The following is a 56551-nucleotide window of genomic DNA, read 5'->3' on the forward strand; positions in this document are numbered from 1 at the left end:
GCGGTCCAGCCGGCATGGAGACGGTCCGCCGATGTAATGGCCAGCAGACCGATGTCCCTCCTGCTCTCGCCGAGCAGTCCCGTCGCCTCGATCGCTTCCGGCGCGACCGCGCCGGTATAGGCAATCACCAGTTCAGCGTTCGGCCCCGGAGGCCGCAGCCAGTACGCGCCCGCGGCAATATCGCTTTCGAGTTCAGGCGTCATCGTGCGCTGCGGCTGATCCAGCGTGCGCGTCGACAACCGCAGATAGATCGAGCCGCCGTCATCGTCGCGCTGCATATGCTCGAAGCCCCAGCGCATGATCACCGCCAGTTCATCTACGAAGGCAGGCTCGAACGAGGACAGCCCGTCCTGCGCCATGCCGATCAGCGGCGTGGCAATCGACTGATGCGCGCCGCCTTCCGGCGCCAGCGTGATGCCCGACGGAGTCGCCGCCACCATGAAACGCGCGTCCTGATAACAGGCGTAATTCAGGGCATCGAGACCGCGCTCGATGAAGGGATCGTACAGCGTGCCCACCGGCAGCAACCGCGCGCCGTTGATGGAATGCGACAGGCCGAGCGCAGAGAGCATGATGAAGAGATTCATCTCCGCGATGCCAAGCTCCATATGCTGGCCCTTCGGCGAATAATCCCACGCGAAGGTCGACGGAATCTTCTCCTTGCGGAACAGATCGGTGTTTTCCGCCATGGCGAACAAGCCGCGGCGGTTGACCCACGGCCCGAGATTGGTGGACACGGTCACGTCGGGCGATGTGGTGACAATGCGTTCGGCCAGCTTCGTATCGCCGCGCGCAAGCTCATTCAGCACGAGGCCGAAGCCCTGCTGCGTCGCCATGCGCGGCGTCAGCGTTACGTTCAGCTTCGCGGGCACCTCGATTGTCGGCGCATCGAACCGCCGCGCACCATCGCGTGCAAAGGCCACGTTCTTCAGAAAGGTTTCGATGCGCGTGTGATCGAGCTTAATTCCTTCCAGCCGGTCCCACTCATGACCGGGGCGAATATTCTGCGCGGTGCGGAATGCTTCCATCTGCGCAACCGTCATCAGCCCGGCGTGGTTGTCCTTATGGCCCTGGAACGGAAGGCCGACGCCCTTGATGGTGTAGGCGATGAAGCACACCGGCCGGTCGTGATCGACCGCCTCGAAAGCCTCCAGCATGCTGGCCATATCGTGACCGCCGAGATTCGACATCAGCGCCAGCAGTTCTTCGTCGCTGCGCTTTTCGATCAGCTTCGTCACCGCGCCCTGATCGCCGATATCGTCGAGCAGATGCTTGCGGAACGCCGCGCCGCCCTGAAAGCACAACGCCGCGTACATCTGGTTCGGACAGGTATCGATCCACTTGCGCAGCGCTTCGCCGCCCGGCTCCGCGAACGCAGCCTGCATCAGCTTGCCGTATTTCACGATCACCACGTCCCAGCCGAAATTGCGGAACATGGTCTCTAACTTTTCCCACAGGCCTTCGCGGATCACCGCATCGAGGCTCTGGCGGTTGTAATCGACGATCCACCATGTGTTGCGCAGGCCCTGCTTCCAGCCCTCCAGCAACGCCTCGAAGATATTGCCTTCGTCGAGTTCGGCGTCGCCGACCAGCGCGATCATCCGCCCCTCCGGCCGATCCTTCATCCAGCCGTGCGACTTCACATAATCCTGCACCAGCGACGAGAACAGCGTCTGCGCTACGCCGAGACCGACCGAGCCGGTGGAGAAATCCACGTCGTCGATGTCCTTGGTGCGCGAGGGATAGGATTGCGCGCCCTTGAAGCCGCGGAAATTCTCCAGCTTCTCGCGGGTCTGCTGGCCGAGCAGATATTGAATCGCATGGAACACCGGACTGGCATGCGGTTTCACCGCCACGCGATCTTCGGGCTTGAGCACGCCGAAATACAGCGCCGACATGATCGTCGCCAATGACGCTGATGAGGCCTGATGGCCGCCGACCTTGAGGCCGTCGGAGTCCGGCCGGACGTGATTGGCGTGATGGATGGTCCACGACGACAGCCACAGAACTTTTTTCGTGAGGGCCGAGAGGATTTCCAGACGCGAGGGGTCGATGGACATGGCGGTCACCGGGATTGGATCGAGCCTCAATGCTAATCCTCTCGGCCCGCGCAAAAATCTCAAATAATCTCGACCAACGCAGTATTGTTGGTATACCATACCAATAACACCGAATTTTGTGAGATTCTGTTCTAATGACCGATCTCGATGCGATTGACCGCAAGATCCTGACGATTCTGCAGGCCGACAGCCGTGTCACCATGCAGGAATTGGCCGATCAGGTCGGGCTTTCGGTGTCACCCTGCCATCGCCGGGTGAAACTGCTCGAGGAGCGCGGCGTCATCACGCGCTATATCGCGATGGTTGATCAGAAGTCGGTCGGACTTCCGGTCAGCGTGTTCATCTCGATCAAGCTGGAGCGGCAGAAGGAGGAAGACCTCGACCGCTTTGCCAAGGCGATCTCGAAGTGGAAGGAAGTTCTGGAATGCTATCTGATGACGGGGACTCGCGACTATCTGCTCCGCGTCGTCACTGCCGACTTGCCCTCGTATGAGAATTTCATCAAGACCAAGCTGACGCGCCTCGACGGCATCGCCTCCATCGAATCCAGCTTCGCGCTCAGTCAGGTGAAGTATTCCATCGCGCTGCCGGTGTGATCCCGGCCGGCGATCTCACGCGCCCATCGTCAGCACAACACGGAAGCGGGCCTTGTTGCCGTGCATGCGTTCATAGGCCTCGGCCACCTGCTCAAGCGGAAACGCTTCCGTCATCGCGCGGATGTTCTGCAACTGGCTGAAGCCGAGCGTGTCCTCGATCTCGATCGGCGATCCGGTGTTGATGCCGATGATGGACCGCTCGCCGAAAATCAGATCGCCGACATTCACCTTCAGCGGCTCAAGGCCGGCGCCGACCACCGCCAGTTGTCCGTGCGGTTTCAGCCCGCCGATCAGCGGCGCCATCGCCGCTGTGCTGGATACGGTGGCGACCACAACGCTGGCGCCGCCCATCTTTCGCAGGGCTTTCGCTGCATTCTCGGCCTCGCTGTCGATATAGGCATGCGCGCCGAGTTTCATGGCCAGTTCCGCCTTGTCCGCTCCGCGCGCAACAACAACGGTCCGGAAACCCATATACCGGGCAAACTGCACCGCGAGATGGCCGAGGCCGCCGAGGCCGTGAATCACAACCAGTTCACCGGCCAGCGCAGGCGACTTGCGCAGCGCGTTGAATGTGGTGACACCTGCGCACAGCAGCGGTGCAGCTTCAATGGAGGACATGTCATCGGGGATTGAGACCAGTCCGCGATCTTTCGCGATCATGACTTCGGCATAGCCGCCGTCGTAGTGAATACCGGAGAGCACCTGATTTTTACAGTTGATGAGATCGCCGCGCCGGCAGAACTCGCATTGGCCGCAACTGCCGCCAAGAAAGCCAACGCCGACACGTTGCCCGACCCGCCAGTGCGAGACACCGGCGCCCAGCGCGTCGATACGGCCAACGACCTCATGACCCGGCACGCGCGGATAGGCAATGCCGGGATATCCGCCGTCGACCGTCAGCACGTCGGTATGACAGATGCCGCAGGCCTCAACGCGGATGCGGACTTCGCCCGCGCCCGGCTCACGCATTGGCAACGTCGCCAGTTCGAGCTTGCCGCCGCCGACGGCCTGCGCCGCCCTGTAGGTTTGGCCTGACATTGATTTCCCCCTGAACCGATGAGGGCTGCTGCGCTGACCGCTGCAACCGGACATTGCACGGCCTTACCGGCTCTGGGTGCTTATCGGTTCAGGATACATGGGCCGCAATCGGCTTCAATAGAGATTCCGCTTCGCGTCCTGCCCGATCACGAAGTCGATCAGCTTGGCCGGCACAAACGCACGGCCCTGATTGCGCAGCATCTCACCCCATGTCGGCAAACGTGTGCGGGCGACATGCTTTTCGGGATTCCACAATTCGGATCGCTTCAGCGCCTTGCTGCAATGGAGATAGACCTCCACCACATCGACGACGATGACCGAGCGCGGACGCTTGCCGTCCACCGCGAACCTGCTCATCAGGTCGTCATGAACCGAAACCGTCGCCGTACCATTGATGCGCAGGGTTTCTTCAATCCCGGGAATGAAGAACAGCAGCCCGACGGCGGGCGCATGCATGATGTTGGTGAGCGTGTCGAGCCGGTTGTTGCCGGGCCGGTCCGGAAAGGCCAGTTGCTTCGGCCCAAGCGCGTGGACGAAACCCGGTTCACCGCCGCGCGGCGACACATCCGCAAGACTGTCCGGCCGGCTGGTGCCGACACAGAAAAACGGTGAGAGTGCGAGAAACCTCAATGCGAAGTCATCGAGATAGTCGATGGCCTTGTCGCGGATGGGCTTTGAGACTTTTGGATAAACGGTGCGCAGCGCAGTCTCGTCCGCCACCTTGCCGCCGTCGGGACTGGAGCCGTCGCTCATCGCTATCCCTCCCGCTTCAGCCGCGCTTGAGGAAGAAATATCCGCAGAGCAGGATCGGGATCGTCAGCGTCGCCCAGGATACGCCATCCCACACGCCGTCTCCGACCAGCGCGGAGACAAGACCGATGATGCTCAAGACACCGAGCACCATCGGGACTGCGAAAATCTGGCCGTTGGTCTGGCGGCGTGGCCGCGGCACGGGCTTCATGATGGATAGACCGGACGGTGATCCGACGCCGCGGCATCGACGACGACACGCTCGACGCTGACGCCCGACTGCCTCCGGCGCAGCCACAGGTACAATCCGGTGATCAGCACGGCGATGGTGATGATATCCAGAATGGCCCAGATGATCTTCAGCGGCATGCCGCCGTAGTCACCGAAATGCAGCGGCTGCGAGATCAGCAGTGTCGAGACATACCATGGCAGATCGCGGCTGTCGGTGAGCACGCCGGTTTCCGCATCAATCAGCGCCGGCTTGAGCAGCTTGGCGGTCAGCGGGGTATTGCCCTTCATGAAGACAGCATAGTGGCTCTTGCTGCTGAAAATCGTCCCGGGAAAAGCAACGAAGGCCGGCTTCATATTCGGCTCGGCCTTGATGGCCACCTGCACAGCGGCATCGATCGACGACGGATGCGCCGGCAGCGGCTTGTCCTTGTATTGCGCGGTCATCTCCGCAAGCTGGCCGAACTGCCAGATCTTGATAACCAGTTCGGCCCAGGTGTTGATGACGCCGGTAAAGCCGACCACCAGCATCCACATCACCAGCACAATGCCCGTCAGATTGTGGATGTCGAGCCATCGCACCACGCGCAGCCGGTCGCGCCGGTAAGTGCCGAACTTCAGTTTCCGCATCGACGGCGCGTAGACCACGATGCCCGAAATGATCGCAACACAGAACAGGATGCCCATCAGCCCGAGAAAGAGTTTTCCCGGCAGACCGGCATACATGTCGGTGTGCAGCTTCAGCATGATGTACGTGAAACGGCCGGTGACATCCGGCGCGTCGAGATACTGCGCGGTGTGCGCGGCCACGCGAACGATCCGGTTATCGGACGGGTTGCCTTCCAGCGTCTTGCCGATGCTGACCATCAGCGCATTGGCGTCATCCGGATCCCAGATCAGGAAATGCGGCACCATTCCAGGATCTTTGGTCAGGCTGTTCTTCACCACGAGATCGAGGCTGGCCAGCGGCGCGCCTTCCGCCACCTGCTCCGCCTGCACTTCGTCATGCAGCAGGTGGTCGATCTCATGATGGAAGATCAGCGGCAGGCCGGTGACGCAAAGCATCAGCATGAACACGGTGCAGATGATGCTGGACCACTTGTGGACCCAACCCCATCGGCGCAATGATTTGCCGGTGCCCGCCAATTTTATTTCCCTTCGTTCCAGGAGTATTTCAGCGTGCCGAGGACAGTGCGGGCCGTTCCAAGGCCGCAATATGGAAGGCCGGTCAGACATGACACCGTGTAATACTTGTTTGCAAGATTTGTGGCGTTGATCTGCGCCTTCCAGCCCTTGAGATCGGGGCGGGCATAAGCAAGATCATAGCTCACGCTGGCATCGAACAGCGTATAGGACGGCAACACGAAGGAATTAGTGGCGTCGCCATAGCTCTCGCCGACATAACGCACGCCAGCGCCAATGCCCAAGCCTGCGAGGCTGCCATCGAACCAGGTATACTTCGCCCACAGCGATCCCTGATCGAGCGGCACGCCATTCAGATACTTGCCGACGTTTGCGGGTGTAAGGCTCTTGGTCACCTTGGCGTCGATTTTCGTGTACGCGGCAATGATTTCGAGTTCACGGGTGACATTGCCCCGCGCCTCGAATTCAAACCCGCGCGAACGGGCTGCATCGGTTTGAATGGACAGAAACGGATTGAGCGGATTTCCCGTCAAGACGTTGTTCTGATTGATCTCGAACAGCGCGGCCGACAGCATAAGGTTCGTGCCGTTCGGCATGAATTTCACGCCGATCTCCTTCCCGTCTCCGGTCGTCGGCTTGAACGGTTTCAGGTCGAGGCCCGCGCCCGTATTCGGAACGAAAGACGTCGAATAGTTGATATATGGAGAAAGGCCGAAATCGAACAGGTAATTCAGGCCCACGCGCCCGGTCTGCGCCGAGTCGGAACGCTGATAGGTTCCGGCTTGCGGGTAGACGGCCTTTGAAATCAGTTCGCTGTTCACAAAATCCTGACGACCGGTGAGGGACAGCGTCCAGCGATCAAGCTTGATTTGATCTTGCGCATAAATACCGACCTGATCGATCTTGTTGTCGTTCAGAATAAATGGCGTCAGAGAGGTGAATGACGGCACCGCCGCGCCATAAACCGGATTGTAGGCATTGATCGATGGAAACGATCCAAATGGGAAATAAATGATCGAACCCTGATTCCGGTAATCGACACTTCCGGTCTGGTGAAGATAGTCGGCACCGACCAGAACCTTGTGAGTCAGGATACCAGTCCGGAAGTCCGCCTGAAGCTGATTGTCGAGAGCGACGTTTTGGGCGCTGGCTTTCACGTAGTTATAGGACCGCGCGACCGATTGCGTTGGGTTGGTCGGATCCATTCCTTCCGATCGCGTGCTCTGGAGATCGTTCGTGACCTCCGTGTAGCGCATGTTTTGCCGGAACTGGATGTTGTTGTCGAAGCGATGCTCGAACGCATAGCCGATCATTTTCTGTTCGAGCTTGTAGCCGTCGACCGAAGGCTCGCCGAGATAACGGCTGTACGGCACCGGCCCGTTCGGATTTGGCAGGAACGAGACCTGTCCCGGCACGTACTGCTGATAACCCTTGTTGTCGATCTTCTGGTACTGCGACAGGATCGTGAAGCTGGTGTCGTTCGTCGGCCGCCAGGTGAAGCTCGGCGCAATGAAAATCTTGTTGTCCTGCATGAAATCGGTCTGGGTATCGGCCAGGCGGCCCAGACCCACGATGCGATAGAGAAACTCGCCGTTCTTGTCGATCGGGCCGCCGATATCGAAGGCGCCCTGCTTGTAATTGAAATTGCCGAAGGTGGTTTCAAAATCATAGTGCGGCGTCGCGGTCGGACGCTTGCTGACCATGTTGATCAGGCCGCCCGGATCGGACTGACCATAAAGACCGGACGACGGCCCTCTCAGCACCTCGATACGCTCAAGACCGTACGGCTCGATCTTCGGCATGGCGAAGGTGGTGCTGTCCGTTGGCAGGCGGAGCCCGTCGAGGTAACGCGGAGCATCAAAGCCGCGCAGCTTGACACCGTCGAAGAAGGCGTTGGCGCCATAGCCCTGCAGCGAGACGCCCGGCGTATAACGCAGCGCGTCCTGAACCGACTGCGCGCCCTGATCCTGAACCTGATCTTTCGTCACGACAGAGACGGACTGCGGCGTTTCGAGAAGCGGCGTGTCGGTCTTGGTCGCCGTCACGCTCTGGCGGGCGGAATAGCCGACCACCGGACCGGTTCCGGTTTCACCGGCCTGAACAGGCGCGGGCTGCTGCACCGGCGCAGGCGCCGGAGCGACGCGCGGCGCGCGGCGCGGACGGGTCCGCTGTCCTGCTACCCGCACTTCCGGAAGAGTGGTCGCTGACGGCTTTTCCGATGGCGGTTCCGAGGATTGCGCGAACGAAGGCGTTGCATGACAGACACTTCCCAAAATCGCCACACCCAGCGCGCTCCGCATGGTCACGCGCAGAACATCCCTCGACAACAGCCGCTGCATCTTGAATTCCCCATTTCGCCCGGCTTTTCAGCCCTCTAGCGGAGAAAGCAGATTTGATCGGCAACCGCCTTTGCGGACGCGCAAAAACCCTTTGATCGTATGTTGACCTTCTCAAAGGTGGAGGTGTTGGCGCGCAAGTGCGGCATTTAAGACGCACTGCGCTGCCGCCTGTGCTGACGAGCGGCTTCAGGAAAGTGGCTGGCTGCGGTAGAGGCTCGGCACCGAGCCGAAATGCTTGCGGAAGGCGGTCGCGAAATTCGCCGGATTCGTATAGCCGACAAGATCCGCCGCCTCGGTCACGGTCATGTTCTGATAGACCAGCGCCTCGCGCGCGACCTCAAGCCGCCGCGCCCTGAGATAGTCGATCGCACTGACACCATAGGCCGCGCGGAAACGCAGGTTGAACGAGCGGCGGCTGGACCCTGCCCGGCGCGCGAGTTCCGCGATCGACCATGGATATCGCAGATCCGCATCCATCATGTCTTTCGCGGCCTGCAGACGCGCCCGCTTGTGATCGACCGGATTGCTCAGTTCAAGATTGTGGCGCAGTGCAAAGATGCCCCGCGCCAGAATTTCGGTCGCCTGCGCGCTCATCAGCAGGCGCGCGGCCTGCCCGTCCAGCGATGGCGAGAGGATTTCCGCCGCGATGGCCTGAATGCGCGGCGGCACCTGCACCGAGAACGCCACGACAGGCCGCTCCGTCGCCCTGAACAGATCGACAAAAGCCTGCTCCAGGCCCAGCGCCGCAATCGACGCCCGCGGAAATCCGACGCCGACTGCGCGGATCGGGCCGCGGGGTGCCGCGCCACTGCAGGGCGTCGGTTCACGGATCGCCATCGCCAGCAGATGATTCTGGGTGTAGCGGACCTTCTCAGGTCCGTCGTCTGCGAAGCTCTCGCCGGTGCCTTCCAGCACGATGGTCATATAAAGACCCGGCTTCATCACCGCGTGGGTGCGAAGCTCGGCCGGCAGGTCGAAGCTGCCGGGCTGAAGAAGGCAGCCGGGATTGTCCAGCCAGATCAGGCTTTGAGAAAACGTGTCTTCGACAGGTCGATTCTCGCCATCCAGAATCTGGTAGTCGTCAACAATGAGGTTGAAAAGGCTGTTCATTCGCGCGCTGCTCTGGCTCGCACTATGACCATCCGCACCGCGCTGCTCAACCGGCGGCAGGTGACTTTAGAGCTATTAGAAACTGGAGCCGTTCAAAATTTGGACCGCGCCCACGCACGCGGCATTCGGCCACCGCGATCAAAGATCGAAAAATACCGTTTCCCTGTCGCCTTGCAGATGAATGTCAAACCGGTACATCGCGGCATCGCCCTGCGCACGGCTGGCGATCAGTGTCGCGCGGCGCTCGGCAGGAACCAGCGCGAGGATCGGATCGTCCGCATTTGCAGACTCATCCGCAAAGTAAATCCGCGTGATCGCCTGCTGGGTCATGCCGCGCGCAAAGACCGCAAGCAGAATATGCGGCGCCTGCGGCTTGCCGCCGGGACCCGGCACCGGACCCGGCCTGATGGTGCGGAACTCGAACCCGCCGTTTGCATCTGTGCCGCAGCGGCCAAAGCCCTTGAACGCCACATTGGCGACGGCGCGCGTATCCTGCGGATCGGCGAAACGTCCCTGCGAATCCGCCTGCCAGATTTCGAGCATCGAATCCGGAATAACCTTGCCTTCGCCGTCGAACACCTGCCCGACTATGCGGATGCGTTCGCCGGAGACATCGGGCGTGACCAGATCGCTGCTGAACGCATCGTTCCATGCGTAATCGCTGCCGGGCGTCAGTCCGTATTTGAAGTAAGGGCCGACAGTCTGTGAAGGCGTAATGTTGCTCATCAGTCGTGATCCAGCGGCGTGGCGTTGCGCCCGCGCAATACAATGTCGAAGCGATAGCACAGCGCCCAGTCGGGTTTGGTGTTTTCGAGATCGAAGCTCGACACCATCCGCATCCGCGCCTTCTCATCCGTCACTGAATTGAAGATCGGATCGTACGCGAACAGCGGATCACCCGGGAAATACATCTGCGTGACAATACGCGAGATGAAGGAATGCCCGAATACCGAGAAATGGATATGTGCAGGCCGCCAGGCGTTGTGGTGATTGCCCCACGGATAGGCGCCCGGCTTGATGGTGACGAAGCGATAGTATCCTCGCGCGTCCGTCTGCGCGCGGCCAGCTCCGGTAAAATTCGGATCGATCGGCGCGGGATGCTGATCGACGACGTGAATATAGCGACCGCACGCATTGGCCTGCCAGATTTCCAGCAAGGTGTTCGGCACACCGCGTCCGTCTTCATCGCGCACATGGCCATGAACGACGATGCGCTCGCCGAGCGGCTCGCCCTTGTGCTGGATGGTGAGGTCATTGTCATTCTCGCGTACCGTCTCATGGCCATAGACCGGCCCGGTCAGTTCCGACAGCGTGTGCGGAATGACAAGCAGCGGCTTGGTTGGCGACCGGAGCACGGTGCTCTTGTAGGCGGGCGACAGGCGCGGCGCGTGGGCTGCGTTGCTGTCTCGCGGATAGATCAGAGCCATGACCATCTTCTTCTTGTTGACGCCGTTACACTACGCATTCGATCAGTGAATACCCACACCGAGGAGCCGGTTCACCAGCGCCCGATCGGACTTCAGTTCCGCGGATTCGCCCTCCCAGACCGCACGTCCGCGTTCCACCACCATCACGCGATCCGCAAAATTCAGCGCACGCTCGATCTGCTGTTCGACCAGAAGGATGGTCATGTCGCCGCTGGTGGCCAGCCGATAGATCGTCTCCATCAACTGATCGCAAATCACCGGCGCAAGTCCTTCCAAAGGCTCGTCCAGCAGCAGGATTGACGGTCTGCCCAGCAGCGTTCGCGCCATCGACAGCATCTGCTGCTCGCCGCCGGACAATTGAAGTCCGAGATGCCGACGCCGCTCCGCCAGCCGCGGGAACATCTGATAAATTCCATCGAGACCGTCACGCTGCCGGGTCTTGAAGCCGGTGGAAAGGTTTTCCTCGACAGTGAGTGAGCCGAAAATATCCCGGGTCTGCGGAACGTAGCCCATCCCGCAGAGCGCGCGCGCCGATGTACGCAATGCGCTAATGTCTTTGCCGTCCGCAAGAATACGGCCATGATGTCGCGTCGACAGCCCCATCAGCGTTGCGAGCAGCGTCGTCTTTCCGACGCCGTTGCGCCCGAGGATCGCGAGGCGGCCGCCGGCCGGAACCTCGAACGACATCTCCGACACGATCTGCGTCGGGCCGTAGCCCGCGCTCAGGCGTTCGACCTCAAGCCGTGCGGCTGGCATCGGCATAGCTCCCAAGATAGGCGCGGCGCACTTCGTCATCCTTTGTGACTTCGTCCGGACTGCCCTCGAAGATGAGGCGGCCATTGGCGAGCACCAGCACCCGCTTCGCGAACCGGAACACGAGGTCCATGTCGTGCTCGATCATCAGCACGGCAATATCGGATGGCAAGCGATTGATCGCATCCAGAATCTTTGGTGCTTCGTCATGCGGAACCCCTGCCGCCGGTTCGTCCAGCAGCAACACCTTCGGCGTCAGCGCAAGGCCGATGGCGAGATCGAGCAGCCGCTGCTGACCGTAGGCAAGTTTCGTGACCGGAAGCTGCGCCAGATGGGCGATGCCGAGCATCCCCAGAATATGCATCCACTCGTCGCGAACCGCCGGCGCGAATGTCGCCACCGAGAAGAACCGCCGCGTCATACCCTTGCGCTGCATGACAGCGAGCGCGACGTTTTCCGCGACCGACAGGCTGGTGAACAGGCGCGTGATCTGGAAGGTCCGCGCCAGCCCCAGTTGCACCCGCCCCGGAATGGAAACGCCGGTGACATCGTTGCCTTCAAAAAAGATGCGGCCTTCGGACGGCGCAAGATCACCGGACATCACATTGACCAGTGTGGTTTTACCCGCTCCGTTGGGGCCGATCAGCGCCACCCGATCGCCCTTGCCGAGACTGAAGGACACGTCGCTGTTGACATGAAGGCCGCCAAACGACTTCGAGACGCTCTGCAATTCGAGCAGCGTGCTCATGATCCACGCCTCCGCTGCAAGAGCGATGTCCAGAGCGACGCAGCACCATGGCCGAGGCCGCGAGGGGCGAAGATGACAATGATAATGAGCAACAGACCGACCAGCGTCATCCAGTGGAATGGATTGGCCGCAGAAACGATGTGCTCGAAGACCTGGAAAATCACTGCGCCGGCCAGCGCGCCCCACAGGTTTCCTGCTCCGCCGAGCACCAGCATGACCAGCACCTCGGCGGAACGCTCAAAGCTGACACTGTCGAGACCAACGACACCGGTGTTGATCGCCATCAGCGCGCCGCCGATGCCCGCAACGATTCCCGAAACGCCATACATCAACACAAGCCGTGGATAGGCCGACGCACCGATCATCAGGGCACGCAGGGGATCATCCTTGATGCCACGGCACAGCAGGCCGAACGGCGAACGGACGAAGCGCAGCAACAGCACCATGACAACGGCCAGCGTCACCAGCGAGAAGATGTATGAGGTGCGGCTGTACATATCGAAACCGAACACACCGAAGATCTTTCCCGGCGAGATGCCGGACAACCCATCGCTTCCGCCCGTCCATGACGACAGCTTGTTCGCCAATGAACTGACAAGCTGACCGATAGCAATGGACAGCACGAGCTGCGGCAGGCCGTGAAAGCGCGTAATCAGCGCGCCGGAAATCAAACCCATGATCGAGCCGGTGAACGCGCCGATCACGAGCAGCAGCAGCGGATTGGTCACGCCCGCGATGCAGGCATTGCCGACCGCATAGGCGCTGACACCGAACAAGGCCGCCTGCCCCAGCGTCGCGACGCCGCAGTAGCCGGTGACGAGATCGAGCGAGAGAACGAGAAATGTGATGCTGATAAGCCGCGTCAGGAAAGCAAGATCGTCGGGGAATGCGAAATAGCCGAACGCGCCGACCAGCGCGATGGTCAGCAGACCAAGGGTTTCCTGCCGGAACTGAAAGCCCTGATGCGGCACTTCGGACTTGATCGCTTGATCGGTCATCCGTGCGCCCGCCCGAGAAGACCGCGCGGGAACATGAACACCGTCAGGATCACCGCCAGATAGAAGAAGAATTCACCGAACTCTGGCGCCAGATATTTTCCCGTGGTGTCCGCAAGACCCAGAAACAGCGATGCGGCCAGCGCGCCCATGATCGAGCCCGCACCGCCGACCGAGACCACGACTAGAAACGTCACCATATAACGCAGCGCATAGAACGGCTCGATCGGCAGCATCTCCGCGCCGAGAACGCCGCCGAACGCGGCAAGGCCGACGGCCAGCGCGAAGGTCGCCGAATAGATCCATTGCGTGCGGATACCAAGAGATTCAGCCATATCGCCGTTATCGACCGCCGCGCGCATCCGCACGCCGAATTCCGTCTTGTCGATCAGCAGCCACAGCGCCAGCGCCGTGGCGAGGCCGCATGCGATCACCAGCAAGCGATGGGTCGAAATCATGCGGAAGCCGAGATCGAACGGGCCACTCAGCGCCGCCGGCAGAGGAATGGGCTTGGAGGTCGGGCCAAGTGCGAAATTGGCGAGACCGATAATGACGAACGTAATGCCGATGGTCAGCAGAAGCTGGGTTAGCGCATCGGAATGGCGATAGATGCGCCGGTACAGCAGGACCTCGAACGGAATGGAGATGAGGATGGTGCCCGCCACCGCCAGCACGATGGCAAGCGGATAACTGACGCCGAGGGTCTTCAGCGCATAGGACGCAAGGTAGCCGCCGATCATCGCAAATGCGCCATGGGCGAGATTCACCACGCGCATCAGGCCCATCATGATCGACAGACCGATGGAAATCGTGAACAGCACCATGCCATAGGCAATCGCGTCCAGCAGGATGCTCAGGGCGGTCAGCATCAGTGAAACTCGGCCTCCATCGTCGCAGCCTGTCCCGCCGTCAGCGTATCATGACGCACCACCCCGCGCAGCACGGTCATCAGTACGCCTGTTTTGACTAGATCGGTGGAAACATCAAACGGATCGCGGTCGAGGGCGATAAAGTCCGCCGCCATGCCCGGCGCCAAGCTACCGCGCCAGTCGTCCTGCTTCATCGCAAACGCTCCGCCATGGATATAACTGCCAAGCGCCTGACGGCGGGTCAGCGCTTCGCCCGGCCCAATCGGCGCGCCGAGCGATGCACCGCGATCCACCGCATTCGCCATTCCGACCCACGGTGACACATGACCGGTCGGCGCATCGGAACTGCCGACCCAGGTCACGCCCGCCTCCATCACCGAACGTGCGGGATACATCCTATCGGAATCCGGTCCGAACGCACCGAGGATCGAACGTCGCATCCGCGCCAGAAAACTCGGCTGGGTGACAATCAGCGCCTCAAGCGCCTTCATGCGCGCAAGGCCACCCTCCGGCGGAACGAAATAATGCTCGATGCGGTGACGCGGCTTTTGTCCGGGCAGCGCCTTTTCCGCTTTCTCGAAAGCGGAGATCACACGCGCGGAAGCACGGTCGCCGACGCAATGGGTCGCGGTCTGCCAGCCAGCCCGGTGCGCCTCGACGATGACGCGCTCAAGGTCGTCTTCATCGCGCATGAAGAAGCCGGTCGTTGCGGCGTCAGCAAACGGCTTGCTCACGGCGGCGGTGCGCGCGCCGACAATGCCATCGGCGAAGAATTTCAGCGTCATCCCCTGCCAGTTGGGATCGCGGCGCGGGGTCAGGCCGCGCGCGGCGGCATCTTTCGGATCGAGCTGGTACATGAACCCAAGACGGATCGGCGAGAACGATGCGTCCTGACGGAGCAAATTCCATACCGCGAACTCGTCATCGAATCCGCTTGTAAAGCCCACCGCCGCCTCAACCGCGGCGGTCAGACCCATGCGGATGCTGTCCCCGATGGTCGCGCGCAACGAAGCGGCCATCGCCGCCGGATCAATCGGCGGAATAGCGCGGAAGATCGCTTCGGCCGCGCTTTCCTTGGCGCTGCCGTCGAGCTTTCCCGACGCATCGCGCCCGAACGATCCGCTCGGCGGATCGGACACACCATCATCAATGTGAAGCCGTTTCAGCGCCGCGCTGTTAAGGATGGCGGTGTGGCCGCAGAAGCGGCGGATAATCACAGGATGATCCGGCGCCACCGCGTCGATTTCGTTGCGCGTCGGATAGCGATGCTCAGCGAGGTTGTTCTCGTCGAAGCCGACGGCCCTGATCCATCGTCCGGCGGGGACTTTTCGCGCGGCTTCCGAAATCCGATTGAGAATGTCGCTCATATTGCGGACATTCGCCCCATTGAGCGAAATCTGCTGCCGCTCATGGGCGATGGCGAACAGATGCACATGCGCGTCGCTCAGGCCGGGAATGATCGTCGCGCCCTGCATGTCGACGGTCTGATCCGCCTTCGGCGCATCGGCCTCATCACCGATCCAGTGAACGACGCCCTTGCGCGTCATCAGCGAACGGGCCGGACGCGCATCATCGGCGGACCGGTAGACCCGCGCATTACTGAATCGGATGGAGTCCGGGCTGTGCCGCATCGCTCGTTCAGTCGGGCTAGATGAAAGGATTGGCGCGGGCGAACCCGCGCCAATCACATCACATCGAACAGGCCGCTTACTTGACCAGGGCCCAATCAGGCTGGGCCTCGAAGGTCTGAAGCTCCTTGTTGATGAGCTTACCGCCGTCCTTCGCAACCTCGCGCAGATAGACATTCTGCGTGATGTGGCGCGTCGTGGGGTCAATCGAAACCGGGCCGCGCGGGCTGACCCACTTCATGCCCTTGACCGCGGCGACAGCTTTCTCCGGATCGCGCTGGCCCTTGGTGGCTTCGATCATCTTGTAGATCACGCGCGCGCCGTCGTAGGCCGCGACCGATGTCATGGTCACGTTGTCGGCGCTGGTGCCGACCTTGGCGAGCCGCTCAAGGAATGCCTTGTTCTCAGGCGACGCATGCGACACCGCATAGTGATAGGTCGAGAGAATGCCAAGGCCGTTGTCGCCGATGTTCGGCAGGTCGGGCTCGGTCACCACGTCGCCGGTCGAGATAAGCTTGACACCCGACGCCTTCAGGCCGTTGTCGATATAGCCCTTCACAAAGCCGAGCGTCGGAGGACCGGCGGGCAGGAAGGTGAAGATGGTGTCGGCGCCCGAACTCTTGATCCGCTGCATGATGGGGCTGAAATCGGTGGTGGCGATGGGCATGCGGATCGCTTCGACGATCGTGCCGCCTTCGGCCTCGAAGGTCTTCTTGAACGCCGCTTCGGCGTCGATGCCGGGACCGTAGTCGGTCACGGCGATGGCGACCTTCTTGGCGCCCTTGGCTTTCGCGACCTTGGCGGCCGGAACGGTGTTCTGCCACATCGTGAAGGAGGTGCGGACGATATAGGGGCTCTTCTCGACAATGGCCGAGGTCGCTGCGTTGAACACGATCATCGGCGTCTTGGCTTCTTCCAGCAGCGGTGCCACCGCCATGGCGTCCGGCGTGAAGTAAAGGCCGGCGATGTATTGCACCTTATCCTTGACGATCAGTTCCTGCGCCAAGGCCTTGGACTTCGCCGGGTTCGGCGATTCCTCGTCGCGATAGATGAATTCGACATCATGGCCGGCAACCTTGCTGCCATGTTCCGCCACCCAGGCGTCGATGCCTGCCTTGAAGTTCTGGCCGAACAGCGCGTATGGGCCGGACATGGTTCCGATCACGCCGACCTTGATGGTGTCGGCCTGCGCCAGACCGGACATCAATCCGGCGACCGACAGCGCGCATGCATATTTGAGTGCCTTGTTCATATTGATCCCCTGCTCCTGTTATTTTGCTTTGTTGTATCATCCACCGCGTGCGGTCAGAACATCTCGAAATACTCGCGCTGCTCCCATTCGGTGACTTCTGCCTGAAAGCGCTCGATCTCGGCGTTCTTGATATGCACGTAGTAGTCCACCAGTTCGGCACCCATTGCGTTGCGGAAGAACGGATCGTCGTGCAGCGCAAAAACAGCTTCACGCAGCGACTTCGGCAACAGGCTCGCCTTGGCCTCGTAAGGTGTATCGGCTGACGGGCCGGGGTCAATGGCGCGGTCCACGCCGTCGAGTCCGGACAGGATTTGCGACGACATATAAAGGTAAGGATTAGCCGCAGGCTCGCCGACACGGTTCTCAAACCGTGTGGCGGGGTCCTTCGGGCCGCCCAGCACGCGGATCATGACACCCCGGTTGTCGCGGCCCCAGATCGCGCGGTCTGGCGCCAGCGAATAGGAGCGGTAGCGCTTGTAGCCGTTGATGGTCGGCGTTGTGAATACGGTGGCCGCGCGGGCATGGTCCAGCAGGCCGCCGAGATAGCCCTTGCCGAACGCCGAGAGGAATTCACCGTCGCTGTCGGACATGAAGGCATTGCGGCCATCGGCCTTCGACACCAGCGACTGATGCAAATGCCAGCCGGACGAGACCACATTGGGAATACGCGGGCGGCACATGAAGGTGGCGTGATAGCCGTGGCGATGGCAAATCTGCTTCACGGCGCTGCGGAACAGCACCATGGTATCGGCAGGATCGAGACCGACCGCGGGCGCGAAGGTGAACTCGCACTGGCTCGGGCCGAACTCAACTTCGATGGACCGCAACGGCAGGCCGAGCGCGACCACATCGCGCCGGATCAGTTCCAGCACCGGCTCCATCTGGTCGTAGCGCTGTTCGGTCAGATACTGATAGCCGTGCGACAGCAGGCTGACATCGGGCGGCTCGCCAGGCTGGCCCGCATGCGCCGGCTGCATCTTCGGGTCGTTGACCTTGAAGACATGAAACTCGACTTCAAGACCCGCCTTGAAGTCGTAGCCACGCGCGGACAACTTGCTCAAAACAGACTTATAGAGACCGCGCGTCGCGAACGGCACCGGACGGCCATCGGCGAAATGCACGTCGCAGAGCACCCAGCCCGTGGTCGGCGCCCACGGCAGCACGCGAAAAGTCATCGGATCGGGAATCATCAGGACGTCGGCCGCGCCCTGCATCTCCGCCATCCCGAAACCGCCGCCCGCGGTGAACACCGGAAACACCGTGCGGTGCGAAGTGTCCTTCGCGAGCATCGTGGTGGTGATGGTGCAGCCGTTCTCGAGAATGCGCAGCGCTTCTTCGGCAACCAGCGTCTTGCCGCGCAGGATCCCATGCTGATCCGGGAACGAGAAGCGGATGGTCTGCAGCCCCTGCTCCTCGGCAATGCGCCGGAGCCGGACTGCCGCCTCGTTCTGCTCCTCCGACCAGAGGCGATGCCGCGCGACAAAACTCAACGAACTTGCTTTCCCTGACATGAGTTCGATCAGGCCTTATTCGGCTGCGGTGAGATGCGGCACCTTCTCCGCAATCTCCGCAGGCACCGGCGCAGCCCAGGGCGCACCGCGCCGCCGCTTCACGTCGACTTCCATCCAGTAAATTTCCCAGCCGCGCGTCGGGCCGATGCCGTCCATCGTGGCCGGTCCCTGAATCGCACGTGCATTGGCTTCGTCAAGGAACAGCAGCGGCCTGGTGCCGCCCACCGCCTTCTCGATTTCCTGACGCAGCAGGCGGCGATACTGCACGATTGCCTTGTCGGACTGGCCGAGATGTTCACGGGTGCGATCCTGAATCGCGCCCATGGATTCCACAGCCCACTGATCGTGCACGTTGATGTCGAGGCCCATGCCCGTATAGGTCTCGGTGGCCTGCTCATGCGGATCGAAACCGTAGTCGTTGGTCTTGTTCTTGCGCGAGACGTAGTCCGGCAGTTCGTAGAGTTCGAGGCGCTGTTCGCGCATCTTCTTCTTGTCCACCGGCGTCGAGTAGCTGGTGAAGATCGCATACCAGTAGCAATGGGTATCATCGACCGGCACATGCCACTGCGTGATGGTCATTTCCTGACTCATCGGAATGACGAAGCCATGCGGGAACAATTGATTGGTGACGCGGACGTGCGTGCGCTCGTCGTCGATCTGGCGCAGCGCGACCAGGCGAAGTCCGTACTCGGTCTTCTCGACATTGATGATCGGGCGGTCGTATTCGCGCAAAATCTTGGTCATCGGCAAATCGGTGCCCGCGGAGGCGCCGCGGAACTGCTTGCCGTAGGATTTTTCCAGATCCTCATCCTCGAAGAAGCGATGCAGGAACGAGGCGTGCGCCGGATCAATGCCGACCTCCAGCGCCTGCAGCCAGTTGCATTCGATCAGGCCCTTGAATGCGAACGTATAGGCATCGGGCGCAACGAAGCAGTCGATCTCTGGAAACGCCGGCGGTTCGCCTTCGCCGAGATAGGCCCAGAGGATGCCGCCCTTCTCGACGACAGGATAAGCGCGCTGCTTGATGTTTTTGCAGAGCACCGAGCCGACCGGCTCCGCCGGCGTCTCAAGGCAATTGCCCTGAACATCGAACAGCCAGCCATGGAAGGCGCAGCGCAGGCCGCCATTTTCAAGACGGCCGAAAGCGAGATCCGCCCCGCGATGCGGGCAATCGCGATCCATCAGGCCATAGCGGCCCTGCTCGTCGCGGAACAGAACGAAGTTTTCGCCAAGCAACCGCACAGCCCTGACCGGGCGCGGGCCTTCGAGTTCATCGACCAGAGCTGCTGGCTGCCAATACATCCGCATCAGCTTGCCGCAAGGATCGGCGCGCCCGGTGCGGGTGATCAGATCGTTCTGCTCCTGGCTCATCATGGCTGTGTCGTCCTTCCGCTCCCGAGAGGGTTGTTTCCGGACGCCGATGACGCAGTCATGCAACGCTCCGGTCCGCCGACATGCTTCGGCGATTGAAAACCTTTCCACGACATCGCGCGAGGGTTTGCGGGTGTAAATCCGCTGCCAACGGCGATTTCTTTCGTCGCACTCTCGTGTCGTCGCATCGTGGATTGAAGAAAGTTCGATGAACGAACATTTGTGCGTTATTTATTAGACTGCCTCCAAAGTGAGGATCACACAAGCTCGTTCTTGCGACTTTGCTTGCCTATTTGTGCTGCAGCCGCGAAATTCGTTCGTCGGCTGTGTCAGCACAGTTCAGACAGGATTGAAACGTTCGATCATCGCCCGTATGTTCGTCATATGAACCGCCGGACCAAATCCCCTGTTGCCCGTTTCCTGAAGGCAGAACCATGAGCGGCCTCGTCATTATCGGCGCGTCGTATGCCGGTGTTCAGGCAGCGTTGAGCGCGCGCGATTCAGGATACGGCGAACGCATCACGGTGATCGCCGACGAGCACCTGCTGCCCTATCAGCGCCCGCCGCTGTCCAAGGATTTCCTGCTCGACAGGGTGACGCAGGACGGTCTGGTTCTGCGCGACAACGCCTTCTTCAAGCTCAAGCAGATCGACCTCATGCTCGAAACGCGCGTGCATGCGATCGACCGGCATGCGCGCAGGCTGTCGATCAATGGCGACAACACCACCCTCGCCTTCGACAAGCTGTTCATCGGCACCGGCTCGCATGCGCGCCGCCTGACCGTTCCGGGATCCGAACGCGACGGCGTGTGCTATCTGCGCTCGATCCGCGATGCGATCGCCCTGAAGCAGAGATTGCAGGACGCCGCCGAGATCGTCGTGATCGGCGGCGGCTTCATCGGGCTCGAGGTCGCAGCCTCCGCCAGCAAGCTCGGCAAGAAAGTCACGCTGATCGAAAGCGCCTCGCGCCTGCTGGAACGCGCGGTGTCGCCCCTCGTCTCGCAATTCCTGCTCGACCTGCATACACGCCACGGCGTCGATGTCCGGCTCAATGAATCGGTCTCTTCCATCGGCGGCAACGATGGCCGCGCCGCATTCGTCACCATTTCAAATGGCGCCAACGTACCAGCGGATCTCGTCCTTGTTGGAATTGGCGGCGTTCCTAGCGATCAGCTCGCGCGCGATGCGCAACTGACCTGTGGCAACGGAATCGTGGTGGACGATCACGGCATGACCAGTGATCCGGACATCTATGCGGCCGGCGACTGCGCCAATCACTACAATCCTCATGCCGGAGACTGGGTGCGGCTCGAATCCGTTCAGAACGCGCAGGATCAGGGCAAGGCGGCCGGGCTGGCGATTGCCGGAAAGACCGGCCCCTACGTCAGCGTGCCGCGCTTCTGGTCGGACCAGTACGACGCCAAGTTGCAAACCGTCGGGATATCGCGCAATTTCGACCAGCAGGTCGTCCGCGGCTCGCTCGAAGATGGGCAGTTTTCGGTCTTCTACTACAGGCAGGGCAAGCTCTGCGCCGTGGACAGCATCAACCGCGCCGGGGACCAGATGGCGGCCCGCCGCCTGATTGACGGCGGCCTGTCGCCATCGCCCGAGCAGGCCGCCGACCTGTCCTTCGATTTCAAGTCGCTTTTGATCCCGATCAAAGCCGAAAGCCGATGATCGAACAAATCTGCGTTCCGAAACGGCATTGAATTTCAATCGGAAGGGACGGCTCGGTCGATATGCCCCGTGTGAACCGCACTGCAGAGGAAGAAGAGGCCCGGCGCGAGGGCGGCGAATTCATCGAAAGCCTCGATCGGGGACTTCGCGTGCTGCAGTCATTCGGCACCGAGCACCGCCCGATGACCCTGAGCGACATCGCCAAAGCATCGAACCTGTCGCGCGCGACCGCCCGCCGTATCCTCCTGACACTTCAGCGGGCAGGTTTCGTGGCGGGCGATGAGCGGCTGTTTTCGCTGACGCCGCGGGTGCTTGCGCTGGCTTCGGCCTACCTGTCGTCCAACCAGATCGTCGCCGTGATGCAGCCGCTGATGGACGACATCTCGACCAAGGCACGAGAGGTCTGCTCGCTCGCCATTCTCGACGGCCATGAAGCGGTCTTCGTCGCGCGGGCAAGTCCGGCACGGGTATTTTCCGCAGGCATCGACATCGGATACCGGCTGCCCGCCTACTGCACCTCGGTCGGCCGCGTGCTGCTCGGCCGCCTGCCAAACGACGAACTGACATCGGCGATCGACGCGATGGCTGTCACGGCCCAGACGCCGGAAACGGTGACGGACAAATCCATCGTGACCGCGACAATCATCGCCGACCGGAACAAGGGCTACTCGCTGGTGGACCGCGAAGCCGAACCCGGCTTCCGCTCCATTTCGGTGCCGATCCGCCGCTATGACGGCGCTGTGGTCGCGGCGGCAAACATCGGCGCGCATGTGGATCGCATCACCACCGGCGAAATGATCGACCGCTTCCTGCCGTTGCTCAACGACATGGCCAAGACCGCCAAGCCGCTGCTGGTTTAGATATCCAGCAGCCGTTTCTTGTAGGCCTGCGGGTCCATGTCGCGGATGTCGATGCTGATGCTGTGGACACTCGCCAGGATTCCCGCGAGCGTCTTTCGTAACTCGGTGCTGAGATGTTCCTTCTGCGCGGGTGTCCGTCCCGCCAGCAGATACAGCGCAACATGAAAGAACGAGCGCTGTTCGCCCGCCACGAGATAATCCGCGAACGGCAGCGCGCGAATTTTCAGGTCCTCGGCTTTCACAATACCGGTCGCGGCAGCCGCCTCATGAATCGCCCGCATGACATCCCGCATCGGCGGCATGTCCGGGGTCGCGGAATAATGGCAGACTATGTGCGGCATCAATCATCCTGCAGTCATCAATTGCCAAAGCGCCGGATGAACGCTTCGGTTAGCGGCGGCGATAGAGACCTTCCTCGTTCACCTCGACCCGTCCATCCGAGACGAGTTCAGCCAGATGCTGCGAGATCGACCGGGTTTCAGCATCCACCACCCATGGACTGTCATGACCCGGGGGATACAGCAACCGCTGCTCGACCAGGTCTGCAAGCGTCTTCGGCGATGGCGCGAGCAAATCCAGCAGGCGCTGCTCACGTTCATCCAGCTTGGCGGCGTAGGCGGCGAGATCGCGCAGGAAATGGTCGCGATCGGTGTAGACGCCCCGGTGGTGGGCCGTCACCCAGACTTTCGCGGGAATATCCGGCAGCAACCTCAGGCTCCGGCGGAAGTCGCTCAGACTTGAGGAAGCATCGCCGTAGTAGGGCCCGAAGCCGGTCAGGTCGATATCGCCGATGAACGCCACGCCTTCCGGCTCAATGAGGAGGACACAGTGCCCGGCGGTGTGACCGGGCATATGGAAAGCGCGAACCTTGACCTGGCCGAGGTCCCACACCGCGCCATCCTGATAACCCTGCGCGTCAGGCCGCGGCGCGTAGAAAAGATCACGCCGGAATCGCGTCAGCATCTCCGGAATGCGGGCCTGATCCGTCGTTCCGAAGGCCGCGATCAATCCTTCCGGACTGCGGGCAGCCGGCAAGTCGGCGTCATGCACATAGACAGGTGCATCGGGGAGCCGATGCAGACCGGCCATATGGTCCTCGTGGACATGCCCCATCACAACCAGGTCGGCGGCATCGAATTCGGGACCGATATAATTTGAAACGAGCACCGTATCCAAAGCGGCGTGCGTGTCCGAACCTTTCACGATGACCTGATTGCCGTCGGGATACTTTCCGTTCTTGTCGCCGAAGAAAACCGAGACCCGTCCGAAATCGGCGCGAGGCGGCTGGGGGCGGGAGACGGCTTTGCGCGCCGCGGCGTCCATCGTGAGAGTCCTTCCGTAAACCTTGGCGGACCAGTACGATCATCAACGCCGCCGATAACGTCACGTAGCAGGCGGGCGCGCGTGACCGCAAATCGCAATCAACGAAGTGTAGAGGGGAAAGTAGTGGCAGATCGCCGCGGCGCTTTTTGCGCGGATCGGATCAGCAAACTGTCTGATATGGATGGTGGGCGATGTAGGGCTCGAACCTACGACCCGCTGATTAAGAGTCAGCTGCTCTACCAACTGAGCTAATCGCCCGAATGCCCGGCGGCGGACCGTCGGGACGGCGTCGTTTAGCAAAGCGAGTAGGCCATGTCCAGCAATGTGACCGCTTTTTCCCGGCCTGAAACCACAGGAATTCGGAGGCTTTATGGGCAAGAAAAACCGCCGGAAATCCGGCGGTTTTGATCGTTTCGGCCGGTCCGGTTCCGGCAGCTTTAAAGCCGCTCGGAGCCGCCATCGCGGTTCGGGCCGCGATCCCGGTCGAATCGGCCGCCGTCCATGCCGCGCTCGAAGCGCCCGCGCCAGCCATGATGGCCGCCCATTCGGGTCAGCATCGACAGCCGCCGCTTCTGGCCATCGTCCAGCGTCTTGTAGAGCGGATCGGCGGCATCGGCGATCTTCTTCAGGCCGGTCGCAGTTTCGGCCATCCTGTCGGCCCGCTCGCGCAGCCGAGCCACCGGATCGCGGGACTGATCGGCCACCGCAGGCTTTTCGTCCTGCGCGCCCTTCTGCTCCTGCGCGGCACGGCGCGCATCGCGCTCGCTGGCGCGCGCATTGGCCTGCGCCATGCGCTGCTTGGCGAAATCGCGCACCGCGGTCTCGACCGGAGGCCACAGCTTTTCCTGATCGGGCGTGAGTTTGAGACCGGCCTTCACGGACGCAATCTTCGCATCGAGAAAGGCGGCCCGATCCTCCATGCTCATACGATGATGATGGTGGTGGTGATGGTAGCGGTGCTGCGCATAGACGGCCGTGGAGCCGAGGATCGCAACCGCCGCGGCGCCGGCAATAATAGCTTTCTTCATGGGGGCATCTCCGAGGTGACGTCCCTCGAAGATGACACCGCGCCGCCCGCTTTCAACTTAAGGTTTCGATAGCTAGGTGAACGCGCATTCATTCCGGCGCGCGTTCACCTATCAAGATTGTCCTACTGCTTTCCGAAAATCGCGTTCGGCAGCGCCAGCGAAATTTCCGGCACATACGTGACGACAATCAGGAATGCCAGCAGCAGCAGCAGCCAGCGCCATGATGCGGCAACGACCTTCATTAGAGGCATTCCGGTGATGCCCGACGCCACGAACAGATTTAACCCTACGGGCGGCGTCACCATGCCGATTTCCATGTTGACCACGAAAATGATGCCGAGATGGATCGGATCGATGCCGAGCTTCACCGCCGCCGGGAAAATGATCGGCGCCACGATCAGGATGATCGCCGACGGCTCCATGAAGTTGCCGGCGATCAGCAGGATGATGTTGACGATGATCAGGAACTGCCAGGGCTTGAGATCCGCTTCCAGAATCGTGCGCGCGATATCCTGCGGGATCTGCGCCGTGGTGAGCACATGGCCGAACAGGAACGCATTGGCGATGATGAACATCAGCATCACCGTGACGCGCGAGGAATCGGTCAGCACCTTCGGCACATCGCTGATCCTGAGATCGCCGTAGATGAAAACCGCCGCGATGAAGGCATAGACCGCCGCGACGGCCGCAGCCTCGGTGGGCGTGAAAATGCCGCCATAGATGCCGCCCATCACGATGACGATCAGGAGAAGTCCCCAGATCGCATCGCGGAACGAGGTCACGCGCTCTTTCCAGGACGCCTTGGGCTGGCGCGGCAGGTTCTTGATCCGCGCCACGACATAAATCGCGACCATCAGCAGCGCGCCGAGCAGGATGCCCGGCACTACGCCCGCCATGAACAGCCGTCCGACCGAGGTTTCCGTTGTCGCCGCGTAGACCACCATGACGATGGACGGAGGAATCAGGATGCCGAGCGTGCCCGCATTGACGATCACGCCCGTCGCGAATGACTGGGTGTAACCGACCTTGACCATGCCTGCGATGACGATCGAGCCGATTGCAACCACCGTGGCCGGCGACGATCCCGAGACCGCCGCGAAGAACATGCAGGCCATGACCGATGCGATCGCAAGACCGCCGGGCAGATGGCCGACGGTCGAAACCGCGAAGTTGATCATGCGCTTGGCGACGCCGCCGGTGGTGAGGAAGTTGCCGGCGAGAATGAAGAATGGAATGGCCAGCAGGGTCGACTGCTCCATGGTCTGAAAAAATTTCAGGACCAGCGAGGCGATGCTGTCGGGTTCAAACAGCAAAATGACCGCCAGCGAAGACAGGCCCAGCGCGATGGCGATGGGCATGCCAAGGATCAGGAAGGTGAAAAGAAGAATGAACAGAACGGTCGTTGTCATCGGGACACCGCCGTTCCATCGGGATTCGCATCGCCGCCGACATCGCGGATGGCGTCATGCGCCTCATCCGCCAGTTCGTAGCCGCTGGATTTGCCTGTCGCGATTCGCCAGGCCATTTCGAGCAGACGATACAGCAGGAGTGCAAAGCCGATCGGCAAGCACAGACTGAGCACCCAACGCTCCACCGGGATATCTTCGGCCTCAACGCCCATGATCCGGAGGCGGGCAATGTAGACGTATGCTCCGTAGAGCATGAGGCAGGTGTAGAGGACGCAGAGCGCCACGACGAGAAGACCGACGGCGCGCTGCGCCGGCGCGGGAAGCAGCCGGACCATCGCATCGACGCCGATATGGGCCTTCACCCGGACGCCGTATGAAATTCCGAGGAGCACCAGCCAGCCAAACAGATAAAAATTGGCCTCAAGCGCCCACAGCCATCCGGCATTGAAACCATACCGCATGACGACCTGGCTGAACGTCAGGACCGTCATGGCGCATAGCAACACCGCAAGAATGCTCTCTTCGAGCCGGTGCAATACCGATCGAAATGACACAGCGTCCCTCCCCCAGGGCTATCCAGACGTTGGCGGCCGCGGATCATCGCGGCCGCCGTATTGCTACACTGTCAGCTCTTGCCCGCGCCGTTGGCCTTCTGGGCAGCCTGAATCAGATCCTTGCCGATTCCGCCTTCAAACTTTGCCCAGACCGGCTCCATTGCCTTCTTCCACTCGCCGCGCTGCGCGGGCGTCAGCGTATGAATCTTGGCTGACGACTCCGAGATCTTCTTGCGAGCATCGAGGTTCAACTGGTCGGCGGTATCGTTGTTGACCTTCGTCGCTGCCTTCATGGCAGTCTTGAGACCGGCCTGAATGTCCTTCGGAAGGCCATTCCACCAGCTTGCATTGGTCACGACCATGTAGTCGATCACGCCATGCTCGGTTTCGGTGAAATCCTTCTGCACTTCCTGATACTTCTGCGAGTAACAGTTGGACCAGGTGTTTTCCTGACCATCCACCGTGCCGAGCTGGAGCGCCTGATAGACTTCGGCAAACGCCAGCTTCTGCGGATTGGCGCCGAGCTGCTGAAACTGCGCCGCCAGCACATCGGAAGGCTGCACGCGGAACTTGAGGCCCTTGGCATCGGCAGGAACGAGCAGAGGCTTGTTGGCAGACATCTGCTTCATGCCGTTGTGCCAATAGTCCAGCCCGATGAATCCTTTCGAGGCCATCGAGGTCAGCAGCTTCTGCCCCTCCGGTCCTTGCTGAAAACGATCAATCGCGCCGACATTGTCGAACAGGAACGGCAGATCGAACACCTGAAGCTGCTTGGTAAACTTGTCGAACTTCGACAGCGAGGGCGCAATGATCTGCACATCGCCCAGCGCGAGAGCTTCCATTTCCTTGGCATCGCCGTAGAGCTGCGAGCTTGGATAAACCTCGACCTTCACCTTGCCCGGCAGAAGTTTCTCGGCCTCTTCCTTGAATTTGAGCGCGGCCTGACCCTTCGGCGTCTTTTCAGCGACAACATGGCTGAACTTGATGACGATCGGGTTGGCAACGGCCGGTCCGGCGAAAGCAAGGGCTGCAACCGATGCAGCAGCAAGAATCATTTTCTTCATGTGTCCTCCTCAGGCACGTCATTGTTCATTGTTGATGTGTCGGTCAAAGCGAACCGACCCCGACTTGGGCGCAACATCGCAGAACCCGCGCGCCAATACCATAGCCCGTTAGCAGGGACCCCTCGTGCTGCAACGCAAAAGAGCGGCGCATCGTTAAGATGCACCGCTCCTGATTTTACCGTTAATCGCGAGATCAGTGACCCGCGGCAGCCGCCGGCATGTCACGCTGCTTCTTCATGACGATCTTGTTCAATGCGCCGAGATAGGCCTTCGCCGAGGCCACCAGCGTATCGGGATCGGCCGCGCGCGACGTCACCGAACGCCCGTCCTGCGACAGACGCACCGAAACTTCCGCCTGCGCATCGGTTCCCGCCGTCACAGCGTGGACCTGATACAGTTCCAGCTTGGCCTCGTGCGGCACCAGCGACTTGATCGCATTGAACACCGCATCGACCGGGCCATTGCCCTCGGCTTCCTCGATCTTCTGCTGACCGTTGATGTCGAGCTTCATGGTGGCGCGCTGCGGACCGCGCGTGCCGGCGATCACCGACAGCGACAGCATGCGAATCTGATCGTGCGACTGGGCCATTTCCTCGTCGACCAGCGCCTCGATGTCCTCGTCATAGATATCCTTCTTGCGGTCGGCCAGAGCCTTGAACCGTACGAAAGCGTCCTCGAGCTGGTTCTGCGCCAGCTTGTAGCCCATCTCTTCCAGCTTGTGGATGAAGGCGTGGCGGCCGGAGTGCTTGCCCATCACCAGCGAGGTCTGCTTCACGCCGACCGTTTCCGGCAGCATGATCTCGTAGGTCTGCGCGTTCTTCAGCATGCCGTCCTGATGGATGCCGCTCTCATGCGCGAAGGCATTCCGCCCGACAATGGCCTTGTTGTACTGCACCGGGAACGAGGTCGCGGCCGCCACAGATTTCGATGCGCGGGTCAGCATCGTGGTGTCGATGTTGTTCCAGTACGGCAGCTTGTCGTTGCGCACGCGCATCGCCATCACGACTTCCTCGAGCGCGGCATTGCCTGCCCGTTCACCGATGCCGTTGATGGTGCATTCGATCTGCCGCGCGCCGGCGCGCACGCCGGCCAGCGAGTTCGCCACCGCCATGCCGAGATCGTTGTGGCAATGGACCGAGAACACGGCCTTGTCGGCATTCGGTACGGTTTCGCGCACCCGCCTGAACAGGTCGTAGTATTCCTCCGGCACGCTGTAGCCGACGGTGTCAGGAATGTTGATCGTCGTTGCGCCGGCCTTGATGGCGGATTCCACGCAGCGGCACAGGAAGTCGAATTCCGTGCGGGTGCCGTCCTCGGAGGACCACTCGACGTCATCGGTGTGGTTACGCGCACGGCTGACCTGCGAGATCACCATCTGATGCACGTCTTCGGGCTCCATCTGGAGCTTGTATTTCATGTGGACCGGCGAGGTGGACAGGAAGGTGTGGATGCGGCCGCGCCGTGCCGGGCGGATGGCTTCGGCGCAGCGGTCGATGTCCTTGTGGGCCGCGCGGGAGAGACCGCAGACGACCGCGTTCTTGGTGCGCTTGGCGATTTCACGGACGGCCTCAAAGTCGCCGTCGGACGCGATCGGAAAACCGGCCTCGATGATGTCGACGCCCATATTGTCCAGCAACTCGGCGACTTCGAGCTTTTCCTCGAAGGTCATGGTCGCGCCGGGGCACTGTTCGCCGTCACGCAATGTGGTGTCGAAAATAACGACGCGGTCCTTGTCGGACTTGTTCGCGGTGGTCATGGAGAAATTCCTCTGGTCAGATGCGCCACATCGGGGCGCTCGGGTTTCGTTGCTTTCGTCGAACCCCTGAGTGCCCAGGCACACACGCCCAGACGGCCCTCAGGGGCAGCTAAGAAGCAGAAGCCCGCCAAGAAGGGACGACGCAGCAGCCGGGCGCACGCGAAGGCTGGCGGCGAATGCCACCTCTTCCTGCCGTCCCTGGATACCGCCGCGAATCATCAATTCAATCCCCGAAAAACGCATGATCGGCTGCAACCGTTGACGGTTGGTTGCCGGCGCGTCTGGTGACCTGTTTCTAGACGAGAAATGCGAGCCCCCGCAACGCCAAAAAACAGTCAGTGAGACTGTCCTATTGAAGCGCGATCAGGAGGCTGGCCGGGAGCGGGTGAGATCGCCAGGGGGTCTCTTGATCAGAGAGTCCGAGCCCAGCACAGCATGCTTCAGGTTTTTCACGGTCGCCGTGATCTTCGCCAGTCCGCAGGATAGCGCGTCATCCTTGCAAGCAGCCTTGGCGCGAACGCGCGCCGGAGGGACTGCAGCGGGCTGCTTCGCAACGACCGCTGGCCTCACCGGCGCTGGTGGCGCAGCCGGCTTCATCTGGCTGTCGATGGCCGCAAGCGCCTGTCCAGGATCCAGAGCCTGCTCAGGCGTCTCCGGATTCGTCTCCAGAAACGCCAAATATTCCTGATCCATCCGCTTCAATTCCTGCGGCGTGGGTTTCGGTCCCGCGATATCGAAATGGCGGTTCTGCATGAAATCGAAATAGGTGTAGCCCCCGCCGGGCTTGCGGCGGCCCGGAAACTTGGCATCGCATTCCGAAATGATCTTTGCCCGGGCATCCTTGGAGAGACCCGGCTGCTCAGCGCCGCTGGAGCAGTCTTCAAAATCCCGAGGGCTATAAATCTTCCACCATTCGGCGCGCAATGAACCTGCGCCCAACGCGACGCACAGGCCCGTCAGGATAACCAACATCACAGACTTGCGCAGATCAGCCACTCGTCAAAATCCTCGCCCGATGTTGTGGTATTTCCAATAACGCCGCCGGGCAACAAGCTATACACACCCTGTGAATTGCGGGGGCACGTCATCACAATCCCACAATCCGTCAAAGTTCCATCAGGCGTTGCCGCTCTTCTTTGCCCTGGAATTGCGGATATCCGCCTGCTCCTCTTTCTCGAGCGCGGCCCTCACCTTTTTCAGTTCACCCGCATCGTTCTTGTCGACCTCGGGATATTTCAGGTCGAGCTTTTCCATCGCGCTGACGATAGCCGAACTGATCACCACGCGCGCGAACCATTTGTGATCCGCCGGCACCACGATCCACGGCGCATGCTTCGCCGACGTGTGCCGGATCAGATCCTGATAGGCCGCCTGATACTTGTCCCACAGCTTGCGCTCGGCGATATCGCCCAGCGAAAATTTCCAGTTCTTTGCCGGATCTTCGAGACGGTCCAGAAACCGCTTGCGCTGTTCGTCTTTCGAGACGTTGAGGAAGAACTTCAGGATCAGCGTGCCGTTGCGTGCCAGATATTTCTCATAGGCCGCGATATCCTCGAAGCGCTCGCGCCAGATATTTCTTGTCACGAGTTCCTGCGGGATGCGCTGCTTGGCCAGAATGTCGGGATGGACACGGACCACGAGCAGTTCTTCGTAATAGGACCGATTGAAGATGCCGATGCGCCCGCGCTCGGGCGCACACTTCGTCGTCCGCCACATGAAGTCATGATCGAGCTCCTTGGTCGAGGGCTGCTTGAACGAATAGACCTGACAGCCCTGCGGGTTGATGCCCGACATCACATGCTCGACGGCGCTGTCCTTGCCCGCAGCGTCCATGCCCTGAAAGATCAGCAGCACCGACCACCGGTCATGCGCATAGAGCTTTTCCTGCAGATCCCGAAGCCGACCGCGGTTCGCATCAATGATCCTGTTCGCAGTTTCCTTGTCGAGATCGCCCTTCTCGCCCGGCTTCTGCGACTTGAGATGAAACTCTTTCGTACCGTCGACCCGGAATGGATCCACATAGGACTTCAACTGCCTTGAATCTGCGGACTTGCCGTTCTTCGCCATGCCGGAACATGCTCCATTGATCGCCGCAAGGTACACGGCACCGCGCTGCTTCGCTAGTCGTGACATCGACAGGCCGAAAGCAATGGTCCATCATGCGGCATGACCAGCGCCGCGCATGCGATCACTTTCAGGAATGTCGGCAAGAGTTTTGAAAACGGCCGCATCACCGCGATTGACGATCTGTCGCTCGACGTCGCGGCGGGAGAATTCCTGGCGGTTGTCGGCGGCTCCGGCTCGGGCAAAACCACGCTGCTGCGGCTGGCCAATCGGCTGATCGCGCCGGACAGCGGCACGGTGCATGTGCAGGGTCGCGATCTCCGTGACACCGATGCGATTACGCTGCGCCGAAGTATCGGCTACGTCTTCCAGCACGGCGGACTTTTTCCGCACATGACTGTCGCCGAGAATATCGGGATCACACCGCGGCTGCTCGGCACGCCGGCGCGGGAAATTTCCGCGCGGGTGGACAACCTGATCGAACTCGTCCGGCTGGAACAAGACCATCGTGATCGCTTCCCGCATGAACTGTCCGGCGGCCAGCGGCAGCGGGTCGGCGTGGCCCGCGCGTTAGCCGCAAAGCCGGCCATGGTGCTGATGGACGAACCATTCGGTGCGCTCGATCCCCTTACCCGCGACGCGCTTGGCGAGGATTATCGCGCGCTGCATCGCAGCCTGGGACTCACCACCGTCATGATCACCCATGACATTACCGAGGCCCTGCTGCTGGCGGACCGTATCGCGGTGATGCATGCCGGGCGCCTGATTGCGCAAGGCGATGCGCGGATGCTGTCCGGCAGCGCCGATCCATATGTTGGCGAGTTGCTCAACACACCGCGCCGCCAGGCCAGTCGCCTGCAGGAACTGCTGCCGAAAGGCGCGGCATGAGTTTTCTGTCCGATCCGCGCTGGAGCGACGCGCTGACGCGACTGCCTGACTATCTTGGCAGCCATGTCCGCGTCAGTCTCGCAGCCATCGCGCTGGGTCTCGCGGTCAGCTTTCCGCTGGCGCTGATGGTGCGGCGGAGGTCGGTGCTGCGCGACCTCGCGCTTGGGATCGCAAGCGTCGTGCAGACCGTCCCGGGTCTCGCGCTCCTGGCGCTGTTCTATCCGCTGCTGCTGGCGCTAGCAGGCCTCTCGCTGCAGTGGTTCGGCTACGGATTTTCCGCGTTCGGCTTCCTGCCTTCGGTGCTCGCGCTGGCGCTCTACAGCATGCTCCCGGTGTTGCGAAACACCATCACGGGCCTGCAGGGCATCGACCCCGCAATTCTGGAAGCCGCAGAAGGCGTCGGCATGACGCCGCAGCAATCCCTGATGATGGTCGAACTGCCGCTTGCGCTGCCGGTGATCATGGCGGGAATTCGGACCGCCGCCGTCTGGGTGATCGGCACCGCCACGCTCTCGACGCCGATCGGCCAGACCAGCCTCGGCAACTACATCTTCGCCGGATTGCAGACCCAGAACTGGGTGTTCGTGCTATTCGGCTGCGCGGCAGCGGCTGCGCTGGCGCTGATCGTGGATCAATTGCTCGCCCTGATCGAAAATGGCCTGCGACTGCGCAGCCGGGCACGCATCGCCCTCGGCTGTCTCGGCCTCATTGCGCTGGTCGCCGCCACGCTGACACCGTCCATGGCGCGTACAAAAACAGCTTATGTCGTCGGCGCAAAAACATTTACAGAGCAATACATCCTTTCATCGCTGATCGCGCAGCGGCTGCAGGCGGCCGGGCTCACGGCGTCGCGGCGCGAGGGGCTTGGCTCGAACGTGATTTTTGAAGCCCTCGTCTCAGGCGACATCGACGTCTACGTCGACTATTCCGGTACGCTGTGGGTCAATCAGTTCAAGCACACCGGCATTGCGCCGCGTAAGGAATTGCTCAACGCGCTGGCCGCCGAACTGAAAGACAAATACGGCATCGCCCTGCTCGGCGAACTCGGCTTCGAGAATGCCTATGCGCTGGTGATGCCGCGCAAGAAAGCCGGTGAACTCGGCATCCGCACCATCGCCGATCTTGCGCCGCGCGCCTCGGCGCTTTCGATTGCGGGCGATTATGAGTTTTTCTCGCGTCCGGAGTGGGCGTCGATCAAGCAGGCCTACAATCTGTCGTTCCGCCTACAGCGCCAGATGCAGGCGGATTTCATGTATGCCGCTGTGGCGTCCGGCGAAGCCGACGTGATCGCGGGCTACACCAGCGATGGGCTGATCGCGAAGTACGACCTCGTGACGCTCGGTGATCCGAAAAGCGCGATCCCGCCCTATGATGCCGTCGTCTTGATCTCACCGAAGCGTGCTAACGACACCAGGCTGCGCGACGCCTTGCAGCCGCTGCTCGGCAAAATCAGCATCGAGGCGATGCGCGAGGCCAATCTACGCGCGGCCGGCGGCAACGGCGACAGCTCGCCGGACAGCGTTGCCCGATGGCTATGGGACAGAGTTTCGCGCTAGAGATTCTTCACAAAACCTGCGTCGATCAGCAAACGATTGAACCGCTTCGCTTCTGCGCCATCCTTGCAGGCATAGAACAGGCCCTTGCAGCGGAGCATGATCTTCTTCTGCTCGGCGAATGTGGAATCGAGAGGGATGCCCGCCGCATCCTGAACCGCAAGCGGCAGATAGGCCGCATCCAGCGTCTCCAGCGCCAGCGACATGTCCGGCCTGTAGTTCAGCGCGTCGATTGCGTAGTAGGTTTTGTAGTAGCGCAGATCGTGGGTCATGATCCGGTTGGCCAGCGACTCCTGCGGCAATTTCGGCTCCAGCAGCTTCTGCGAGATCGCGGGCTGGTGATCGCCGAAGCGCACCAGCAGGAACGGATCGTTCGGGTGATCCGCTTTCAGCCGCGCCACAAAATTCTTGTAATCCGCCGCCGTCATTGCCTGACGGCGAATATACTCATCCACTTCGGCAGTGTTGCCGGGCGCTGTCCAGCCGGGAGGCGTCAGGTCCGGACGATAGCTCGTGGTCCATGGAAAATGATTGGCTGTGAGATAGACCAGCACGAACAGCGGCTGATCGGCGTTCTTCTCGCGCGCGATCAGTTGCAGTGCCTGATCGAAATAGAACCGGTCGGGCTGCATGTCCTCGGCGACACCCATGTCCGCCATGTCGATGAAATTCTCGATCCCGGCGGAGGTCTGGAAATTGCGCGCGCTGAGGAAATCGCCATAGGTCGGATACAACGAGAAGGTGCGATAACCGCATCGCTGCAGCGCTTGCGGCAGTCCGCGCGAGATCTTGCCCGCCGCGATCCGCGTCACATAGAACTTGAGCTTGCCGAACGAGCGCGCCGACAGTCCGGTCAGTACATTGAACTCGGTGTACCAGGTCGGGCCGCCGGCGGATTCCGCCACGAACGCACGCTGTTTGCCGTCCGCGGACTTGAAGTAGTCACGATAGTTGGCAGGCACCTTGATGCCGGGCGCGGCACTGATATCAAAGCTCGACTCATCCAGCACCATGATGATGTTCGGCCGCTTCTTCCCCGGCTCGCATTCGGCGAGCGGCGTTGCACGCGCCGAACCGATCAGGTTCGGTGGATCGGCCTCGATCCAGCCGTTCGATGTCAGATGCGACACCGAGACGACGCCCGAGCGCACAAGGTTTGAAATGTGATTGACGCCCTGGAACGGCTCCCAAGGCTGCTCGGGATAGATCGCCGAAAGCCCTGTAATCGCGGCAACGCATGCGACCGCACCTGCGGTCGACACCGCGCGGCGGACCCGGAACGGGTCCGAAAGCCAGACGGCCCACATCACCGGCACGGCAATGATGGCGAGCATCCACACCTGTGTCTTCAGTTGCGGAAACACCGAGTGCAGGAACGAGACCGTGTCACGGTCGATGATCAGGAAATCGAGGAAGGTCAGCGTGAGCTGCGTGATCCCGTACTTGAATTGCGACAGCGTAATCAGGATCACGATCAGGGCCAGCGCCAGCACCGCGGAGACACCGGGACGCCGCATCACGATCAGGAACAGGAAATTCAGCAGCGCCCATGTCAGCAGCGCGACGGTGTTGGCGAACGGGCCGTACTCGACCGACGCAAGCACGCACACCGCCGCAACATGCGTCACCACGATCAGTGCGACGCGCAAAGTCCAAAGCCAGCCACGCGCGCGCAAGCGCGCCCAGATGCTCCGAACCCGGTTGAGATCGTTCGATGTCCCGACTGAGGTCATGATGACGCCCCGTCAGAACGAGACGCATCGGCCGCAACACGCGGCATTGGCGAAGGACAATTCAGCGGCGGCAACATGGCCTTTGACGCGAATACCAACCCGGCTCTGACGCCCCGCTGGCGAAGGCCAGAAGGCAACCGTGCGGCCGGTCACCGCAACGTGTCACAAAAGCGTAATCAAATCGTCATGCAGGGGCAATTCGCCCTTTGGCCGCAGGCGTCGTTCAGCTCGCGTTCAAACTGGCAGGCCCTCGCAAAGCAAGCCCGCCATTGCTGCGAAGCAACATAAGAAACGAGAATCCCGGCGCTTCTGGCAAACCCACAAATGAAAAGCGGGACCGCTCGCGCGGCCCCGCTTCAGTTGTCCGTTCGGGAGGAACAATCAGTTCTTGGTCTTGTCGACCAGCGCCTTTTCCTTGATCCACGGCATCATGGCGCGGAGCTTCTCGCCGACAGCTTCGATCTCGTGCGCGTTGTTGCGCGCACGGGTCGCCTTGAACGAGGCCTGGTTGACCTTGTTTTCCAGCATCCAGTCGCGGGTGAACTTGCCCGACTGGATGTCGGTCAGCACGCGCTTCATCTCGGCCTTGGTTTCCGGGGTGATGATGCGCGGGCCGGTGACGTATTCGCCGTATTCGGCGGTGTTGGAGATCGAGTAGTTCATGTTGGCGATGCCGCCTTCGTAGATCAGGTCCACGATCAGCTTCAATTCGTGCAGGCACTCGAAGTAGGCCATTTCCGGTGCATAGCCGGCTTCCACCAGCGTCTCAAAGCCGGCGCGGATCAGCTCGACGGTGCCGCCGCACAGAACAGCCTGCTCACCGAACAGGTCGGTCTCGCACTCTTCCTTGAAGGTGGTCTCAATGACGCCGGCGCGGCCGCCGCCGATGGCGGAGGCGTAGGACAGACCGAGGTCATGGGCGTTGCCCGAAGAGTCCTTGTGGATCGCGATCAGGGTCGGCACGCCGCCGCCGCGCTGGTATTCGGAGCGAACGGTGTGGCCCGGGCCCTTCGGCGCGACCATCAGCACGTCGAGATCGGCGCGCGGCTCGATCAGATTGAAATGCACGTTGAGACCGTGCGCGAACAGCAGCGCCGCGCCCTGCTTCATGTTGTCGTGCAGGTGTTCGCGATAGATGTCGCCCTGCAGTTCGTCAGGCGTCAGCATCATCACCACGTCGGCCCACTTGGCGGCCTCGGCGACTTCCATCACCTTGAAGCCTGCGGCTTCGGCCTTCTTGGCGGAGGCCGAACCCTTGCGCAGCGCGATCGCCACGTCCTTGACGCCCGAGTCCTTCAGGTTCAGCGCATGGGCATGGCCCTGGCTGCCGTAGCCGACGACGACGACCTTCTTGCCCTTGATCAGGTTCAGGTCGGCATCACGATCGTAATAAACACGCATTTTCGTTTTCCTTCTCAGGCGGCCCCGATTGGCCAATTATCGAAAGTTTTCGGGTGGATCGGGCCGGGAGCCCGGATGAATTGCCGCCGTTGTGTAGGGCGGCTGGTGTTACGAGACAAGCCCGTAACCCCCATTTCTGCAGTGCAACTAGATCAAGGCTCCTTCAGAACGGGGTAAAGCGAGGCCAGCAACAAGAGGGCCATGACGATGTTGAAGACGCGGACCGCGCGGGGCGACTTCACCAGCGCCTGAAGTGAGGTGCCGAGCAACACCCAGGTCAGCGACGAGCCAAGCCCGATCACGAACAGCAGGATCGAGAGCGCGGCGATATTCAGCGGATAGGCCGCGATGGCGGCATAGGCGGTAATCGCGCCCACCGCGATCACCCAGCCCTTGACGTTGACCCACTGGAACATTGCCGCCCCGAGGAATGTCATCGGCTTGCCCTCGCCCGCTCCGTCGGTATCGGCGGGACCTGACAGAGCAATTACGATGGCGAGGTAGATCAGGTAGGCCGCTCCGGCATATTTCAGGATCGTGTGCAGCACCGGATAGGCCGCGAATACCGCGCCGAGGCCGAGCCCGATCACCGCGACCAGAAACGAGAAGCCGATGGTGACACCCGCGACATGCGGCAGCGTGCGGCGAAACCCGTAATTCAGGCCGGACGCCATCAGCATGATGTTGTTCGGCCCCGGCGTGAACAGCGCCGCGGCGGCGAAGGCGATGAATGCGATGGCAAGTTGCTGCGAGATCATGACATCAGGCCACTTCAACAAGCGGCGGCGGACGCCGCGACAGCAACATCACGGCGATGCCGAGCACGACCACGATCATGCCGCTCAGGCGTAACGGGCCGAACGTCTCGCCGAACACGATGCTCGAAGCACCCGCGCCGAAAAACGGCACCAGCAGCGCGAACGGCACCACCTGCGCGGCGGAATAATTCTGCAGCAAACGCCCCCATATCCAGTAGCCGAGCGTGGTTCCGAGCAGCGCCAGTGCCAGCACGCTGGCCACGACACCAGAAGAGAGATGGGTCAGAGAATGCCATGTCACGCTCGGCCCATCGACCAGAAGCAGGAAAGGCACGAGAGGCACCAGCGCCATAAGGCTGATCCAGGCAAACAAACTCAGCATCGGCACATTTTGAGCGCGGCGAAGGAGCAGGTTCGACAGCGCAAAGCTGACCGGAGCTGTCATTGACAATGCGAATGCGTAAACACTGAAATCGTAACCGACCGTAAAGCAGATCATCAGCAATCCGCACATCGCGATCGCGATCCCCAGCACCTGAAGCCGTGTCGGTAACTCGCGCAGGAACAGCGCTGCAAACGCCACCGTGAACAGGGCCTGGCTCTGCACGATGACGGCGGTCAATCCCGGCGGCACACCGTAAGCCATGCCGTAGGTTTGCGCCAGAAACTGCGCCACCAGCAGCCAGCCGGTTGCTGCGATCAGTGTCCATGACAAATTTGGGCGTGGCAGGAACAGGCATGGAAGCGCCGTGATGCCGAAACGCAGCGTGGTCATCAGCGTCGCCGACATCTCGTCGATCGCGAACCTCGTCAGAACGAAGCCAACGCCCCAGATCACGGCAACAGCGAGCGCCAGCGCAATGTCGATCGGTTTCATGGGACGCGGGCGTGCAGTTACATCTTCTCCGGCCCGCGCGAAATGGCGGCGACGCCGGTGCGCGACACTTCGACCAGACCGAGCGGAACCATCAGGTTGACGAACTGGTCGATCTTGGCGGTGCCGCCGGTGATCTCGAACACGAAGCTCTCGGTGGTGGCGTCGATCACGCGCGCGCGGAATGCTTCGGACAGGCGAAGCGCTTCCATGCGCAGATCGCCGGTGCCCCTGACCTTGACCATCGCCAGTTCGCGCTCGATGGCGCGCCCGGTCAGCGTCATATCCACCACGCGATAGACGGGGATCATGCGATCGAGCTGATGCTTGATCTGCTGAATGACCATCGGCGTGCCGGTGGTGACAATCGTGATCAGCGACATGTGCTTGGCGTGCTCGGTTTCCGACACCGTGAGACTGTCGATGTTGTAGCCGCGGCCCGAGAACAGGCCGATCACGCGCGCGAGCACGCCCGGCTCATTCTGCACCAGCACCGACAGGGTGTGCGTCTCGTTCGGGTCGTGACGCTCCTCCATGAAGTAGGCGGATGCGGGCTGTTCCATTGTTTCTGCTTTCATGATCACACCAGCGCCTTTAAACCAGAGCCTTGCCGCCGGCGAATGCCGCAGCGGTCGCTTCTTCGTTCGCTTCCGCGGGAAGCAGCATTTCGTTATGGGCCTTGCCCGACGGGATCATCGGGAAGCAGTTTTCGAGCGCAGCGACGCGGCAGTCGAACAGCACGGGCCGCTTGATCTTGATCATCTCGTTGATCGCGCCGTCGAGATCGCGCGGCTTGGTCACCTGCAGCCCGACGCAGCCGAAGGCGTCCGCGAGCTTGACGAAGTCCGGCAACGCTTCCGAGTATGAATGCGACAACCGGTTTCCATGCAGCAACTGCTGCCATTGGCGCACCATGCCCATGTACTGGTTGTTCAGGATGAATATCTTGATCGGCAGTTCATATTGAACCGCGCTCGACATTTCCTGCATGGTCATCTGCACCGAGGCATCGCCCGCGATGTCGATCACCAGCGCATCGGGATGGGCGACCTGTACGCCGAGCGCCGCCGGCAGACCGTAGCCCATGGTCCCGAGACCGCCGGAGGTCATCCAGTGGTGAGGCTTCTCGAAGCCAAAGAACTGCGCCGCCCACATCTGGTGCTGGCCGACTTCGGTAGTGATGTAGGTGTCCTTGTCTTTGGTGAGTTCAAACAGCCGCTGGATCGCATACTGCGGCATGATGATGTCGTCGTTTTTCCTGTAGGCGAGCGAATTGCGCGAACGCCAGCGGCCGATCTCGAACCACCAGGGGTCGATCTTCGGTGCCTTCGCCTCGGCCTTGAACACCGTCAACAGGTCGGCGAGCACGTTGGCGACGTCGCCGATGATCGGCACGTCGACGCGGATGTTCTTGTTGATCGACGACGGGTCGATGTCGATGTGAATCTTCTTCGAGTTCGGCGAGAACGCATCGGTACGTCCGGTGATGCGGTCATCGAAACGCGCGCCGACGCACAGCATCACGTCGCAATCGTGCATCGCCATGTTGGCTTCGTAGGTGCCGTGCATGCCCAGCATGCCGAGCCAGTTTTTGCCCGATGCCGGATAGGCGCCGAGGCCCATCAGCGTCGAGGTGATCGGAAAGCCGGTGACCTCGACCAGCTCGCGCAGCAGTTTCGAAGCCTCGGGGCCGGAATTGATCACGCCGCCGCCGCTGTAGATCACCGGACGGCGCGCGGACGCGAGCAGCGCCACAGCCTTGCGGATCTGCGTGGCATCGCCCTTCACGCGCGGATTATAGGAAATATGCACGTCAGATTTGCGCGGCGGATGATAGGTGCCGGTCGCGAACTGCACGTCCTTCGGCACGTCGACCACCACCGGACCTGGACGGCCGGTGGTCGCGACATAGAACGCTTCGTGCAGCACCTTCGCCAGATCGTTGACATCACGCACCAGCCAGTTGTGCTTGGTGCAGGGCCGCGTGATGCCGACGGTGTCGCATTCCTGGAACGCGTCATTGCCGATCAGATGCGTCGGCACCTGCCCGGTGATGCAGACCAGCGGGATCGAATCCATCAGTGCGTCGGTGAGCGGCGTCACCATGTTGGTTGCGCCGGGACCTGAGGTCACCAGCGCGACGCCCGGCTGGCCGGTGGAGCGCGCGTAGCCCTCCGCCGCGTGGCCTGCTCCCTGCTCGTGACGGACCAGAATGTGCTCGACATCGCTCTGCTGGAAAATCTCGTCGTAGATCGGAAGCACGGCGCCACCGGGATAACCGAAGATGTGCTTGACCCCGTGGTCCTTGAGCGCGCGCACGATCATCGCCGCGCCGGTCATCTGGTTGGGGTCGTGAGGCTTGCTGTCACTCATGGTTCGCTCCGGGCGCCCGTGGCGCTGTCTACGTCCGTCTTTTGCGCATCGCCCGGATGATCCGGGCCGTGCGCGCCAATAAAAAAGGGCCCCGAAAGGACCCTGTGCACACCGCTCTGTCGTGGGTAGCCGTCAGCTACCCCCAGCGGTGTGCCGGGTTACGACGATAATAAGAAGGTCGGTAACTTTATTGCGCATCTTACGCCGTCATTTTCCAAAGGTTGCGCGGGTTATACGGCCCGTTGGGGGAAAGTCAAGCCCGCGCTGAGGTTCCTGAGCTTACCGGTTTCATCGCATTTGGCGAGAGCGAAAGTTTACGGGTGACCCATTCGCGGGCGGCATCGGGCGCCACCCATTCGAATTCCGGCAGTTGGTGCCTGAACCAGGTGAACTGCCGCTTGGCGTAATGGCGGGTGTCGATCTGGCCGGTATAGATCGCCTGCTCCAGCGTGACTTCGCCCGCGAGATAGCGGATCAGCGCCGGGACGCCATGGGCTTTCATGGCGGGCAGCATCGGATCGAGCTTGCGCGCGGCGAGCGCGGCGACTTCATCCAGCGCGCCCGCGTCCATCATCACCGTGAAACGCTTGTCGATCCGGGCATAAAGGTCCTTGCGGTCCGGCGCGAGGAATATGGCTTTGACGCCGTCCGGTTCGAGCAGCGGCGGCAGGCCTTCGCTATGCCAATCCGGCAGCGCGCGGCCCGTCGCCTCGATCACCTCCAGTGCGCGTGCGATACGCGCACTGTCGCGAGGTTTTAGTTTCGCGCCCGACACCGGATCGCGCCGCGCCAGTTCCGCATGCAGGGCCTCGACGCCATCACGCTCCATGCGCGCGCGCACGCTGTCGCGCACATCCTGCGGGATAGGCGGCACAGCCGACAGGCCCCGCGTCAGCGCCTTGAAATAAAGTCCCGTGCCGCCGATGAAGATCGGCAGACGCGCGGCCGCCCGCGTTTCGGCCAACGCCGCGGCTGCATCCGTCACCCACGAGCCGGCGGAACAATTGATCGCGGCATCGCAGGTGCCATAGAGCCGGTGCGGGACTCGCGCTTCGTCCGCAGGCGTCGGACGCGCGGTGATGATCCGCAAATCCCGATAGACCTGCATGGAATCGGTATTGATAACGATGCCGCCGGTGGCCTCCGCCAGCGCGAGCGCCAGCGCCGACTTGCCGCTGGCCGTCGGCCCTGCGATAAGCACGGCCTTGGCACCGCCCGTCCCGTTTCCGCTATCTTTCATCATCGAGCCGTCATGTCTCTTGTCGCCACGCTCATCAGCAATCCTGCCGATCCCCAACTCGACACCACCGTGATCGACGCGGCCTGCGCCGCACTTCCCTCTCCGTCCCAGGCGGAATGGCTGTTCGACGAGGTGGCCGCCGACATCCGCTTTAGCAGCACCGACGACATTCGCACAATTTCGGATCGCCTGCGCGCGGCCCTCAGCGAATTGCCGGTCGATGTGGTGGTGCAGCCGCAGGCCGACCGGCGCAAGAAGCTGCTGCTCGCCGATATGGACTCAACCATGATCGGGCAGGAATGCATCGACGAGCTTGCGGACTTCGCCGGTCTCAAGGCGCATGTCGCGGCGATCACCGAGCGCGCCATGCGCGGCGAGATCGCATTCGAGCCGGCGCTGCGCGAGCGCGTGGCACTGCTGAAAGACCTTCCGGTCACGGTTGTCGATGAGACCCTCAAGAACCGCATTAAGCTCACGCCCGGCGCGGTCGAACTGGTGCGCACCATGCGCGCCAACGGCGCTTACACCTGCCTCGTCTCCGGCGGTTTTACGCTGTTCACGAAACGTGTGGCCGAGATGATCGGATTCCAGGAAAACCGTGCCAACGAATTGCTGGTCGAGAACGGCAAGCTGACCGGCAAGGTCGCCGAGCCGATCCTGGGACGCGAGGCGAAGCTCGCAACGCTGGTGGACCTGCGCGAGTCCTTCGATTTCGACAATCTGGACACGATGGTGGTCGGCGACGGCGCCAACGACCTCGCCATGATCGAACAGGCCGGCGCCGGCGTCGCCTATCATGCCAAGCCCGCAGTCGCCGCCGCGGCCGGCATGCGCATCGACCACGGCGATCTCACCGCGCTGCTATATATTCAGGGTTACAAGCGCTCAGAGTTCGTCTCAAGCTGACGCCAATCGCGGAGACATCCGCAAACAAAAGTGCCCGGCTCGCGCCGGGCATTTTGCATTCAGTGCGGCGTAACGTTTCAGTTGACCGCCAGCGCGACGAAGCGCAGTTCGCCGGAACCGTTCGAGACGAGCAGCAGCACGGACTTCTTGCCGTCCTTCTTCAACTGGTCGATCCGCTTTTTCACATCGGCGGCGTTGGTGACGGCCTCCTGCGCGACCTCGACGATCACGTCGCCGGCGCTGAGGCGCTTTTCGGCCGCATCCGAGCCGCGATCGACGCCAGTGACGATGACGCCCTTGACGCTGTCCTTGATCTTGAAACGGCTGCGCAGATCCTTGGTGAGACCGGCGAGATCGAGGCCGAGCGCCTTCTGCGTGACGGTCTTCTCGGGTTCGGCCGGGCCGGTGGTCTTGGCCGAGGCCTCAACGGGCTTCTCGCCGTCATCGAGGCGACCCAATGTCACCTTTTTGGTCTCTTCCTTGCCCTTGCGGATGACGACGACATCCACCGCCTTGCCGACCGGCGAGTCGGCCACGGCGCGCGGAAGATCCTTCATCTCCTTGATGTCCTTGCCGTCGAACTTGATGACGACATCGCCCGGCTCGATGCCGGCCGGCTTGGCAGGCCCCTTGTCATCGACGCCTGCGATCAATGCGCCGCGTGCCGGCTTGATGCTGAGACTGTCGGCGATTTCATCGGTCACCTGCTGGATGCGAACGCCGAGCCAGCCACGCCGCACTTCCTTGAACTGGCGAAGCTGATCGACCACGGCAACCACGGTCTTCGACGGCACGGCGAAGCCGATGCCGATCGAGCCACCCGACGGCGAGATAATCGCGGTGTTCACGCCCACGACCTCACCGTCCAGATTGAACAGCGGGCCGCCCGAATTGCCGCGATTGATCGCTGCGTCGGTCTGGATGTAGTTGTCGTATGGGCCGGAATTGATGTCGCGGTTACGTGCCGAGACGATGCCGGCGGTCACCGTGCCGCCAAGGCTGAACGGATTGCCGATCGCGATCACCCATTCGCCGAGACGCAGATTGTCGGAATTGCCGAATTTCACCGCTGTGAGCTTCTTCTCCGGCGGCTTGAACTTCAGCACCGCCAGATCGCTCTTCTTGTCCTTGCCGATCAGCTCGGCCTTGATCTTGGTGCCGTCGTTGAGAATGACGTTGATTTCGTCGGCGTCGGCGATGACGTGATTGTTGGTCACAACCGTGCCGTCGGTGTCGATAATGAAACCGGAGCCGAGCGAGTTCACCTTGCGCGGCGAATTGTTGCCGCCGGGACCGCCACGGCGGTTCTTGAAGAACTCATCGAAGAATTCGCTGAAGGGCGAATCCGGCGGAAGCTGCGGATTGGCGCCGCGCCGGTTGCCACGCTCGTCGCTGCCTTTATCCCCGTCGTTGTTCTTGGCCTCCACCGTCTGCGAGGTCGAGATGTTGACGACGGCGTCAATCACCTTCTCGGCGACATCGGCGATGCCGTCCGGCCCGCGGGCCAGCGCCGGTGTTGCGGCGAGGGCAAGCCCAACAGCCGCGGCAAGCGGCAAGACGCGGCGGCTCAATGCTTGAAGCGCATCGGACATGGTCGGAAAGTCTCCTGAAAAGAGGCTGAGAATTCGGCGCCAGATTGCGCCTGAAAGCGATGGGTACGCAAGCACTGCCATTGCGCGGAGTTCCAGCGATCAACCGGGGGATTGCGGCAAAAACCCGGCCATGCGTCTCACAACAGCGTCAGCCGGGCTGGATCCTTAGTGACGCACCAGCCAGATCAGAAACAGACCGATCACCGCAGATACAAGCCCGACGATGCGCAGGATATTGTCCGGCGATGCCAATGCACTTTGCATCGCTGAGCGCATCCAGTTCGGGAGCGCCGTAAACAAGAGGCCCTCCAGAACCAGCATGACTCCAATCCCGACAAGAAGGTCACCGTAACCGAACGACTTCATCCGATCACGGCTCCTGCCCAATTCCGCCCCGCGCGCTGCATCTTAACGCGCGGCGCCGGTAGCGGCCGCAGGCTTGCCAGCCGGATTTGCGAAGTACCGGAAGAACTCCGAATCCGGCCGCAGCAGGAAGCGGGTGTCATTGCTCTTCAGGCTGGCCTCATAGGCCGACATCGAGCGATAGAACGCGAAGAAGTCCGCATCCTTGCCATAGGCCTCGGCGAACAGACGGTTGCGCTCGCCGTCGCCTTCACCGCGGATCTGTTCCGCCTGCGAATTGGCGTCGGCGATGATCACCGTGGCTTCGCGGTCGGCACGGGAGCGGATTTCCTGCGCCTTCTGGCCGCCCTGCGCGCGGAACTCGGCTGCTTCGCGCTGGCGTTCGGTCTGCATGCGCTGATAGACCGCCTGGCTGTTCTGCTCAGGCAAATCGGCACGGCGGATACGAACGTCCACCACCGAAATGCCGTAGCTCGTGGTTTCGCGGTCGAGCTGCTTCTGAATCCGGCTCATCAGCACATCGCGCTCGTCACGCACCACGTTGATGAAGGTGACTTCACCGAGCACGCGGCGCAGCGACGCGTTCAGCAGCGTGGTAAGCTGGATGTTGGCGGCCTGGATCGAACCGAGGGTCTGATAGAACCGCAGCGGATCCTTGATGCGATAGCGTGCGAAAGCATCAACGACGAGACGCTTCTGGTCCGACGCGATCACTTCCTGTGCCGGGTTTTCCAGATCGAGAATGCGCTTGTCGATGCTGATCACGGTGTCGATGAACGGCACCTTGAAGTTCAGACCGGGTGTGGTGACGACACGCACCGGCTCGCCGAGGCGAACCAGCAGAACCTGCTGCGTCTCGCTTACAGTGAACAGCGAACTGTAGCCGACCACGACGGCGACCAACACCACGAAAAGAGCGACGATACCTGCGATGCCGTTTTTCATCGGTTGCTCCCGCCCTGTTGCGGCGCTGCCGGCGTTGTGCGGCGTCCAATCTCGTTCAATGGCAGATAAGGCACGACGCCCGGCCCCGACCCGTTCACGCCCTGATCGAGCACGAGCTTGTCAGATCCGCCGAGCACGCGCTCCATCGTTTCCAGATAGATGCGCTGCCGCGTGACGTCCGGCGCCTTCTTGTATTCTTCATAGACCTTCAGGAAGCGCGCGCTCTGGCCCTTGGCTTCGGCGACCGCCTGCTCCTTGTAGCCTTCGGCGACCTGCAGAATCTGCGCAGCACGGCCGCGCGCATCAGGGATGATGCGGTTGGCATAGGTCTGCGCTTCGTTCTGAACACGCTCGAAATCGGCGCGGGCCGCCTGAACATCGCGGAATGCGTCGATGACCTGCTGCGGCGGATCGACCTTCTGCATCTGCACCTGCTGGATCAGGATGCCGGCGCCGTAACTGTCGAGCGTCTTCTGCATCAGTTCGAGCACGGCAGCTTCGGTCTGCGTGCGCGCACCGGTCAGGATCGGCTGGATCTGCGAGCGGCCGATCACGTCGCGCATCGCGCTTTCCGCGACCGCCTTCACGGTGCCTTCCGGATTCTGAATGTTGAAAAGGAAGTCACCGACGCCATCCGGCTTGATGCGCCAGAGTACGGTGAAATCCACGTCGACGATGTTTTCGTCGCCGGTCAGCATAAGGCTTTCTTCCGGCACATCGCGAATAGTTGTGCCGCCGCCGCGGCGCGAGTCGTCGACCACGCGCATGCCGATGCTGAGTGTGGATACGCGCAGCGCCTTCGGCAGCAGCACGGTCTCGATTGGATACGGCAGATGATAGTTCAGGCCAGGCTGAACGGTGCGGACATGCTTGCCGAACCGCAGCACGACGCCGAGTTCTTCGGATTGGACGCGGAAGAAACCGGACAGTCCCCAGATCGCCAGCGCGGCGACCAGCACCAGCGCGATGCCGACGCCGCTGAAGTTTCCTCCCGGAAGCATCGTCTGCAGCTTGTCCTGACCGCGCCGCAGAAGGTCCTCAAGATCGGGCGGCCTCGGGCCTGGCGATTGCGGTCCGGAGCCCCAGGGACCCTTCGGACCGGAGCCCCAGGGGCCTCCGCCTTGATTCTTCCACGGCATCGTCAATCTCCTCCGCGCGAAGCTGGCGCTCCGCAAACTGCTGGAAACTCGTCGAACGCATCAAAACTCTTGGGGCCTTATAGGGGACGCGCCCGGTCCTTACAACGCAGGGCGTTGTGCCTCGAGAGCTATGGTGCGGGGTAAATTTGTCAATGGAAACATCGCGAAACGGAGTTAATGCCGCAGCGTGCGGCACTATGCATCGCAGGTCCTAGCGCCGTCTTTCATAGGTGACGTAGGAGAAATCGACCGTATCGCCGTCCGCCCTTGAATGGCGGGTTCTTGCTGTTTCCTGCCATTCAGCAAGATCCACCGGCTTCAGGAACGTGTCGCCTTCCGGTGTCGCATGAACCTCAGTGATTTCCAGCCTGTCGGCTTTGGTCAACCATTGCGCAAAGATCTCGGCGCCGCCGATCACCATGATCTCAGTGACGAAACGCCGCAGCGCATCGCCCTGCGCAACATCGCGCGCGGCATCGAGCGATGTCGCAACCACAATGCCCGGCGCCTGAAAAGCCTTGTCGCGCGTCACAACGATGTTGGTACGGCCCGGCAAAGGGCGTCCGATGGAGGCGTATGTCTTGCGGCCCATAATGACAGGCCGCCCCATCGTGATCGCCTTGAGGCGCTTGAGATCGGACCTGAGATGCCACGGCATCGCATTATTGAGGCCGATCACGCCATTCTCCGCGACGGCGACGACAAAGACGATCTGCAGACGTGAGACCGTCGGCGCGCTCACACCGCAACCTCGGCCTTGATGTGCGGATGCGGGTCGTAGTTCTCGAGCGTGAAGTCCTCGTAGCGGAACGAGAAGATGTCCTTCACATCGGGATTGATCTTCATGGTCGGCAGCGGACGCGTCGGGCGCGTGAGCTGCAGCCGCGCCTGATCGAGATGATTGAGATAAAGATGAGTGTCGCCGAACGAATGCACGAAGTCGCCCGGCTTCAGTCCCGTCACCTGCGCGACCATCATGGTCAGCAGCGCGTAGGACGCGATGTTGAACGGCACGCCGAGGAAGACGTCGGCGGAGCGTTGATAAAGCTGGCACGACAGCTTGCCGTTCGCGACATAGAACTGGAACAGGCAATGGCACGGCGGCAACGCCATCTTGTCCACTTCCGCCGGATTCCACGCACTGACGATCAGGCGGCGCGAGTCCGGATTTTTCCGGATCATCTCGATCACATTGGAAATCTGGTCAATCGTGCCGCCATCCGGCGCGGGCCATGAACGCCACTGCGAACCGTAGACCGGGCCGAGATTGCCGTTCTCGTCGGCCCACTCGTCCCAGATGCGCACGCCGTTGTCGTTCAGATATTTGATGTTGGTGTCGCCCGCCAGAAACCACAACAGTTCATGGACGATCGACTTCAGATGCAGCTTCTTGGTGGTGAGCATCGGAAACCCCGACGCCAGATTGAACCGCATCTGGTGACCGAAAATCGACAGCGTCCCGGTCCCGGTGCGGTCGGTCTTTTTCGCACCGTCGGCGAGAATGCGTTCGAGCAGATCGTGATACTGGTTCATGGGTCTATCTAGCCGTGAGACGGGGCTCGCGTCTGCGCCGATGTGATTCCCGGAAGGGAATTATACCCTGAAAAGTGGTCGCCCAGGGCCCAAAGACAAGGGGCGGAACCTGCGTCCCGCCCCTGCTTAACTGCTTGATTTCAACCGGTTCTCAGTTGAGCGGCTTGAGCACGCCCGACCACTTGGTGATTTCGCTGTCGACCAGTTTCTTCAGCGATTCCGGCGTGCGCTCCTCCGGCTTCGGAATCACGCTGCCGAGGTCGAGCAGGCGCTTCTTGACGCCTTCATCATCCAGCGCCTTGACCAGCGCGGCGTTGAGCTTGGCCACGATCGGGGCCGGCGTGCCCTTCGGTGCGAAGATCGCGTTCCAGGCCTGGGCCTGATACTCGGGCAAACCGGCTTCCGCGGTGGTCGGAACGTCCGGCAGCGACGGATTGCGCTCAGGCGTCGCCACGGCGTAGGCCTTGATGGTGCCGCCCTTGATCTGCGGCACGGCGTTGACGATCTGGTCGCACATGTAGTCGACCTGTCCGCCGACCAGCGCGTTCATCGCTGGTCCGGTGCCGTTGAACGGCACGCCGGTGGGATTGATCTTCAGCACCGAGTCCAGAAGCTGGCACGAGGTGTAGGACACCGAGCCGACGCCCGCATGCGCTTCATTGAGCTTGTCGGTGTTGGCCTTCAGGTAGGCCACGAATTCCTTGAGATCCTTCGGCGGGAAGTCCTTGCGCGCCAGGATCAGGATCGGCGTGCCGGCCACGAGGCCGACCGGTTCGAAATCCCTGGAGGGATGATAGGCGAGCTTCGGATACAGCGGCACCGACGCAGCGTGGGTGCCCATGTGGCCGGTGATCAGGGTGTAACCGTCCGGCGCGGCCTTGGATGCGCGCGTCGATGCGGTGGTGCCGCCGGCTCCGACCACGTTTTCGATCACGATGGTCTGGCCAAGGGTCTGCTGCATGTGGCCGGTGACGATGCGCGCGATGACGTCGGTCGGACCGCCGGCCGCGAACGGCACGATCATGGTGATATTCCGGGTCGGATAATCCTGCGCCTGGACGGGACCTGCAGCCAGACCGGCGGCGGTCAGCGCGGAAAACCCGCACGTCGCAAGCATACGCTTTAACAAATTCATTGGGCTCTCCCGAGTAAGTACCGATCAAAATCCGGCCCGGCAGTCAGAGCACCACCGGGCCGGAAAAGTCCATTCAACTTGCCGCCAAGACAGATGGAAGAAGCGCGGCTCAACGCCGCACGTCTTCTCAGTTTTCAGACTCGACGAAGACCTCATCGCGCTTCTTGCGCAATGCGGGCAGCAGCGAGAGGATCAGCAGGAAGGCCGCAATTGCCATCAGCGTGGCGGACAGCGGCCGCGTCAGGAACACCGACCAGTCGCCGCGCGAGATCAGAAGCGCGCGGCGCAGGTTTTCTTCCATCAGCGGGCCGAGCACCATGCCGAGCAGCATGGGTGCGGGCTCGAAGTCATGCTTCACCAGCCAGTAGCCAACAAGGCCGAAGGCCGCCGTCAGCACCACGTCCATCGGCGCGTTGTTCACCGAATAGATGCCGATGGCGCAGAAGATGACGATGCACGGAAACAGCAGCCGGTAAGGCACCCGCAACAGGCGCACCCAGACGCCCACCATCGGCAGGTTGATGACCAGCAGCATCAGGTTGCCGATCCACATCGAGGCGATCATGCCCCAGACCAGTTCCGGCTGCTTCTGCATCACCTGCGGACCGGGCACGATGCCATGAATGGTCATGGCGCCGACCATCAGCGCCATCACGGCGTTCGGCGGAATGCCGAGCGTCAGCAGCGGGATGAACGAAGTCTGCGCCGCGGCGTTGTTGGCGCTTTCAGGAGCGGCCACGCCTTCGATCGCGCCGCGGCCGAAACGTTGCGGATGTTTCGATATCTTCTTCTCGAACGTGTAGGCGGCGAAAGACGCAATCACCGCGCCTCCGCCGGGCAGGATGCCGAGGATCGAGCCCAGCACCGTGCCGCGCAGAATGGCGGGGGTCGAATCCTTGATGTCCTTCTTTGTCGGCATCAATCCGGAGATCTTCTGCTGCACCAGATCCCGGTCCATCGACGCACCGGGGTCCAGGTTGCGGATGATCTCGGCGAAGCCGAACAGACCCATCGCCACGGTAGCGAAACCAAGACCGTCTGCGAGTTCGGGAATGTTGAAAGACATGCGCGACGCGCCGGTTTCGATGTCGGAGCCGACCATCGACAGCAGCACACCGAAGGCGATCATCGCGATGGCCTTGAGAACCGAGCCCTTCGCGAGCACCACGGCGAAGATCAGGCCGAGCACCATCAGCGAGAAATACTCCGCCGGACCGAACGCCAGCGCGAGCTTGGTCAGCGGCGCGCCGAGCAATGCGATCAGCACGGTGGCGACGCAGCCCGCGAAGAACGAGCCGATGGCGGCGATGGCGAGCGCCGGACCGGCGCGGCCCTGCTTGGCCATCTGGAAGCCGTCAAGCGCGGTCACCACGGAGCCCGCCTCGCCCGGAATGTTGACCAGGATCGAGGTGGTCGAGCCGCCGTACTGCGCTCCGTAATAAATGCCCGCGAGCATGATCAGCGCGCCGACCGGAGGAAGACCGAACGTGATCGGCAGCAGCATCGCGACGGTCGCGATGGTGCCGATGCCGGGCAGCACGCCGACAAGTGTGCCGACCAGAGCGCCGATCAGGCAGAGGCCGAGATTGACAGGCGAAAACGCGACGCCGAAACCGAGGGCGAGGTGCGAGAAAATATCGAGATCCATGATGCCCTCAGCGCAGAATGCGTGGGTACAATTCGAGCGGCAGCCCGAGCGCATACGGGAACAGAAGCGCGCATCCGATCGTCAGGCAGATCCCGACAATGACGGCTTCCGTCCACCTGGTCTCGTCGCTGCCCATTGCGGCGATCATGAAACTCACAAATGCCGAGACGACCAGGCCGAGCGGACGGATCATGGCTGCGAAAGCCAGGATCGACAGGGTCACGAAGACAGGACCGCGAATGCCGTAACGCTGCAGCGGCGGACCGTCCGAAAAAAATCCGGTGATGGCGACGCCTGCCCCGAGCGCCAGCAACAAATAGGCGAACATCCGCGGCGCGGTTCCTGGACCGAACGAAAATCCGCGCATGCCCTGAAGATCGCTCGCTGCCCACAGAGCGAACAGCGCGATGCCCATCAACGCAACGCCGCCCCAAAAATCCTGTGGTCCCTTGATGAGCCCACGCACGGGCTTCGCCCCAGCGCTGTCCGGCGCTTCAGTCATTGTCGTCCCCCTCAGTCGCGGGCTTCAGCCCGGTCTGTTCTTGTCGCACAGGGTCGTCCCCTCTCTTTTGCTTAACTACTTTCGTCAGACGATGCCAGCAAAACCAAGAAGGCCGCCCACAACCAGCACCCAAAGCGGATTGAGCCGGGTCATGAACGCAACAACGGCCGCGCCGATTGTAAGCACCGCAGCAATCCATGTCCGATCCGAAGCGAGTGTGAGGACAAGTCCGCTCGCGCACATCAGGCCGATCGAGATCGGAACCAGTGCCGCCTGTAGGATTGCGGGCCAGGCCGACCGGCTTGAACGGATCAGCATGTTGCTGACGAAATAGGCAAAAACCGCGGACGGACCGCACATGGCGAATGTCGCGACCAGCGCGCCGGCAATGCCCGCAACGTGGTAGCCGATCAGCGTCACGATCAGAACATTCGGCCCCGGCGACAGTTGCGAGATCGCGAACATGTCGGCGAACTGCGCGTCGGTCATCCAGTGCCGGACCTCGACGGCGACGCGATGCATTTCGGGAATGGTCGAGTTCGCGCCGCCAATCGCAAGCAGCGACATCAACCCGAACGTCCACGCCATCGTGAAAATGACATTCGCCGGTGAGTTCACGCTGCCGCCTTTCTTCGCGTGGCGAACGTGAGCACGAGGCTGAGGGGAATTGCGGCAAGCAGGACAGGCACCAGTGGAAACCGCAGAATGCCGATCGCAACAAACACGCCAGCGAGCAATGTCAGCGCAACCGGGTCGCGGCGCTTCAGAAGCGGCAACATCATCCGCGCAATCACCGCGAGAAACAGGCCGACGGCCGCGCAGGACACGCCCGCGAGCGTGCGCTGCAACGCCGGAATCTCGCCATAGCGCGCATAGATCGCCGCAAGCACAGTGACGATCACCACGGGCGGGCCGACCAGACCGAAAAAGGCGGCGATGCTTCCCGGAATGCCGCGAAACCGCGCGCCGAAGACGACCGACAGATTGACGATGTTCGGCCCGGGCAGAAAGTGGCACAGCGCGAAGGCTTCATTGAATTCGTCGGGCGTCATCCAGCGATGCTGATCGACAATGGCGCGGCGCGCCCACACCAGCACGCCGCCGAAGCCGGCCAGCGACATTTTCGCGAAGGCCACGAAAAGCTCAAAAAGTCCCGGACGGATCGGCATCGCCGCATCGTCAGGCGGGGCTAGTGCGGACGTGCTTCCCGAAGACGTACTTTCTGGAGACATGCTTTCTGACGACATAGCCCGATTTAGAATGACCATGCGCCGCGGCCAAACGCTATTCCGATGCGGCGCGCATGCGTTGGACGCAAACCGGAACAGTCGGGCCTTGTCCCTAAGCTGCAAACCAGGGGCTTTTGCATCCGCGATTTGCCCCCTATATTGGGGGTGCCGGTTCGCCGGCTATGGAAATAAATGGCCGTCGTAATAAACCATTCGGACCCGGGGGCAGCACCCGGCGCCTCCACCAAAACCCGGATCATCCTCAATAAAGAGGCGGGTTTCGGCGGGGGCGAAACAGGATCGACGAGGGCGTAAAGGACTCGCTTTTTCCCGGTATTGTTCCGCCGTTATCGGGCTCTACAATAGTTGCAAACGACAACTATGCTCCGGTTGCTCAGGCTGCGTAACGCAGTTTGAAATACCGACTTAAAGTCCTGACGGATTAAGCCCCGTCAGGCGGGGTTCGGAGGCACCTGGCAACAGAAGCCTCCACTTTTTCTCTGGATCACGCCGGACTGGATCACGCCGGATTTATTGGCCGCCTGCATTGCGGCCCGCCAGAATATCTGCGATCTGCCTTTCGCGGAGGCTGACCTGCGGGCCATGACCGGGTAGCATGGATCGAACGGCGAGTCGGACCATTCATGTCCGGCCACCTGCACCATCTGAATTCGAGCAGACGACCTTTACAGGACCGGATAATGGCGACCGATCACATTCGTTATGATGTCCTCGCGCGCGACGCGCTGCGCGGCGTGCTCAAGCATGTGCTCGCGGACGCCGCCGAACACGGCCTTCCCGGCGAACATCATTTCTACATTACATTTCTCTCCAAGGCCGAGGGCGTGAAGATCTCCCCGCGCCTGCTGTCGCAGTATCCGCAGGAAATGACCGTCATCCTCCAGCATCAGTTCTGGGATCTGGTCGTGACCGATGACCGCTTCGAGGTCGGACTGTCGTTCAACGGCATTCCCGAGCGGCTTGTGATCCCGTTCAGCGCGATCAAGAGCTTCTTCGATCCGTCGGTGCAATTCGGGCTGCAGTTCGAGCCCGTCGATGCTCCCGCCGCCGAGGCGGATACACCGGTGGAATCGCTCCCGGTTACGGCTGCGCCGGAAAAGTCCGCCGAGACGGAAGAAGAGCCGGTGAAGCAAGGCGAAGGCGCCGAAGTTGTGCGCCTCGATCGCTTCCGCAAGAAGTAACATCGGCAAGCGATCTCAACCCGATCGTCTTGAGGCTTTCTAAGCGCGACCACGTTTTTCGCGGTGCGAGAAACGCTGACGCGGTTGCATGCCTTGCTGATGAGGTCCAGACTTCCGTGTTCCCGCAACACACTGGAAGTGACGATGGCCGCTCAGAGAAAAACCACGCGCACCGAGACCGACACTTTCGGACCGATCGAGGTGCCGGGGGATCACTATTGGGGCGCGCAGACCGAGCGGTCCAGGCACAACTTCAGGATCGGCAACGAACGCATGCCGATGCCGATCGTGCGCGCCCTGGCCATTGTCAAACTTGCCGCCGCGCAGACCAACCTCGAACTGGGGCTGCTCGACCAGCGCCGCGCCCGCGCGATCATCCGCGCCGCGCGCGAGGTGATCGACGGCGAACTGGACGGCAATTTTCCGCTGGTGGTCTGGCAGACCGGTTCGGGCACGCAGTCCAACATGAATCTCAATGAGGTGATCGCCAACCGCGCCAGCGAATTGCTCGGCGGCGTGCTCGGCACCAAGAAGCCGGTGCATCCGAACGATCATGTCAACATGAGTCAGTCGTCGAACGACTCGTTTCCGACGGCCATGCACATCGCCGCCGCCGAACGCATCGCCAACGACCTCGTTCCGGCGCTCATTGTGCTGCTGAAAGCTCTGCGTCAGAAGGAAAAGGCCTTCGCGAAAATCGTCAAGATCGGCCGCACCCACACGCAGGATGCGACACCGCTGACGCTGGGACAGGAATTTTCCGGCTATGCCGCGCAGGTCGAGAGCGGCATCGCGCGGATCCGCGCCGCCGCCAAGGATCTGTCTCCGCTGGCGCAAGGCGGCACCGCCGTCGGCACCGGCCTCAATTCCCACCCGCGCTTCGCCAAGCTCTTCGCGAAGAAGGTCGCGGCCCTCACCAAACTGCCCTTCACCACCGCGCCCAATAAATTCGAGGCGCTGGCATCGAACGACGCCTATGTCTTCGTGCATGGCGCGATCAATTCCACCGCGACCGGACTTTTCAAGATCGCCAACGACATCCGGCTGCTCGGTTCGGGTCCCCGCTCCGGTCTCGGCGAACTGATCCTGCCGGAAAACGAGCCGGGCTCCTCGATCATGCCCGGCAAGGTCAACCCGACGCAGTGCGAGGCGATGACCATGGTGTGCTGCCAGATTTTCGGAAATCAGACAGCCATCACGGTCGCGGGCAGCCAGGGACATTTCGAGCTCAATGTCTACAAGCCGGTGATGGCGCACTGCATGCTGCAATCGATTCAACTGATGGCAGACGTTTCGCGCTCATTTACCGAACATTGCATCGTCGGCATCCGCGCCGATGGAAAGCGAATCGATGAATTGATGCGCCGTTCGCTGATGCTCGTCACCGCGCTTGCACCCAAGATCGGTTACGACAATGCCGCGAAGGTGGCCAAGACTGCTCACGCAAACGGCACGACACTGAAAGAAGAGGCAATTCGTCTTGGCCTTGTGTCCGCTGCGGAGTTCGATCGGCTTGTAAAGCCGGAGAAGATGACTCGTCCGGGTCAATAGCGGATCACGCACATTAACATACTGTAATCTTAGGCGGACATGTCGTCGCACCACCTAAAGTCATACTTCTAATGGCTACCATCCGTGGCGCGACGCTGATACCTTTTCAATTGCGCCGCGCTGCATCAGCGCATGGAAAAACGAACCACATTCAAAACGGACGCGCGTGAGCAATTTGCTCTGACGAGTCCCCAACAGGACAAGCGCACCGGCGTTCATCACGTGCCGCATAAGCGCTGTTCACACCAACAAGGAGGCGTGATGGGTGATCTGGTGAACCTGAAGCAGGTAAAGAAACGCATCGCACGCGAAGCGTCGGAGAAGCAGGCGGAAATCAACCGCGCCCGCTTCGGCCGCACCAAGAGCGAACGGAGCCGCGATGAATTTCAGGCCACACGCGCCAGCGGCATCCTTGATCAGCACCGCATCGATGA

Annotated in this window: 53 protein-coding genes, 1 tRNA gene and 1 other RNA gene (2 of these 55 only partly in view); 10 read left to right on the plus strand and 45 right to left on the minus strand. The window is 61.5% G+C overall.

Translation table 11 applies throughout. From position 1 onward, the window contains the following. On the minus strand, nt 1–2060 hold the 5' portion of the coding sequence (locus HMPREF9696_RS09730) for a transketolase (protein ID WP_040301346.1). Its footprint begins 301 nt before the window's first position; 2060 of the gene's 2361 nt are visible here — the first part of the coding sequence; it begins with the start codon at nt 2058–2060; the stop codon falls past the left edge of the window. A gap of 134 nt (nt 2061–2194) precedes the next feature. Between HMPREF9696_RS09730 and HMPREF9696_RS09735 the strand changes: the two genes are divergently transcribed. Further along, a complete protein-coding gene (locus tag HMPREF9696_RS09735; protein ID WP_002712821.1) occupies nt 2195–2656 on the plus strand; it encodes an Lrp/AsnC family transcriptional regulator in 462 nt (153 codons plus the stop codon). Between the two features lie 15 nt (nt 2657–2671). On the opposite strand, the gene HMPREF9696_RS09740 is transcribed toward HMPREF9696_RS09735, so the two are convergent. The 16 genes from HMPREF9696_RS09740 to HMPREF9696_RS09815 all read right to left on the minus strand — a co-directional run bounded on the left by HMPREF9696_RS09740 (nt 2672) and on the right by HMPREF9696_RS09815 (nt 19821). After that, nucleotides 2672–3694: an alcohol dehydrogenase gene (locus tag HMPREF9696_RS09740; protein ID WP_002712822.1), complete on the minus strand. Its 1023-nt coding sequence runs from the start codon at nt 3692–3694 to the stop codon at nt 2672–2674. 114 nt (nt 3695–3808) lie between these two features. Beyond that, nucleotides 3809–4447 (minus strand): MSMEG_1061 family FMN-dependent PPOX-type flavoprotein, encoded by a 639-nt coding sequence (locus HMPREF9696_RS09745; protein WP_002712823.1) that lies wholly within the window; start codon nt 4445–4447, stop codon nt 3809–3811. Between the two features lie 16 nt (nt 4448–4463). Beyond that, entirely contained in the window at nt 4464–4655 is a 192-nt protein-coding gene (locus tag HMPREF9696_RS09750; protein WP_002712824.1) for a hypothetical protein, read from the minus strand. Next, nucleotides 4652–5818 (minus strand): PepSY-associated TM helix domain-containing protein, encoded by a 1167-nt coding sequence (locus HMPREF9696_RS09755; protein ID WP_002712825.1) that lies wholly within the window; start codon nt 5816–5818, stop codon nt 4652–4654. The genes HMPREF9696_RS09750 and HMPREF9696_RS09755 overlap by 4 nt, the downstream gene beginning before the upstream one ends. A 2-nt stretch (nt 5819–5820) precedes the next feature. After that, entirely contained in the window at nt 5821–8154 is a 2334-nt protein-coding gene (locus HMPREF9696_RS09760) for a TonB-dependent siderophore receptor (protein WP_002712826.1), read from the minus strand. Nucleotides 8155–8340: 186 nt separating this feature from the next. Next, a complete protein-coding gene (locus HMPREF9696_RS09765) occupies nt 8341–9264 on the minus strand; it encodes a helix-turn-helix domain-containing protein (protein ID WP_002712827.1) in 924 nt (307 codons plus the stop codon). Between the two features lie 138 nt (nt 9265–9402). Next, nucleotides 9403–9990 carry a protocatechuate 3,4-dioxygenase subunit alpha gene (gene pcaG / locus HMPREF9696_RS09770; protein ID WP_002712828.1) on the minus strand — a complete coding sequence of 196 codons (588 nt, stop codon included), beginning with the start codon at nt 9988–9990 and terminating at the stop codon, nt 9403–9405. Next, the gene (pcaH, locus tag HMPREF9696_RS09775) at nt 9990–10691 is read right to left on the minus strand and encodes a protocatechuate 3,4-dioxygenase subunit beta (RefSeq protein WP_002712829.1); all 702 of its coding nucleotides are present in this window, start codon (nt 10689–10691) and stop codon (nt 9990–9992) included. Before pcaH ends, pcaG begins: the two co-directional genes overlap by 1 nt. A 42-nt stretch (nt 10692–10733) precedes the next feature. Continuing rightward, nucleotides 10734–11447, minus strand: coding sequence for an ABC transporter ATP-binding protein (locus HMPREF9696_RS09780; protein WP_002712830.1), 714 nt, complete (start codon nt 11445–11447; stop codon nt 10734–10736). Then, a complete protein-coding gene (locus HMPREF9696_RS09785; RefSeq protein ID WP_002712831.1) occupies nt 11428–12192 on the minus strand; it encodes an ABC transporter ATP-binding protein in 765 nt (254 codons plus the stop codon). The genes HMPREF9696_RS09780 and HMPREF9696_RS09785 overlap by 20 nt, the downstream gene beginning before the upstream one ends. Further along, the gene (locus HMPREF9696_RS09790; RefSeq protein WP_002712832.1) at nt 12189–13190 is read right to left on the minus strand and encodes a branched-chain amino acid ABC transporter permease; all 1002 of its coding nucleotides are present in this window, start codon (nt 13188–13190) and stop codon (nt 12189–12191) included. Before HMPREF9696_RS09790 ends, HMPREF9696_RS09785 begins: the two co-directional genes overlap by 4 nt. Next, the gene (locus tag HMPREF9696_RS09795; protein WP_002712833.1) at nt 13187–14056 is read right to left on the minus strand and encodes a branched-chain amino acid ABC transporter permease; all 870 of its coding nucleotides are present in this window, start codon (nt 14054–14056) and stop codon (nt 13187–13189) included. The genes HMPREF9696_RS09790 and HMPREF9696_RS09795 overlap by 4 nt, the downstream gene beginning before the upstream one ends. Next, the gene (locus tag HMPREF9696_RS09800) at nt 14056–15687 is read right to left on the minus strand and encodes an amidohydrolase (protein ID WP_002712834.1); all 1632 of its coding nucleotides are present in this window, start codon (nt 15685–15687) and stop codon (nt 14056–14058) included. Before HMPREF9696_RS09800 ends, HMPREF9696_RS09795 begins: the two co-directional genes overlap by 1 nt. A gap of 76 nt (nt 15688–15763) precedes the next feature. Beyond that, the gene (locus HMPREF9696_RS09805) at nt 15764–16936 is read right to left on the minus strand and encodes an ABC transporter substrate-binding protein (RefSeq protein WP_002712835.1); all 1173 of its coding nucleotides are present in this window, start codon (nt 16934–16936) and stop codon (nt 15764–15766) included. A gap of 53 nt (nt 16937–16989) precedes the next feature. Next, on the minus strand, nt 16990–18447 hold the full coding sequence (locus HMPREF9696_RS09810) for a glutamine synthetase family protein (protein WP_002712836.1): 1458 nt from the start codon (nt 18445–18447) through the stop codon (nt 16990–16992). 15 nt (nt 18448–18462) lie between these two features. Next, entirely contained in the window at nt 18463–19821 is a 1359-nt protein-coding gene (locus tag HMPREF9696_RS09815) for an aromatic ring-hydroxylating dioxygenase subunit alpha (protein ID WP_002712837.1), read from the minus strand. 431 nt (nt 19822–20252) lie between these two features. Here HMPREF9696_RS09815 and HMPREF9696_RS09820 point away from each other — a divergent pair, with 431 nt between their 5' ends. Both HMPREF9696_RS09820 and HMPREF9696_RS09825 read left to right on the plus strand, forming a co-directional pair. Next, nucleotides 20253–21494, plus strand: coding sequence for an NAD(P)/FAD-dependent oxidoreductase (locus HMPREF9696_RS09820; RefSeq protein ID WP_002712838.1), 1242 nt, complete (start codon nt 20253–20255; stop codon nt 21492–21494). A gap of 62 nt (nt 21495–21556) precedes the next feature. Further along, on the plus strand, nt 21557–22354 hold the full coding sequence (locus HMPREF9696_RS09825) for an IclR family transcriptional regulator domain-containing protein (protein ID WP_002712839.1): 798 nt from the start codon (nt 21557–21559) through the stop codon (nt 22352–22354). On the opposite strand, the gene HMPREF9696_RS09830 is transcribed toward HMPREF9696_RS09825, so the two are convergent. The 10 genes from HMPREF9696_RS09830 to HMPREF9696_RS09875 all read right to left on the minus strand — a co-directional run bounded on the left by HMPREF9696_RS09830 (nt 22351) and on the right by HMPREF9696_RS09875 (nt 31555). After that, complete coding sequence (locus tag HMPREF9696_RS09830) at nt 22351–22695, minus strand: 5-carboxymethyl-2-hydroxymuconate Delta-isomerase (RefSeq protein ID WP_002712840.1); 345 nt, start codon at nt 22693–22695, stop codon at nt 22351–22353. The two genes, HMPREF9696_RS09825 and HMPREF9696_RS09830, sit on opposite strands and share 4 nt — an antisense overlap. A 49-nt stretch (nt 22696–22744) precedes the next feature. After that, the gene (locus HMPREF9696_RS09835; protein WP_002712841.1) at nt 22745–23677 is read right to left on the minus strand and encodes an MBL fold metallo-hydrolase; all 933 of its coding nucleotides are present in this window, start codon (nt 23675–23677) and stop codon (nt 22745–22747) included. Between the two features lie 182 nt (nt 23678–23859). After that, nucleotides 23860–23935, minus strand: a tRNA-Lys gene (locus HMPREF9696_RS09840). A gap of 179 nt (nt 23936–24114) precedes the next feature. Further along, nucleotides 24115–24705 carry a Spy/CpxP family protein refolding chaperone gene (locus tag HMPREF9696_RS09845; protein ID WP_002712842.1) on the minus strand — a complete coding sequence of 197 codons (591 nt, stop codon included), beginning with the start codon at nt 24703–24705 and terminating at the stop codon, nt 24115–24117. Between the two features lie 122 nt (nt 24706–24827). Then, a complete protein-coding gene (locus HMPREF9696_RS09850) occupies nt 24828–26114 on the minus strand; it encodes a TRAP transporter large permease (protein WP_002712843.1) in 1287 nt (428 codons plus the stop codon). Next, nucleotides 26111–26668 carry a TRAP transporter small permease gene (locus tag HMPREF9696_RS09855; protein WP_002712844.1) on the minus strand — a complete coding sequence of 186 codons (558 nt, stop codon included), beginning with the start codon at nt 26666–26668 and terminating at the stop codon, nt 26111–26113. The genes HMPREF9696_RS09850 and HMPREF9696_RS09855 overlap by 4 nt, the downstream gene beginning before the upstream one ends. Before the next feature lie 71 nt (nt 26669–26739). Continuing rightward, nucleotides 26740–27732 (minus strand): TRAP transporter substrate-binding protein, encoded by a 993-nt coding sequence (locus tag HMPREF9696_RS09860; protein WP_002712845.1) that lies wholly within the window; start codon nt 27730–27732, stop codon nt 26740–26742. 193 nt (nt 27733–27925) lie between these two features. After that, entirely contained in the window at nt 27926–29488 is a 1563-nt protein-coding gene (locus HMPREF9696_RS09865; RefSeq protein WP_002712846.1) for a 2-isopropylmalate synthase, read from the minus strand. A gap of 363 nt (nt 29489–29851) precedes the next feature. After that, the gene (locus HMPREF9696_RS09870) at nt 29852–30484 is read right to left on the minus strand and encodes a hypothetical protein (RefSeq protein WP_002712847.1); all 633 of its coding nucleotides are present in this window, start codon (nt 30482–30484) and stop codon (nt 29852–29854) included. Between the two features lie 120 nt (nt 30485–30604). After that, nucleotides 30605–31555 carry a polyphosphate kinase 2 family protein gene (locus tag HMPREF9696_RS09875; RefSeq protein WP_002712848.1) on the minus strand — a complete coding sequence of 317 codons (951 nt, stop codon included), beginning with the start codon at nt 31553–31555 and terminating at the stop codon, nt 30605–30607. Nucleotides 31556–31654: 99 nt separating this feature from the next. Between HMPREF9696_RS09875 and HMPREF9696_RS09880 the strand changes: the two genes are divergently transcribed. Then, nucleotides 31655–32440, plus strand: a complete 786-nt coding sequence (locus HMPREF9696_RS09880) for an ATP-binding cassette domain-containing protein (RefSeq protein ID WP_002712849.1) — start codon at nt 31655–31657, stop codon at nt 32438–32440. After that, nucleotides 32437–33996 carry an ABC transporter permease/substrate-binding protein gene (locus HMPREF9696_RS09885; RefSeq protein ID WP_002712850.1) on the plus strand — a complete coding sequence of 520 codons (1560 nt, stop codon included), beginning with the start codon at nt 32437–32439 and terminating at the stop codon, nt 33994–33996. The genes HMPREF9696_RS09880 and HMPREF9696_RS09885 overlap by 4 nt, the downstream gene beginning before the upstream one ends. On the opposite strand, the gene HMPREF9696_RS09890 is transcribed toward HMPREF9696_RS09885, so the two are convergent. The 7 genes from HMPREF9696_RS09890 to miaA form a co-directional block, all read right to left on the minus strand. Further along, the gene (locus HMPREF9696_RS09890) at nt 33993–35726 is read right to left on the minus strand and encodes an LTA synthase family protein (protein WP_002712851.1); all 1734 of its coding nucleotides are present in this window, start codon (nt 35724–35726) and stop codon (nt 33993–33995) included. The two genes, HMPREF9696_RS09885 and HMPREF9696_RS09890, sit on opposite strands and share 4 nt — an antisense overlap. A 381-nt stretch (nt 35727–36107) precedes the next feature. Then, a complete protein-coding gene (gene ilvC, locus HMPREF9696_RS09895) occupies nt 36108–37127 on the minus strand; it encodes a ketol-acid reductoisomerase (RefSeq protein WP_002712852.1) in 1020 nt (339 codons plus the stop codon). Between the two features lie 152 nt (nt 37128–37279). Further along, nucleotides 37280–37885 carry a LysE family translocator gene (locus tag HMPREF9696_RS09900; RefSeq protein ID WP_002712853.1) on the minus strand — a complete coding sequence of 202 codons (606 nt, stop codon included), beginning with the start codon at nt 37883–37885 and terminating at the stop codon, nt 37280–37282. Between the two features lie 4 nt (nt 37886–37889). Further along, a complete protein-coding gene (locus tag HMPREF9696_RS09905) occupies nt 37890–38762 on the minus strand; it encodes an EamA family transporter (RefSeq protein ID WP_002712854.1) in 873 nt (290 codons plus the stop codon). Nucleotides 38763–38779: 17 nt separating this feature from the next. Continuing rightward, complete coding sequence (gene ilvN, locus HMPREF9696_RS09910; protein ID WP_002712855.1) at nt 38780–39322, minus strand: acetolactate synthase small subunit; 543 nt, start codon at nt 39320–39322, stop codon at nt 38780–38782. Between the two features lie 31 nt (nt 39323–39353). Next, nucleotides 39354–41132, minus strand: coding sequence for an acetolactate synthase 3 large subunit (locus HMPREF9696_RS09915; protein ID WP_002712856.1), 1779 nt, complete (start codon nt 41130–41132; stop codon nt 39354–39356). A gap of 253 nt (nt 41133–41385) precedes the next feature. After that, nucleotides 41386–42375 (minus strand): tRNA (adenosine(37)-N6)-dimethylallyltransferase MiaA, encoded by a 990-nt coding sequence (miaA, locus tag HMPREF9696_RS09920; RefSeq protein ID WP_002712857.1) that lies wholly within the window; start codon nt 42373–42375, stop codon nt 41386–41388. Nucleotides 42376–42384: 9 nt separating this feature from the next. Here miaA and serB point away from each other — a divergent pair, with 9 nt between their 5' ends. Continuing rightward, the gene (gene serB, locus HMPREF9696_RS09925; protein ID WP_002712858.1) at nt 42385–43278 is read left to right on the plus strand and encodes a phosphoserine phosphatase SerB; all 894 of its coding nucleotides are present in this window, start codon (nt 42385–42387) and stop codon (nt 43276–43278) included. Nucleotides 43279–43355: 77 nt separating this feature from the next. On the opposite strand, the gene HMPREF9696_RS09930 is transcribed toward serB, so the two are convergent. The 11 genes from HMPREF9696_RS09930 to HMPREF9696_RS09980 form a co-directional block, all read right to left on the minus strand. Beyond that, on the minus strand, nt 43356–44870 hold the full coding sequence (locus tag HMPREF9696_RS09930; protein ID WP_002712859.1) for a DegQ family serine endoprotease: 1515 nt from the start codon (nt 44868–44870) through the stop codon (nt 43356–43358). 165 nt (nt 44871–45035) lie between these two features. Further along, nucleotides 45036–45236: a DUF2065 domain-containing protein gene (locus HMPREF9696_RS09935; RefSeq protein ID WP_002712860.1), complete on the minus strand. Its 201-nt coding sequence runs from the start codon at nt 45234–45236 to the stop codon at nt 45036–45038. Between the two features lie 42 nt (nt 45237–45278). After that, complete coding sequence (gene hflC, locus HMPREF9696_RS09940; RefSeq protein ID WP_002712861.1) at nt 45279–46178, minus strand: protease modulator HflC; 900 nt, start codon at nt 46176–46178, stop codon at nt 45279–45281. Continuing rightward, nucleotides 46175–47317 carry an FtsH protease activity modulator HflK gene (gene hflK / locus HMPREF9696_RS09945; RefSeq protein WP_002712862.1) on the minus strand — a complete coding sequence of 381 codons (1143 nt, stop codon included), beginning with the start codon at nt 47315–47317 and terminating at the stop codon, nt 46175–46177. The genes hflC and hflK overlap by 4 nt, the downstream gene beginning before the upstream one ends. 211 nt (nt 47318–47528) lie before the next feature. Further along, on the minus strand, nt 47529–48059 hold the full coding sequence (locus tag HMPREF9696_RS09950; protein WP_002712863.1) for a dihydrofolate reductase: 531 nt from the start codon (nt 48057–48059) through the stop codon (nt 47529–47531). Continuing rightward, the gene (locus HMPREF9696_RS09955; protein ID WP_002712864.1) at nt 48056–48850 is read right to left on the minus strand and encodes a thymidylate synthase; all 795 of its coding nucleotides are present in this window, start codon (nt 48848–48850) and stop codon (nt 48056–48058) included. Before HMPREF9696_RS09955 ends, HMPREF9696_RS09950 begins: the two co-directional genes overlap by 4 nt. A 151-nt stretch (nt 48851–49001) precedes the next feature. After that, entirely contained in the window at nt 49002–49985 is a 984-nt protein-coding gene (locus HMPREF9696_RS09960; RefSeq protein WP_002712865.1) for a tripartite tricarboxylate transporter substrate binding protein BugD, read from the minus strand. A 127-nt stretch (nt 49986–50112) separates the two neighbouring features. Beyond that, nucleotides 50113–51633 carry a tripartite tricarboxylate transporter permease gene (locus HMPREF9696_RS09965; protein ID WP_002712866.1) on the minus strand — a complete coding sequence of 507 codons (1521 nt, stop codon included), beginning with the start codon at nt 51631–51633 and terminating at the stop codon, nt 50113–50115. A gap of 7 nt (nt 51634–51640) precedes the next feature. Continuing rightward, on the minus strand, nt 51641–52135 hold the full coding sequence (locus tag HMPREF9696_RS09970; protein WP_002712867.1) for a tripartite tricarboxylate transporter TctB family protein: 495 nt from the start codon (nt 52133–52135) through the stop codon (nt 51641–51643). Between the two features lie 84 nt (nt 52136–52219). Further along, a complete protein-coding gene (locus HMPREF9696_RS09975; protein ID WP_430642293.1) occupies nt 52220–52723 on the minus strand; it encodes a chromate transporter in 504 nt (167 codons plus the stop codon). A gap of 26 nt (nt 52724–52749) precedes the next feature. Then, nucleotides 52750–53304: a chromate transporter gene (locus HMPREF9696_RS09980; RefSeq protein WP_002712869.1), complete on the minus strand. Its 555-nt coding sequence runs from the start codon at nt 53302–53304 to the stop codon at nt 52750–52752. A 188-nt stretch (nt 53305–53492) separates the two neighbouring features. Here HMPREF9696_RS09980 and ssrA point away from each other — a divergent pair. The 4 genes from ssrA to HMPREF9696_RS09995 form a co-directional block, all read left to right on the plus strand. Beyond that, nucleotides 53493–53858: a transfer-messenger RNA gene (gene ssrA / locus HMPREF9696_RS21255) on the plus strand. 207 nt (nt 53859–54065) lie between these two features. After that, nucleotides 54066–54566: an SspB family protein gene (locus tag HMPREF9696_RS09985; protein WP_002712871.1), complete on the plus strand. Its 501-nt coding sequence runs from the start codon at nt 54066–54068 to the stop codon at nt 54564–54566. Between the two features lie 144 nt (nt 54567–54710). Next, the gene (gene fumC / locus HMPREF9696_RS09990) at nt 54711–56117 is read left to right on the plus strand and encodes a class II fumarate hydratase (RefSeq protein ID WP_002712872.1); all 1407 of its coding nucleotides are present in this window, start codon (nt 54711–54713) and stop codon (nt 56115–56117) included. A gap of 261 nt (nt 56118–56378) precedes the next feature. Beyond that, a protein-coding gene (locus HMPREF9696_RS09995; RefSeq protein WP_002712873.1) for a DUF4169 family protein crosses the window boundary here: on the plus strand, nt 56379–56551 show its 5' portion. 16 nt of this gene lie beyond the right edge of the window; the window shows 173 of its 189 coding nt (coding positions 1–173); its start codon is at nt 56379–56381; its stop codon lies beyond the right edge, outside the window.

The sequence above is a fragment of the Afipia clevelandensis ATCC 49720 genome, from assembly GCF_000336555.1.
GTDB classification, from domain to species: Bacteria; Pseudomonadota; Alphaproteobacteria; order Rhizobiales; family Xanthobacteraceae; genus Afipia; species Afipia clevelandensis.

Coding starts and splice junctions, on each gene's coding strand:
- HMPREF9696_RS09735 (WP_002712821.1), top strand. CDS start 2,195: ATGACCGATCTCGATGCGATTGACCGCAAGATCCTGACGATTCTGCAG.
- HMPREF9696_RS09740 (WP_002712822.1), bottom strand. CDS start 3,694: ATGTCAGGCCAAACCTACAGGGCGGCGCAGGCCGTCGGCGGCGGCAAG.
- HMPREF9696_RS09745 (WP_002712823.1), bottom strand. CDS start 4,447: ATGAGCGACGGCTCCAGTCCCGACGGCGGCAAGGTGGCGGACGAGACT.
- HMPREF9696_RS09750 (WP_002712824.1), bottom strand. CDS start 4,655: ATGAAGCCCGTGCCGCGGCCACGCCGCCAGACCAACGGCCAGATTTTC.
- HMPREF9696_RS09760 (WP_002712826.1), bottom strand. CDS start 8,154: ATGCAGCGGCTGTTGTCGAGGGATGTTCTGCGCGTGACCATGCGGAGC.
- HMPREF9696_RS09765 (WP_002712827.1), bottom strand. CDS start 9,264: ATGAACAGCCTTTTCAACCTCATTGTTGACGACTACCAGATTCTGGAT.
- pcaG (WP_002712828.1), bottom strand. CDS start 9,990: ATGAGCAACATTACGCCTTCACAGACTGTCGGCCCTTACTTCAAATAC.
- pcaH (WP_002712829.1), bottom strand. CDS start 10,691: ATGGCTCTGATCTATCCGCGAGACAGCAACGCAGCCCACGCGCCGCGC.
- HMPREF9696_RS09780 (WP_002712830.1), bottom strand. CDS start 11,447: ATGCCAGCCGCACGGCTTGAGGTCGAACGCCTGAGCGCGGGCTACGGC.
- HMPREF9696_RS09785 (WP_002712831.1), bottom strand. CDS start 12,192: ATGAGCACGCTGCTCGAATTGCAGAGCGTCTCGAAGTCGTTTGGCGGC.
- HMPREF9696_RS09790 (WP_002712832.1), bottom strand. CDS start 13,190: ATGACCGATCAAGCGATCAAGTCCGAAGTGCCGCATCAGGGCTTTCAG.
- HMPREF9696_RS09795 (WP_002712833.1), bottom strand. CDS start 14,056: ATGCTGACCGCCCTGAGCATCCTGCTGGACGCGATTGCCTATGGCATG.
- HMPREF9696_RS09800 (WP_002712834.1), bottom strand. CDS start 15,687: ATGCGGCACAGCCCGGACTCCATCCGATTCAGTAATGCGCGGGTCTAC.
- HMPREF9696_RS09805 (WP_002712835.1), bottom strand. CDS start 16,936: ATGAACAAGGCACTCAAATATGCATGCGCGCTGTCGGTCGCCGGATTG.
- HMPREF9696_RS09810 (WP_002712836.1), bottom strand. CDS start 18,447: ATGTCAGGGAAAGCAAGTTCGTTGAGTTTTGTCGCGCGGCATCGCCTC.
- HMPREF9696_RS09815 (WP_002712837.1), bottom strand. CDS start 19,821: ATGATGAGCCAGGAGCAGAACGATCTGATCACCCGCACCGGGCGCGCC.
- HMPREF9696_RS09820 (WP_002712838.1), top strand. CDS start 20,253: ATGAGCGGCCTCGTCATTATCGGCGCGTCGTATGCCGGTGTTCAGGCA.
- HMPREF9696_RS09825 (WP_002712839.1), top strand. CDS start 21,557: ATGCCCCGTGTGAACCGCACTGCAGAGGAAGAAGAGGCCCGGCGCGAG.
- HMPREF9696_RS09830 (WP_002712840.1), bottom strand. CDS start 22,695: ATGCCGCACATAGTCTGCCATTATTCCGCGACCCCGGACATGCCGCCG.
- HMPREF9696_RS09835 (WP_002712841.1), bottom strand. CDS start 23,677: ATGGACGCCGCGGCGCGCAAAGCCGTCTCCCGCCCCCAGCCGCCTCGC.
- HMPREF9696_RS09845 (WP_002712842.1), bottom strand. CDS start 24,705: ATGAAGAAAGCTATTATTGCCGGCGCCGCGGCGGTTGCGATCCTCGGC.
- HMPREF9696_RS09850 (WP_002712843.1), bottom strand. CDS start 26,114: ATGACAACGACCGTTCTGTTCATTCTTCTTTTCACCTTCCTGATCCTT.
- HMPREF9696_RS09860 (WP_002712845.1), bottom strand. CDS start 27,732: ATGAAGAAAATGATTCTTGCTGCTGCATCGGTTGCAGCCCTTGCTTTC.
- HMPREF9696_RS09865 (WP_002712846.1), bottom strand. CDS start 29,488: ATGACCACCGCGAACAAGTCCGACAAGGACCGCGTCGTTATTTTCGAC.
- HMPREF9696_RS09875 (WP_002712848.1), bottom strand. CDS start 31,555: ATGGCGAAGAACGGCAAGTCCGCAGATTCAAGGCAGTTGAAGTCCTAT.
- HMPREF9696_RS09880 (WP_002712849.1), top strand. CDS start 31,655: ATGACCAGCGCCGCGCATGCGATCACTTTCAGGAATGTCGGCAAGAGT.
- HMPREF9696_RS09885 (WP_002712850.1), top strand. CDS start 32,437: ATGAGTTTTCTGTCCGATCCGCGCTGGAGCGACGCGCTGACGCGACTG.
- HMPREF9696_RS09890 (WP_002712851.1), bottom strand. CDS start 35,726: ATGACCTCAGTCGGGACATCGAACGATCTCAACCGGGTTCGGAGCATC.
- ilvC (WP_002712852.1), bottom strand. CDS start 37,127: ATGCGTGTTTATTACGATCGTGATGCCGACCTGAACCTGATCAAGGGC.
- HMPREF9696_RS09900 (WP_002712853.1), bottom strand. CDS start 37,885: ATGATCTCGCAGCAACTTGCCATCGCATTCATCGCCTTCGCCGCCGCG.
- HMPREF9696_RS09905 (WP_002712854.1), bottom strand. CDS start 38,762: ATGAAACCGATCGACATTGCGCTGGCGCTCGCTGTTGCCGTGATCTGG.
- ilvN (WP_002712855.1), bottom strand. CDS start 39,322: ATGGAACAGCCCGCATCCGCCTACTTCATGGAGGAGCGTCACGACCCG.
- HMPREF9696_RS09915 (WP_002712856.1), bottom strand. CDS start 41,132: ATGAGTGACAGCAAGCCTCACGACCCCAACCAGATGACCGGCGCGGCG.
- miaA (WP_002712857.1), bottom strand. CDS start 42,375: ATGATGAAAGATAGCGGAAACGGGACGGGCGGTGCCAAGGCCGTGCTT.
- serB (WP_002712858.1), top strand. CDS start 42,385: ATGTCTCTTGTCGCCACGCTCATCAGCAATCCTGCCGATCCCCAACTC.
- HMPREF9696_RS09930 (WP_002712859.1), bottom strand. CDS start 44,870: ATGTCCGATGCGCTTCAAGCATTGAGCCGCCGCGTCTTGCCGCTTGCC.
- HMPREF9696_RS09935 (WP_002712860.1), bottom strand. CDS start 45,236: ATGAAGTCGTTCGGTTACGGTGACCTTCTTGTCGGGATTGGAGTCATG.
- hflC (WP_002712861.1), bottom strand. CDS start 46,178: ATGAAAAACGGCATCGCAGGTATCGTCGCTCTTTTCGTGGTGTTGGTC.
- hflK (WP_002712862.1), bottom strand. CDS start 47,317: ATGCCGTGGAAGAATCAAGGCGGAGGCCCCTGGGGCTCCGGTCCGAAG.
- HMPREF9696_RS09955 (WP_002712864.1), bottom strand. CDS start 48,850: ATGAACCAGTATCACGATCTGCTCGAACGCATTCTCGCCGACGGTGCG.
- HMPREF9696_RS09960 (WP_002712865.1), bottom strand. CDS start 49,985: ATGAATTTGTTAAAGCGTATGCTTGCGACGTGCGGGTTTTCCGCGCTG.
- HMPREF9696_RS09965 (WP_002712866.1), bottom strand. CDS start 51,633: ATGGATCTCGATATTTTCTCGCACCTCGCCCTCGGTTTCGGCGTCGCG.
- HMPREF9696_RS09970 (WP_002712867.1), bottom strand. CDS start 52,135: ATGACTGAAGCGCCGGACAGCGCTGGGGCGAAGCCCGTGCGTGGGCTC.
- HMPREF9696_RS09975 (WP_430642293.1), bottom strand. CDS start 52,723: ATGGCGTGGACGTTCGGGTTGATGTCGCTGCTTGCGATTGGCGGCGCG.
- HMPREF9696_RS09980 (WP_002712869.1), bottom strand. CDS start 53,304: ATGCCGATCCGTCCGGGACTTTTTGAGCTTTTCGTGGCCTTCGCGAAA.
- HMPREF9696_RS09985 (WP_002712871.1), top strand. CDS start 54,066: ATGGCGACCGATCACATTCGTTATGATGTCCTCGCGCGCGACGCGCTG.
- fumC (WP_002712872.1), top strand. CDS start 54,711: ATGGCCGCTCAGAGAAAAACCACGCGCACCGAGACCGACACTTTCGGA.